This is a genomic window from Shewanella bicestrii, from assembly GCF_002216875.1.
Taxonomy (GTDB): Bacteria; Pseudomonadota; Gammaproteobacteria; order Enterobacterales; family Shewanellaceae; genus Shewanella; species Shewanella seohaensis.
Window position 1 is genome coordinate 1209648 of record NZ_CP022358.1, and the last position, 57671, is coordinate 1267318.

The following is a 57671-nucleotide window of genomic DNA, read 5'->3' on the forward strand; positions in this document are numbered from 1 at the left end:
CAATAGCCCATTTGTAAATCGCAATCGATGTGATGGGTCTGGATCCGATTTCGCACGATCTCTACCGCTTCAAACCCCATTTGCTCAATGGCGCTCACGCCTTCCTGGCCTATCTCATTGATAAATTGCGCAGGATCATGGCCAATCCCGCGGATCAGCTCGCCACCATTACGCCCTGAGGCGCCCCAGCCTATGCGCTTGGCCTCGAGTAGCACCACGTTTAGGCCCTTTTGCCGCAGTTCGATAGCTGTGTTAATACCACTGAAACCACCGCCGATAATGCAAACGTCGGTGCTTACCTTGCCCTCAAGTTGGGGATGAGCGTAAATTTCTTTTGCAGTATCAACATAATAAGACTGGGGATATTGTTCACTATGAACGGGAGGTTTGGTGGTCATTTGAGCTCCAAAAAATTGTTTTTATTGTAAATTGGGCTTGTCCCAGTATACTCATCACACTTTTGTGATACTGCTAAAAAGTGTGCATTTTATTTAACACACTTTTTAGATAGAATACAACGGAAGCGATTAAACTCACGCTTTTAGGGCTAAAATGTGTTTGGGATGATGTTTATCCTGAACAACCTGTTCTTCATCTATCGGGGCAACCGATCCTTTGGGGAGATGCGAAATTTGGATATTGGAGCCAGTCTCAGAACTGTTCGAAAAATGAAAGGCTTATCCCAGCGTGAGCTGGCTAAGCGTGCTGGTGTGACTAACAGTACAATTTCAATGATCGAAAAAAACAGTGTTAGCCCGTCCGTCAGTTCTTTGAAAAAGGTATTGTCGGGTATCCCTATGTCTTTAGTGGATTTTTTCTCGATTGAAGCCTCGATTGAGAGTGAGCAAAAAGTGGTTTATCGCTCCGATGAACTCCTCGATATAGGTACAGGGCCGTTAGAATTTAAGTTGATTGGCCGCGACTTTCCCAATCGTGCCATGTCGGTGATGAGTGAAACCTACCCACCGGGTTCGGATACGGGCGAGGAAATGCTGAAACACGAAGGTGAAGAGGCGGCCATGGTGATCGAAGGCAAATTCGAACTGACCGTTGGCGATGAGGTATATATCTTAGAAGCGGGTGATAGTTACTATTTTAACAGTGAGTTACCCCATAGATTTCGTAACCCTTTCGATGAACCTTGTCGACTGGTCAGTGCAACAACGCCAGCGAATTTCTAATCGTATAGCTAGTCGCAGAGCGCTGTCCTAGATTGTCTAGGATGGCGCTATCTTGAGATTTCCCCCTTATCTACCTCGCATCAAACTGGCTTTGGATTACAAAATATTTTTCAAAGTGTAAATAATATTTTTCAAATGACTCTAAATCAGCTCTAATTATCTTTGCCTAATTTTCATCATAAACAACCGCTATAAGCCGATTCTGTTACCCTCTGACAACACAACACCCCCTAATTTCCTGTATTACATCCCAAAATGCTGTCTTGCAACTAAACGATCATTAACAAGTGTTTAACCTCTTGCCTGAGGTTAAAATTCGGTGTACTGTGTGAAAAAATGAACATCAAAACTTAACATGTTCATTATGCAGTCATTCAAGGTGAAGGTGAGTTATGTCTGTCGAGTTGCCCCTTATTGGTGTTATTGCGTGTAATCAACAATTGGGATCACATCCCTTTAATATTGTTGGTGAAAAATACCTCTTAGGTGTAGTGAATGGTGCTAAGGGCTGGCCCTTAGTGATCCCCTCATTAGGTGCTGAACAACCTATAGAGGCGATTCTGGCAAGTCTCGATGGCATTCTCTTTACTGGTTCGCCTTCGAACGTTGAACCCCATCTCTATGCGGGTGAACCGAGTGAAGTCGGTACTCACCACGATCCCAAACGCGATGCCACCACCTTACCGCTTATCCGTGCGGCCATTGCGGCGGGTGTGCCTGTGCTTGGGATTTGTCGTGGCTTTCAAGAGATGAACGTAGCTTTTGGTGGCAGTCTGCATCAGAAGTTGCACGAAGTGGGCGGTTTTATTGAACACAGAGAAGATAAAGAGGCCTCGTTAGAGGTGCAATATGGGCCATCCCACAGTATCACTGTGGAGCCTGGGGGGGTCATTTACGAGGTCTGGGGCCGTAACTCGGCAGAGGTAAACTCTGTACATACTCAGGGCGTGGAGCGTCTTGGGATTGGGTTGCGGCCAGAAGCTTATGCTCCAGATGGTCTAGTGGAGGCCTTCTCCGTTATAGACGCAAATGAATTTGCCCTCGGTGTGCAATGGCATCCTGAATGGAAGGTGAGTGAAAACCCATTTTTCCTCTCTATATTCAATGCCTTTGGTGATGCATGCCGTCGTAGGGCTACAACTCGAGTGAAATAAAATGAATAAGCTAATCGCTTTTTTAAAAGAACGAAAAATCACAGAAGTCGAATGTGTTATCAGCGATATGACAGGTATCGCCCGCGGAAAAATTGCCCCAGTGGATAAATTCCTCGATGAAAAAGGCATGCGCTTACCCGAAAGCGTGTTGCTGCAAACCGTGACCGGTGACTTTGTCGACGATGATATTTATTACAGCTTGCTCGACGATGCCGACATCGATTTTGTCTGTGTCCCCGATGAAAATGCCGTATTTATGCTGCCTTGGACCATTGAAGCCACTGCTCAAGTGATCCACGATTGCTACGACAGAATGGGCAATCCCATCGAATTATCGCCACGTAACGTATTGAAGAAAGTGCTTTCGCTATACGAGCAAAAAGGCTGGGAGCCAGTCATTGCACCTGAAATGGAGTTTTATCTTACCAGTCGTAGCGATGACCACGATTTACCCCTTAAGCCACCAATTGGCCGCTCGGGCAGACCCGAAGCGGGACGTCAGTCTTTCTCGATTGATGCGGCTAACGAATACGACCCGCTTTTCGAAGATATGTACGACTGGTGCGAGCTGCAAGGTTTAGATATCGATACGCTGATCCACGAAGACGGCCCAGCGCAAATGGAGATTAACTTCAGCCACGGTAATCCATTATCTCTTGCGGATCAGGTGTTTGTATTCAAGCGCACCCTGCGTGAGGCGGCATTAAAGCACAATGTGTGCGCCACCTTTATGGCTAAACCTGTGACTGATGAGCCAGGCAGTGCCATGCATATTCATCAAAGCGTGATTAATAAGGAAACGGGCAAAAACATCTTCACCAATGAAGACGGTACTCAAAGCCCATTATTCCTAAGCTACATCGCTGGTTTACAGAAGTTTATTCCTGAACTCCTGCCGTTGATGGCACCTAATGCCAACTCGTTCCGTCGTTTCTTACCGGGCACCTCTGCGCCAGTAAACTTGGAATGGGGCGTTGAGAACAGAACCTGCGGCCTGCGTATTCCTGAGTCTTCACCGCAAAACCGCCGCATTGAAAACCGTATTCCTGGGGCGGATGCAAACTGCTATTTAGCCATCGCGGCGAGCTTACTCTGCGGTTACATCGGTATGGTGGAAGGGTTAAAACCTTCAACACCAGTGCAGGGTAAATCGAACGAAAGCCGTAGCAACAATCCACATTGCCTGCCGTTAACCTTAGAAGAAGCGTTAGCGGCGATGGAAGAGAGCGATGCCTGTAAGGAATATTTAGGTGAAGCCTTTACCACCGGCTTTGTGGCGGTTAAACAGGCCGAGCTTGAAAACTTCCGCCGTGTCGTGAGTTCGTGGGAGCGTGAGTTCCTGTTACTCAGTGTGTAATTTGCACTGTTTTTGTTCAAAACTGTCACGGCCTTAACGGGTTTAGGGTCAAGATAGTGGGAATATTTGAACAATCAGTAAAAATACTCTGTACCAATTCGGTGAGTTTGCTTAACTTTGGTGCAGAGTGCTTTTAAATTGAAATGCTTACGTATGCTTTACGGTAACTGAGTCGCGCAGTGAAATCTCATTCAATGAACTCAAAGCGATGATGATTTTGTACCTTGGTTGCCAATACATAAATTTATTTGAATGAGGCGATTTGTAACTCGCTGTTAGTTAAGGTTTAAAAGAGTTTTCCTGAGATGGTTTCAGCGGTTTTTCTAGGGGCTTGAGGCATTTGCCTGAATGTTGCAAGATGTAGGGCGTACAAATATCTAGTCTTTTTTTGTGCTTGTTAATGCAAGTGGGTAAATCGACAAATTTGGCATGAAATCTGATACTCCCATTCATTGCAGCCACCTAGAGATGAAGGCATTATGGTGCTGTAGAGACTGCCGATGCGGTTTTTAAGGTGTAGCATTGGTCGAGAATAACAACAATAACCGAGCAGATGGTCGGTGACACAATTTCAGAATTGTTAAAGGCAATTCTGCTACCCGAGAAAGGAGAAAGCATGAAGCTATTTAATAAGATGACGACTTTGGCTTTAGTAACCGCGGGCGCCCTCGCAAGCGTTGCTGCTCAAGCTGAAGAAGTAGTGCGCGTATATAACTGGTCTGATTATATCGCCGAAGATACCTTAGAAAACTTCAAGAAAGAAACGGGCATTCGGGTGATTTACGATGTGTTTGATAGTAACGAAGTGCTGGAAGCCAAGTTACTGTCTGGCCGCAGTGGTTACGACATCGTGGTTCCATCTAACCATTTCCTCGCTAAACAAATTAAGGCTGGCGCATTCAAGCCGCTAGACCGCTCTAAACTCAGCAACTTTAAAAACCTCAATGCCGATCTGATGAAACAGTTAGAGAAGGCTGATCCTGGCAACCAATATGCTGTGCCTTACCTTTGGGGTACCAATGGTATCGGTTACAACATCGATAAAGTGAAAGCCGCAGTGGGTGAAGATGCGCCATTTGATTCAATGGAGCTGATCTTTAACCCCAAATATGCTGAAAAAATCTCTAAGTGTGGCTTTGCTATGCTGGATTCGGCTGATGATATGGTGCCACAGGCGATGATCTATTTGGGTCTTGACCCTAACAGCACGAAAGCCGAAGACTATGAAAAAGCAGGTGAATTACTCGAAAAAATTCGCCCTTACGTGACTTATTTCCACTCATCACGCTATATCTCTGATCTCGCAAACGGCGATATCTGTGTGGCATTCGGCTTCTCTGGTGACGTATTCCAGGCTGCGGCCCGTGCCGATGAAGCGGGTAACGGTAACAAGATTGGTTACTCGATTCCAAAAGAAGGCGCGAACCTGTGGTTCGATATGTTAGCTATCCCTGCGGATGCGGCTAACGTTGAAAATGCTCACAAACTTATCAACTACTTACTTCGCCCTGAAGTGATTGCGCCTATCTCTAACTATGTGGCTTATGCGAACCCTAACGACCCAGCACAGCCTTTAGTAGATGAAGCGATTCGCAATGACCCTGCGATTTATCCGCCAAAAGAAGTGTTGGATAAATTGTATATTGGCGAAATCCGTCCATTGAAAATCCAACGCGTATTAACCCGCGTCTGGACCAAAGTGAAGTCTGGCCAATAATCGAGATGGGGCAAGCATTGCTTGCCCCTTTTAATCGCACAGACATTGCCTTGCTCCTTGAGCATTCGGCCTACAGATTTTATCTCTATTCATTAATTCATTGTGTAAATCTCAAGTATTGAACGCCTTGTCGCATCAATACTCGGGTGGAGAAGTACTATGGCAAGCACCTCGGGCGTCACCAACAAACCCACTACAAAGACGCAAGAAAAAGTCCTGCTTAAGATTGAGCGGGTCAGTAAATTGTTCGACGATGTACGCGCGGTTGACGACGTATCATTGACGATTAATAAAGGTGAGATTTTTGCTTTACTTGGGGGCTCAGGCTCGGGTAAGTCGACCTTATTACGTATGCTCGCGGGGTTCGAAAGACCGACCTCTGGGCGGATTTTTCTCGATGGTGAAGATATTACCGATTTGCCACCCTACGAACGTCCCATCAACATGATGTTCCAATCCTACGCGCTCTTTCCCCATATGACGGTCGCGCAAAATATCGCCTTCGGTTTAAAGCAAGATAAGTTACCCAAAGCGGAAATTGAGCAAAGGGTACAAGAAATGCTCAAGTTGGTGCATATGGAACAATATGGCAAACGTAAGCCGCATCAGCTTTCCGGCGGTCAGCGTCAACGGGTGGCGTTAGCCCGCTCCCTCGCGAAACGTCCTAAGTTATTGCTACTCGATGAGCCTATGGGCGCACTGGATAAAAAGCTGCGTACTCAGATGCAGTTAGAAGTGGTTGAGATTCTTGAGCGTGTTGGCGTGACCTGTGTAATGGTGACCCATGATCAGGAAGAAGCCATGACCATGGCGGGACGCATTTCGATTATGAGCGACGGTTGGATTGCCCAAACTGGCTCACCTATGGACATTTACGAGAGTCCAAACAGCCGCATGATTGCTGAATTTATCGGTTCAGTGAATCTCTTTGGCGGCGAGATTGAAGTGGACGAAGTCGACCATCTCATCATTAAACCCAATGATTTAGCCCAGCCTTTCTATGTGGGTTACGGGGTAACGACCAGTGCCGAAGAAAAGCATGTGTGGTTAGCGGTACGCCCCGAAAAAACCATTATCAGCCGTGAGCAACCTGAGGGCGAGTACAACTGGGCCAAGGGCATAGTGCATGACATCGCCTACTTAGGTGGCATTTCGGTGTACTACATTCGCCTCGAAAACGGCCAAATAGTGCAATGCAGTATGACCAACCGTGAACGCCGTGCCGACCATGCGACATGGGATGATGAAGTGTTCATCAGCTGGGAGGACACCAGTGGCGTGGTGTTAAGATCATGAAGATGAAGTCAAAACTAAAATGGCTTAAGGGACGTTTCTGGACGATTAGCTTCCCCTACGCTTGGCTGTTGTTGTTCTTCGCCTTGCCCTTTGCCATTGTTCTTAAGATCAGTTTTTCGACGGCGGCGATTTCGATTCCGCCCTACGAGGCGACCTTCCAATATGCGGATGATGTATTAAACATCTTTCTGCATTTAGGTAATTATTTGATGTTACTTGATGATTCGCTGTATTACACCGCGTATCTCAGTTCATTAAAAATGGCGCTCATTTCGACCATTGGCTGTTTGATCATTGGTTATCCCATGGCCTATGCCATTGCCCGTGCGCCAGCAAGGTTGCAAACCGTGTTGTTGTTATTGGTGATGTTACCTTCTTGGACCTCGTTCTTGATCCGCGTTTATGCTTGGATGGGGATCTTAAGTAACACGGGGATTATCAATAACACATTGATGTGGTTAGGAGTCATTTCTGAGCCATTGCAAATCTTAAACACTAACATCGCCGTCTATATCGGGATTATCTACGCCTATTTGCCCTTTATGATTTTGCCGCTGTACGCGACCTTAGTGAAGTTAGATATGAGCCTGATTGAGGCTGCATCTGACTTAGGGTCGAGCCGTTTAAATACCTTCTGGAAAATCACTTTCCCATTATCTAAGAGCGGGGTGATTGCAGGTTCTATGCTGGTGTTTATTCCTGCGGTAGGGGAGTTTGTGATCCCTGAGCTGCTCGGCGGCCCAGATTCTCTGATGATAGGTAAAGTGCTGTGGCAGGAATTCTTCAATAACCGTGACTGGCCTGTGGCCTCATCACTGGCGATTGTGATGCTGGCACTCTTGATTATTCCTATTACCTTATTCCATCGCTATCAGGCGCGTAGTTTGGAGAAAGACCTATGAAAAAGCTGAGTTTTTCTTCGGTGATGCTGTGGTTCGGCTTGTTCTTCTTGTACGCACCTATGTTGATCCTAGTGATTTATTCGTTTAACGAATCTAAGTTAGTGACAGTGTGGGGCGGGTTTTCACCTAAATGGTACGGTGAGTTATTTGCCGATCAGCAAATTCTCGATGCGGTGTGGACCAGCCTTAGGATTGCGTTTTACAGCTCAACCATGGCGGTGATTATCGGTACTATGGCCGCCTTTGTGATGACGCGATTTAAGCGCTCGTGGGCCAAGCTCACGTTGTCGAACATGATCACTGCGCCTTTGGTTATGCCTGAGGTGATCACGGGTCTGTCATTGCTACTGTTATTTGTGCATATGGCGGATCTCTTAGGTTGGCCAAAAGAGCGCGGCATGGTGACCGTTTGGATTGCCCACTCGACCTTCTGTGCGGCCTATGTGGCTGTGGTGGTGTCGTCAAGATTGCGTGAGTTAGACATGTCAATCGAAGAGGCGGCAATGGATTTAGGCGCAACGCCGCTTAAGACCTTCTTCCTGATTACTGTGCCCATGATTTCACCGGCATTAGTGGCGGGCTGGTTGTTATCCTTTAGTCTGTCACTCGATGACTTAGTGATCGCAAGCTTTGCCTCAGGCCCAGGCGCGACCACCTTACCTATGGTGGTGTTCTCCTCGGTGCGTTTGGGGGTATCGCCTAAGATCAACGCCTTGGCGACACTTATTATTCTATGTGTGTCGTTAATCGCTTTCTTGTCTTGGTATATGGCAAGACGCGCCGAAAAACGTGAGCGTATGCCGCTGAACTAATAAGTGGTGCTATAACACAGAGTGAACAAACACAGAGCGAACACACACTGAGTTGTTTGCTCCCGCGAAAGGATGGCCTTGATCGCCAAGGCCATCCTTCTCTCTGCCCTCCAAGTCTTCTTATCTGTGCCTCCACAGTAATTTTCAAATCCGTTTAAGGCATCAAGGACACTTTGTTTGAAATATCAAACATTGTGTAAATTATTGTGCTTTTATGGCTAGCGTTTCCCGATTTGAAGGTGTAGGATGTGATAGTTGTTTAAAATAATGAACATAAAAATCAAGGGAACATCATGTCAGCCATACCTCACACTGGATCATATTATGCGGCATCGGCCAACGATAAGGTTGAGCGCGCGCGTTTACAGGAATCGATTGAAGCCGATGTTTGTGTGATTGGCGCGGGGTACACAGGCCTGTCTGCCGCACTGCATTTACTCGAATCGGGTTTTAGTGTGGTGGTGCTCGAAGCGGCGCGAATTGGCTGGGGCGCCTCGGGGCGTAATGGCGGACAAATCGTCAACAGCTATAGCCGTGACATTGATACCATTGAAAAAAACGTTGGCAAAGAACAAGCCAAGCTCTTTGGACAAATGGCCTTCGAGGGCGGACGCATCATCCGTGAACGTATCGCTAAGTACAACATTGACTGCGATCTAAAGGATGGCGGCGTATTTGCGGCGATGAACGAAAAGCAGATGGGCCATTTACGCCATCAAAAGCAGTTATGGGAAAGCCATGGCCACATGGGCAAGCTTGAGCTGCTCGATGCAAACAGCATTCGTTCTGTGGTAAATACTGAGCGCTATGTCGGCGGTATGTTAGATAAGAGCGGCGGCCATATTCATCCGCTGAATTTAGCCTTGGGTGAAGCCCGTGCGGTAGAATCCCTCGGCGGAAAGATATTTGAAGACTCAGCGGTGCTGCGGGTCGATGAAGGCGATAGCCCTGTGGTGCACACCGCTAAGGGCAGTGTAAAAGCCAAGTTTGTGGTGGTGGCGGGTAACGCTTACCTCGGTAAACTCATGCCTGAATTGCAAGCCAAATCTATGCCCTGCGGCACCCAAGTGATCACCACAGAGCCCTTGGACGAAGAGTTGGCTGCAAGTCTGTTGCCCCAAGACTACTGCGTCGAAGACTGTAATTATCTGCTCGATTATTTCAGGCTGTCTGGCGATAAGCGTCTGATCTACGGCGGTGGTGTTGTTTATGGTGCCCGCGATCCTGCGGATATCGAATCCCTGATCATCCCGAATATGCTCAAAACTTTCCCGCAGTTAAAAGGGGTTAAGGTTGATTATGCCTGGACGGGTAACTTTTTATTGACCTTATCGCGTTTGCCACAGGTCGGCCGTATTGGTAAAAATATCTATTATTCACAGGGTTGTAGCGGCCATGGCGTCACTTATACCCACTTGGCAGGCAAGTTAATTGCCGAAATGCTCAATGGTCAAGCCACGCGTTTCGATGCTTTTGCGGCGCTGCCCCATTACCCCTTCCCCGGCGGTCACGCCTTACGTGTGCCTTTTAGTGCGCTGGGGGCATGGTATTACAGTCTAAGAGATAAATTAGGTATCTAATTTATATAAATTTTTATAAGAGGTAAGGCATTACCTCGCCGCGAGAGGAATTTCCTGTGTTGTTAAAAGACCCGAGTCTGCTGCGTCAGCAATGTTATATCAATGGTCAATGGTGCGATGCGCAGTCAAAAGAAACTGTCGCTATCGCCAATCCCGCGACGGGCGCGGTGATCGCCAGTGTCCCTGTGATGGGGCAAGCCGAAACGCAAGCGGCGATTGCGGCAGCCGAAGCTGCCTTGCCCGCATGGCGAGCACTTACCGCAAAAGAGCGTGGTGCCAAGCTGCGTCGCTGGTTTGAATTACTCAATGAAAACAGTGATGACTTAGCGCTAATGATGACCACTGAGCAGGGCAAACCCCTCGCCGAAGCTAAGGGTGAAGTCACCTACGCCGCCTCCTTTATCGAATGGTTCGCCGAAGAAGCGAAGCGCGTCTATGGCGATACGATTCCTGGGCATCAGGGCGATAAACGTATCATGGTGATCAAGCAGCCCGTGGGCGTGACAGCGGCTATTACTCCTTGGAACTTCCCTGCGGCGATGATCACCCGCAAAGCCGCGCCAGCACTGGCTGCCGGTTGTACTATGGTGGTGAAACCTGCGCCGCAAACGCCTTTTACCGCATTAGCCTTAGCCGTGCTTGCCGAGCGTGCCGGGATCCCCGCGGGTGTGTTCAGTGTGATCACTGGCGATGCTATCGGTATTGGTAATGAGATGTGCAGCAACCCAGTCGTGCGTAAGTTGTCTTTCACCGGCTCGACCCAAGTGGGTATTAAGTTGATGGAGCAATGCGCGCCGACTCTGAAAAAATTATCTTTAGAATTAGGCGGTAACGCGCCATTTATCGTATTCGACGATGCCAATATCGATGCGGCGGTTGAAGGCGCCATGATCGCTAAGTATCGCAATGCGGGGCAAACCTGTGTCTGCGCTAACCGCATTTATGTTCAGGCGGGCGTGTATGATGAATTTGCCTGCAAGCTCAGCATTGCCGTGGGCAAATTAAAGGTGGGCGAGGGGATTTCTGAAGGCGTCACTACGGGCCCGCTCATCAATCGCGCGGCGGTCGAAAAAGTCCAGAGCCATCTTGAGGATGCGCTGAGTAAAGGGGCATCGGTGGTTGCGGGCGGCAAGCCCCATAGTTTAGGTGGCAACTTCTTCGAGCCCACGGTACTGACACATGTCGATAGCAGTATGCGTGTCGCCCGTGAAGAAACCTTTGGTCCACTGGCGCCGCTGTTTAAGTTTACCGATGTTGACGATGTGATTAAGCAAGCCAATGATACCGAGTTTGGCTTGGCGGCTTATTTTTATGGCCGTGATATTTCACTCGTGTGGAAAGTGGCCGAGGCATTGGAATACGGCATGGTGGGCGTCAACACTGGGTTGATTTCCACCGAAGTCGCGCCGTTTGGCGGAATGAAATCCTCAGGACTTGGCCGAGAAGGCTCTAAGTACGGCATCGAAGAATATTTAGAAATCAAATATATCTGTATGTCTGTTTAAGCATCAGTTTGGAATAGACCGCCAGTGGTAGCCCTTTGGGCATAGGCATTGTTATCGACATTTGTGTATAGCCAAGTTAGGCACGCGAGCAAGGAATACTAAATGAGCACAACCAATGATTCATTGATGGCACGTCGCCAAGCCGCAGTCGCAGGCGGTGTTGGTCAAATTCATCCTGTTTTTACTGCTCGCGCCGAAAACGCGACCGTGTGGGATGTTGAAGGTCGAGAGTTTATCGATTTTGCGGGTGGTATTGCTGTGCTCAACACTGGGCATTTACATCCTAAGGTGAAGGTGGCCGTTGCGGCGCAGCTTGAGGACTTCTCCCACACCTGTTTTATGGTGCTTGGCTACGAAAGTTATATTCAAGTCTGTGAAAAACTCAATCAGTTAGTGCCGGGGGATTTTGCCAAGAAGACGGCCTTATTCACCAGCGGCTCAGAGGCGGTTGAAAACGCGGTTAAAGTGGCTCGTGCATACACTAAGCGGGCGGGCGTGATTGCCTTTACCTCGGGTTACCATGGTCGCACTATGGCGGCGCTGGCATTAACGGGAAAGGTCGCGCCTTACAGTAAAGGTATGGGATTAATGTCGGCTAATGTGTTCCGCGCCGAGTTCCCCTGTGTGCTGCACGGCGTGTCCGATGATGATGCGATGGCCTCTATCGAACGTATCTTTAAAAACGATGCCGAGCCGAGCGATATCGCGGCCATCATCCTCGAGCCTGTGCAGGGTGAGGGTGGATTCTATGCTGCATCGCCAGCCTTTATGCAGCGTTTACGTGCGCTTTGCGACCGTGAAGGTATTATGTTGATTGCCGATGAAGTGCAAACGGGGGCGGGTCGTACCGGGACCTTCTTCGCCATGGAGCAAATGGGTGTGAGCGCCGATATCACGACCTTTGCTAAATCCATTGCCGGTGGTTTCCCTCTTTCAGGTATTACGGGTAAAGCTGAAGTCATGGATGCCATCGGTCCCGGTGGCCTTGGCGGTACCTACGGCGGTAATCCGCTGGCCTGTGCGGCAGCGCTTGCCGTACTTGAGGTGTTTGAAGAGGAAAAGCTGCTTGAACGTGCCAATGCAATTGGCGAGCGCATTAAGTCGGCGCTAAATACTATGCAGGTTGAACATCCTCAAATCGCCGATGTGCGTGGTCTAGGGGCGATGATCGCCATTGAATTGATGGAGGATGGTAAACCTGCTCCTCAGTACTGTGCCCAAATCTTAGCCGAGGCAAGAAACCGAGGATTGATCCTCCTCTCCTGTGGCACTTACGGAAACGTGCTGCGTATATTGGTGCCATTGACAGTGCCAGATGAGCAGCTAGGAGCGGGGTTGGGCATTCTTAAAGCCTGCTTCGATGCCGTGTTAAAAGGTTAATAGCCATAAAAAATCCCGCTTAGGCGGGATTTTTTATGGCGTGGTTTAACGCTTAAGTTCCTTTTATCTCCATCAGGATTTGCAGTGCGCGCTCACGTTTGTCCTGATCATACAAATCGTTGGTAAAGATAAACTCATCGACACCCAGCTCCCTCACTATCATCTCTAAGCGGTGCTTGATGGTGGTGGGGCCTCCGGTGACGGATAAGCCTAAGAAGTTATCGACATAGGTTTTTTCCTGCTCGCTCCACAGGCCATCCATGCTCTCCACGGGCGTTTTTAACCACAGCGCTTCACCACGGATCAGCGCAAGTACCCGTTGCTTGGAGGTGGTGCTCAGGTATCCGGCTTCGGCGTCCGTCTCGGCAGCGATTAGTGGCAGGCCAAGCATGACATAGGGCTTATCCAACACCTTAGATGGCTTAAAGTTGCGGCGGTAAATCTCAATCGCATCGTAGAGGAATCTTGGCGCAAAATGCCCTGCAAAGACATAGGGTAAGCCACGCTGCGCCGCAAGCTGGGCGCTAAACAGGCTCGAGCCGAGTAGCCAAATCGGTACATGGGTGCCTTCGCCGGGAATCGCTCTAACGGGATGGTGGCCATTGTAGTCGCCGAGTAAGGTTTGTAACTCGCTCACCTCGGCGGGAAATTGCTCCGCGCGGCTCATATCGCGGTTAAGGGCGCGGCTGGTAATTTGATCGCTCCCTGGCGCGCGGCCAAGCCCTAAATCGATACGCCCAGGATAAAGACTTTCGAGTGTACCAAACTGCTCGGCAACCACTAGGGGCGCATGGTTGGGCAGCATAATCCCGCCCGCGCCAACGCGAATGCGTTTAGTATTCTCGGCAATATAGCCAATTAATACCGATGTCGCGGCGCTGGCGATACCGGGCATATTGTGGTGCTCTGCAAACCAGAATCGATTAAAACCTAAGTCATCGGCAACCTTAGCGTATTGCAGGCTGGCGCGTAGCGTGTCTCCGATACTGGCGCCATGGCGAACCGGGGCAAGCTCTAACAGTGAAAAGGGAATATCCGCCAGGGGAGATTTAGCCGCAGGTACAGCCTGCGATGGGGCGGCGGATGAGGTTGATGTGGATGATGTAGCCATAAATTAAGCGCCTCTTTGCGTGAGTCAGCTCTGTGGCAGCGGCTTTATTTGGCCGCCCACGGATGAATGTGGTGGGTACTAAAGCGATTGTTCTGTCAGTGCTGATGAAGTCTTACCCTAGGATATGGTGACGTATCAATGATAAACAAGCTCAAGGCTTGAGCTTAACACTGAGTTAAAATTGGAACCGAACATCTTAGTTTTTGCAAACAGGAGCGAAAGCCTTATCCCAAGCAGATGCATGAAAAATCGGCACAGAAAGTTCAGATTGTTTGGTGATGAGCAGTAACCTAAAGGTATAAAAAAACTGCCGCAAGCGTGGCTTGTCGGCAGTTTTTATCATTCACATATAACTTATGTGAGTGAAGGATTATTGCTCGGCTTTCACATCACGTAGTGAGGCCGCCGCGTTATCATCAATACTGTTATGGGCGTGATGACTTTCGGTCAAACGGCGCATCAGCGGTAATACGGCTAAGGCGATAAAAGTACAGACCACGGCAGCAATACCTAATTTATTGAATAGATTGGTATAGACTGGCAGAGTTTGCAGCGGGTCGACTAAGTCCTGTGGCACGCTGGCAAAGTTAGCCACAACGCCGCCCAAGTACTGGGAAATACCCGATGCCACGAAATAGGCGCCCATCATAAAGCCGCCCATGCGAGCCGGTACATAGCGGGCGATCATGGCTAAACCAAGACCACTCACCAGCAGTTCACCGAGTGAGTAAGAGGCATAACCCCAAATCATCACCCAAGAAGAGGTTTTACCCTCAACGGCAAATTGGCCAGCAAAACCATAGATAAAGAAGCCAATCGCGACAACCGCAAAACCTAAGGCGAACTTAGCGGCAATCGAAAAGTCCTTATTATTGCGACCTGCCCATGAATAACTCCAAGCCAACACTGGGCTTAACACCATGATCCAGATTGGGTTCAATGCTTGGAACTGTGCAGGAGACCAAGTCCACAAATGGGTACCAAAGACTTGGAAATCCCAATCGACGTTACGCAGCGCAAACAGGGCCAGAGAGGTCGACATTTGTTGATAGAAGATAAAGAAGAATACCGTTTGCACTGTGAGGATTAGCGCCGCGATAAGGCCGGCACGCTCACTTGGCTCACTGGTACGAATTAAGTGGAAGAAAATCCCTAATACCGCCACACCCGCGGCATACACGAACACTCGAGCAACATCTTCATATTCAAGAATAATGGCAGAAGCAACAACGGAAAGCGCCGCTAATACTAAAACGATAGCCAAGTTCTTCTTATTGACTGGGCGAGTATCAGGCTCTGAGCCATAGTTGGCGAGGCTCTTGTGCATCAGGGCATAGTTACCTAAGCCGACTATTAAGCCCACACAGCACACGGCAAAGGCGGCATGCCAGCCAAATTCGTTACCGTATTGCGCGTTAACATAATCCTTAATCCAAGGTGTTAACAGCATAGAGAAGGTCGAACCTACGTTTACTGCCATGTAGTAGATGGTAAAGGCGCTATCGATTTTAGAATCGTCACCTTCGTAAATCTTACGGACTAAGTTACCCGCATTGGGTTTAAATAGGCCGTTACCGACCACAATCACCCCAAGTGCGGAGAACATAAACCAAGTGTTTTCGGTCGGCACTGTCATCAATGCATAACCTACCGACAAAATCCCCGCACCGAGCAGCATAGTGCGTTTGGTGCCGAGAATTTTATCCCCAACCCAACCACCGATGGCTGGTGACACGTAAATCAGCGCCGCACAGGCACTCCAAACTAAGTTTGCACGGGAGTCATCAAAGCCAAGACGCTGCACCATAAAGTACACGATCAGCGCCTGCATGCCGTAATAACCAAAACGTTCCCATAATTCGATAAGTGACACAGTCATAAACGAATGTGTCTTGCTTACCTGATTGGTACCAAGAGTCATAAAGCTTGCTTCCGTTATTGTTGTTTTGTGTTAGAGGCCAAGAGTATAAGGCGATAGTCTGTGCAAACCAATGCCACAACGCTACAGAATAGACTTTGTTACAAATGAAATGGGCATTTTTAATCTGGAATTAATTTTTGTAAAAAAAAGAGTGCTCAACTCGCGGCGCTTATTGTGAGTTGAGTCATGTCAGAGCATGGCGTTTCACGATAAATATCAAACTCTCAGCTAACCGAAATAATTCTACGATTTGCCGAAAAGGAGTCAGTTAAAAGTTTTACTTACGCTTAACAATTCACTATCTTAAAGGCTGGTAATCTCGTGACTGAGTGCTATTTTTTAAACTGAGAAGCAAAAATAAAAATGAACTAGATCAAAATAATTAGGCTCTTGACCTTCTATTTTTTGGAGTTTACTCGATGAAGCATTTGTCCATCAGTACTAAGTTGTTGTGGATCACTTCCGCCTTATTCCTCTCAATTGTCGCCATTCTCTCCATCAGCCTCTGGTGGACCCTTTCGGACCAAAACACCGAGCTGTCTAATCAGGTTCAAGAGACACTACAAACGGAAACCCGTGACAAACTCGAAGCCCGTGCGGGCGAATATGGTGAGATGGTGGCGGGCTTTATCAATGAAGCCTATCGGATCCCGTTTTCCTTTTCCGGCATGTTGGAGAGCACGGCGGAAGATCTGCCATTAAAGCGTGACCGTTTAGAGCTGGCCGTGGCGGCGGTATTAAAGAAAAACAACCAGATATCCTCCATGTATGCGCAGTTTGAGCCTAATGGTTACGACGGGCTCGACAGTGAATTTTTAAATGTTGAGGTTAGCCACAGCGTCGCATCATCGGGGGCATTGGAGGTGTATTACACTCGCAACGATGATGGTACGGTCGAACATCATCAAGTGGATGACTCAGCTGAGAAATATGTCTCGACCTTAAACGAGTTTGGGATCCGTGAAGCCGAATGGTATCTCTGCGCCAAGGAAACCCTAAAACCTTGTTTAATGGAACCTTATCTCTATGAAATCAGCCCTGGTAATACGGCTTTGATGACATCCTTAACCGTCCCAGTGGTGAAACATAAACAGTTCATCGGGGTGGTGGGCGTCGACGTGAACTTGCCCGTGTTTCAAGCGCTGATTGATAAGCTCTCCAAGAGCCTCTATGGCGGTCAAGCTAAAGTGACCCTACTGAGTACCCGTGGTTTAGTGGTCGCCGCGAGCCATTACAGCAAAAAAGCGCGTCCTCTGAGCGAATCTATCGACCCTAAGCTCGCGTCACAGATAGTCGCGTTACATAAAAATGGCGGTTACATGGCAAGCGATGATGAGATTATCGTGGCCTATCCGATAAAAATCCCACTGGCGAAAGCGGAATGGTCATTGGCCATCCAAGTCCCTAAAGCTCAAGCCTTTAAGAGTTCCATTGAGTTGAATGACAAAATGGATGAAATGGCCACATCCCTTGGCAGCATCTTGTTGATGGTCGGTTTAGCCGTGTCTATTCTGGCCGTGGTTACCATCAGCATAGTGATCCGCAGCATTATTGCACCGCTGAGGATGATCCAAGGCCGTGTTGAACACTTGGCCAGTGCCGATGGTGATTTAACCCAATCCATTGTGGTCGATGCCCATGCGGAACTGATTGCACTGGGTAAAGGCTTTAACTCCTTTATCCATAAGTTAAAAGACTTGATCAGTGAGTTAAAAACGCTCGCGGGACGCACCCAGGAGGAAAGTCTCTCTTCGGCGCAAATTGCGGAATTGACTCGCGATAGTGTCCATCGTCAGTATGGCGAAATCGAAAGCGTGGTAACCGCGGTCAATGAGATGAGTGCCACGGCGCTTGAAGTGGCCAAAGCCTCTGAGCAAACGGCTGCGGAAACCGAAGCCATGTCCCGTAATGTACGCCTCAGCGAAGAGAGCCTGACTAAGGCTATGGAATACGTGACCACAATGTCGCAGGAGTCGATGCAGGCGAAAGTGGCCGTGAGCAAAGTGGCTGAAAGTAGCACCAATATCAGCCGTATTCTCGAGGTGATTAGCTCAATTGCCGCGCAAACCAACTTGCTGGCGTTGAACGCTGCAATTGAGGCGGCGCGGGCCGGCGAACAAGGGCGGGGGTTTGCTGTGGTGGCCGATGAGGTGAGGGCGCTTGCCTCTAAAACCCAAAGTTCGACCGATGATATCAGTGTGCTAATCGATGCCTTGCAGCAAGAGGTGAATAGTGCCTCTGGCATTATTGATAAAGGTGCTGAGCGTGCGCAAATGGCCGTGTCGCAAACCGAGCAAGCGCTCACCTCGCTTAACTCTATGGTCAGTCAGATAGAAGAAATCTCTTCTCAGGTGACGCATATTGCCGCCGCAGCGGAGGAACAAAGCGCGGTCACTGAAGAAGTTAACCGTAATATCACCGGCATTTCCGATTCGGCCTCGGAGCTGGCGCGCCTTGCGGGTGAAGCGCAGCAAAGCAGTGTGGTCCTCGCCGAACTGGTGAAACAGCAGCATCAACAATTAGGTAAGTTAAAGACCTAAATCGAGGGGTCTTGCACAGTGTGCGCAAGGAAAAGGTATCAAGGCGCTTAAGTGGACTTCACTCAGCGCCTTTATTTTTAATCTTATTCTAGCAATAGCCTAAAGAGACAAATCGAAATCGCGTTTGAGTTGGTTATCGGAAATGAAGCGTGTGGGGATGAATGAGTATCGACAGATAACAGACACAAAAAAGCCCATTATTAAATGGGCTTTTTTGTTGAATTGGGTGGTGGCCCCTCACGGACTTGAACCGTGGACCTAACGATTATGAGTCGTGTGCTCTAACCAACTGAGCTAAGGGGCCGACTAAAGGCAATCGTCATTACCTAAAGCGAGTGGCAGTATACTAAGCTTGTTTGCGCTTGTCACCCGTGTTTTTTGATGAAATTCACCGAATTGATTCAAGTGGTTATCTGTTAATCAACTGTGGTTTTTGCTTAGGGATTTCATGTCGTCTGAGTGGGGAAGTGATTTTTAACCATTTGATTTTGAAAGAGAGCTTAACAATAGATATTCAGCGGGGATTTTAGGGGATGTTAATGGGGCAATAAAAAGCCCCGCTAGGCGGGGCTTAGAATCGAGGCTTCGGTTGACTATTCGTCTAAGAACGACTTTAAGATTTCCGAACGTGAAGGGTGGCGCAGTTTACGCAGAGCTTTCGCCTCGATTTGACGGATACGCTCACGAGTTACGTCAAATTGTTTACCCACTTCTTCTAACGTGTGGTCGGTATTCATGTCGATACCAAAACGCATACGCAGTACTTTCGCTTCACGGGCCGTTAAGCCTGCTAATACCTCATGGGTGGCGCTCTTCAGGCTTTCGCTGGTGGCGCTGTCCAGTGGTAATTCGAGGGTGGTATCCTCGATAAAATCACCTAAATGCGAATCTTCATCGTCACCGATTGGGGTTTCCATGGAGATAGGTTCTTTAGCGATTTTCAGTACCTTACGGATCTTATCTTCCGGCATCATCATACGCTCTGCCAGTTCTTCAGGAGACGGTTCACGACCCATTTCCTGCAGCATTTGGCGAGAGATACGGTTCAGCTTGTTGATAGTTTCGATCATATGTACTGGAATACGGATCGTACGGGCTTGGTCAGCGATTGAGCGGGTGATTGCCTGACGGATCCACCAAGTCGCATAGGTCGAGAACTTGTAACCACGACGGTATTCGAACTTATCTACAGCCTTCATCAGACCGATGTTACCTTCTTGGATAAGATCCAAGAATTGCAGACCACGGTTGGTGTATTTCTTAGCTATAGAAATTACCAGACGTAAGTTTGCCTCAACCATTTCTTTCTTCGCACGGCGAGCCTTGGCTTCACCGATTGACATACGACGGTTGATATCTTTAATGGCGGCAATCACTAAGCCGGTTTCTTCTTCGATGGCGGCCAGCTTGCTACGGCAACGCTGTACGTCTTCTTCAACCATTCTTAAGCCTTCGGCATAAGGCTTGGTTGAGTTCTTTTCTGCATCGAACCAATCTAAATTGGTTTCGTTACCGGTGAAGAATTTAACGAAGTTCTTCTTCGGCATTTTGGCCTGTTCGACACAGAGCTTCATCAGTAGACGCTCTTGAACGCGCACGCGGTCCATCATAGAGCGCATGCTTTTCACTAAGCGGTCGAATTGCTTAGGTACGAGGCGGAACTCTTTAAAAATCTCGCCGATTTCAAACAGTGCTTGAATCGATTCTGGGTGTTCACGACCTTTGGCATCGATGATTTTAAGCGCGTTTTCGTAGGCGGTTCTTAATTGGCTAAAGCGTTCACGCGCTTCTTCAGGATCGGGACCCTTGTTGCCATCGTCATCACCGTCGCCATCACCGTCTTCATCTTCATCGTCTTCATCGTCATCTTCATCATCGAGATCTTCTTCCGATAATTCAGAACCGATATGAGTCGCTGTTGGACCTAAGTCTTCTTCGTCCGGGTTAACAAATCCAGAGATAATATCAGACAGGCGCAGTTCGTCGGCTTCGTACTGGTCGTACTGCTCAAGGATCATGGCGATCGCTTGTGGGTATTCGGCGACAGAGCTTTGAACTGTGTTGATGCCTTCTTCGATGCGTTTGGCGATAACGATTTCGCCTTCACGGGTCAGCAGTTCAACGGTACCCATTTCGCGCATGTACATACGCACTGGGTCTGTAGTGCGGCCTAGCTCACTTTCTACTGTGGCAAGGGCGGCTGCGGCTTCTTCCGCTGCATCTTCGTCTGTGTTGTCTTCCGACATCATCATGTCATCGGCATCTGGTGCTTCTTCGAACACCCGAATACCCATGTCATTTATCATCTGGATAATATCTTCGATCTGGTCAGAATCGACCATGTCTGCAGGTAAGTGATCGTTCACTTCTGCATAGGTTAAGTAACCTTGCTCTTTACCTTTGGCAAGCAACAGCTTGAGTTGCGACTGCGGAGTATGATCCATAGATATCATCCAAGTTGGGAAACTGTTACAACGACGGACAGTTAGCTTGTGCTAAGTGCCGCGCAAATCGTCAATTATAGCCATGTGCACTTACCTGTGCTAGTCACTGGGATACTGATTGAGGACATTTTTGCCTCAGTTTAGTCCTTTCATGACTGAGATCAGCTTCTGCAGCTGGATCTTCTCTTCCTTAGTATGGGTCTGTTTTAGACTCAATTCCTGATATCGTTGTTCAATATATTGATTGTTCAACCAAACCAGGGTCTGTTTAAACTTTTCGAGCAGGTTTTCATCCGCCACTTGATGGTCCCATTGGGCTAATTTATGCAGCGTCCCGCTGTGGGGGCTGTCTCTGAATTGCTCAAGTAGTTGTGCGCTGTTTAACCTATGCTCTCGTGTTAATTCCAACAGCAATGGCAGCAAGTCGATGCCTGGCATTTGCAGATGGTTTAATGCCGGTTGTGGGGATAATCCCACTCCCAGCTCGGGATGCTGCACTAACAAGGCGATGGCAAGTCGCAATGGTGTACCGCGTCCTTTGAGTCCTGTTGATACTGCGGGCTTAGTTTGTTTGACACTAAAACCCAGTTTTTTCTTCATATCGTCTGAGCTGTTCATGCCTAACTTGTGAGCTAAGTTCTCAAGTAGCAGGTTTTGCAGCACAGTATCTTGAATTTTTTCAATTAGGCCAAAGGCTTGTTTGGCTAAGTTACCTTTATCGGTACCAAATTTCGTCGCTAATGTATCAAACAAAAATTCGGGCAGCGTGATGGCACTTTCCATCATTTGCTCGAATGCGTCCTTACCAATCTTACGAACCATTGAATCCGGATCTTCTGATTGAGGTAAAAACATAAAACGCACTTTGTCCCCAGGTTTGAGTAGGGGTAAAGCGGTTTCGAAGGCGCGCCAAGCGGCCTCATTACCGGCTCTATCGCCGTCATAACAACAAATCACTTCCTTGGCACTACGTAGCAACAACTGGAATTGTTCGGCCGTCGTCGAGGTGCCTAGTGAGGCAACCGCGTAATCCACTCCATATTGGGCGAGGGCGACCACGTCCATATAGCCTTCGACAATCAGTACCTTATCGGGATCGCGATGACGTTGTTTTAGCTCGTATAGGCCGTAGAGTTCATTGCCCTTATGAAATATGGGCGTTTCTGGCGAATTCAAGTACTTGGGGGTGCCATCTCCCAATACTCTGCCACCAAATCCAATCACACGACCACGGCGGTCGCGAATAGGAAACATCAGGCGGTCACGGAATCTGTCGTATCTTTTACCGCTGTCATTGCTGATCAGCATGCCTGCGGTCAGGAGTTTATCCTGTGCATCTTGACTGTGTCGGTAGCGGCTTAATAAACCATCCCAACCGTCGGGCGCAAAACCAATCCCAAAATGCTCAACAATATCATCGGATAATCCGCGATAGGCGAGGTAGTCGATGACTTTTTGTTTATCTTGGTGTTGTCTTAACTGAGTTTGAAAAAAGCGGCTCGCTTCTTCCATTAATTGGTATAGATCACGGCTTAGGCCATCGTCTTGGCGTTTACCCGTGCCTTGTTCCCTTGGGACTTCTAAGCCCAGTTGTCCGGCAAGATCTTCGATGGCATCGACAAAGTCGAGTCTGTCGTACTCCATCACAAAATCGATGGCGTTGCCGTGGGCACCGCAGCCAAAACAATGATAAAACTGTTTATCGCGGCTAACGGTAAACGAAGGTGATTTTTCGCTATGAAAAGGACAACAGGCCGAGTAGTTTTTACCCGCCTTTTTCAAGGGCACCTTGCGGTCGATAAGTTCGACAATGTCGGTGCGAGCGATTAGCTCATTGATAAAATCACGAGGTATTGCCATTGAGTGCTTAAAATCTCGCCTTGCGCGAATTTAAACAAACAAGCCGCGCATAGGCACGGCTTGTTCATACATTGAAACGCTAATTATTGCAATTTTGCACGGATCATAGCGCCGATAGCGCCCATGTCTGCACGTCCTTGAACTTTAGGTTTTAATGCTCCCATTACTTTGCCCATATCCGCCATGGAGGATGCGCCTATTTCAGCAATAGCGGCATCGATGAACGCGGCAATTTCCGCCTCAGAGAGGGGAGTTGGCAGGAAAGTTTCAATAACTTGAATCTCTTCTGCTTCTGCTGCGGCCAGCTCGCTACGACCCGCTGCTTCATATTGAGCAATCGAATCGCGACGTTGTTTCACCATTTTGGTTAAGACAGCTATAACCTGCTCATCATTCAGAGTTTCGCGGGTATCCACTTCAATCTGTTTGATGGCTGCAAGTGCCATACGAATAGTGCTCAATCTCGCCTTCTCTTTGGCGATCATGGCCTGTTTCATATGGTCTTTTAGCTGATCAATTAGGCTCATAAGAGATTAGTATAAACGTACGCGACGTGCGTTTTCGCGAGAAAGCTTTTTAGCTAAACGTTTAACTGCAGCTGCTTTAGCGCGCTTACGTGCAGTAGTTGGCTTCTCGTAGAATTCACGAGCACGCACGTCAGCTAAAATACCAGCTTTTTCACAAGAGCGCTTGAAACGACGCAGAGCTACGTCGAATGGTTCGTTTTCACGTACTTTAATAATTGGCATACGCCATCACCCCTTAGGTGTAGGTTGTGTGGTTCAATTGCTTGAACCAAGTGTATTTAAAATGGTGCGGAATTTTATACCGAGACAACTAGGCTTGTAAAGCCCTAATCCTTTGTGGCGGGTTTGGCTAGGGGAATATGATGATCGGTGACTGGAGTAATTGTCATCATACAGGTAGAATTAGCACCCTTTGGTAATTTGGATATGAGGCACCATGCGGGTTCTAGGTATTGAGACATCTTGTGACGAGACAGGTATTGCCGTCTATGACGATAAGCTAGGGTTACTTTCCCATGCTTTATATAGTCAGGTTAAGTTGCATGCGGATTATGGTGGGGTTGTGCCTGAACTGGCTTCCCGCGACCATGTGCGCAAAATTGTCCCGCTGATCCGCCAAGCGTTGAAAAACGCCAATACCGAAATTGCCGATTTAGATGGTATTGCCTACACCAAAGGCCCTGGCCTTATCGGTGCTTTATTAGTGGGCGCTTGTGTTGGTCGCTCACTTGCCTTTGCTTGGAACAAACCCGCCATCGGTGTGCATCATATGGAAGGGCATCTGTTGGCGCCAATGCTGGAAGACGATGCGCCTGAGTTTCCCTTTGTGGCACTGTTAGTGTCTGGTGGCCACTCTATGCTAGTAAAGGTTGATGGTATCGGCCTTTATGAAGTCTTAGGTGAGTCGGTGGATGATGCCGCCGGTGAAGCCTTCGATAAAACGGCTAAGTTGATGGGGCTGGATTATCCCGGCGGTCCACGGCTTGCAAAACTTGCCGCCAAAGGTGAGCCAGCAGGTTATCAATTTCCGCGCCCAATGACCGACAGACCCGGTCTCGATTTTAGCTTCTCAGGCCTGAAAACCTTCACCGCCAATACCATTGCCGCCGAGCCCGATGATGAGCAAACCCGAGCGAACATCGCCCGCGCCTTTGAAGAAGCGGTCGTTGATACGCTCGCGATTAAATGTCGCCGCGCGTTAAAACAAACTGGCTATAACCGTTTAGTGATCGCGGGTGGCGTGAGTGCCAACACGCGCCTACGGGAAACCTTGGCCGAGATGATGACCTCTATCGGTGGCCGAGTTTATTATCCACGTGGTGAGTTTTGTACTGACAACGGCGCTATGATTGCCTTTGCAGGCCTGCAGCGTTTGAAGGCGGGGCAACAGGAAGACTTAGCGGTCAAAGGTCAACCGAGATGGCCGCTCGATACCTTACCGCCAGTTGCGTAAGTTATCGCGAGCCAAATAAGAACAATAAAAAACAGCGCATCATGCGCTGTTTTTTATTGTTCTCTTGGATTGGTCACTATGGTGTTGCGTGACTAAGGTGTTTTAGGACGCTTTTTACGTGACACTTTAGACTCTTCACCTTTCAGCAGCCGCTGAATATTTTCTTTATGGCGGATGATAATCAGCGTTGAGAGCATAGCGACGGGAATCGTAAATCTGTCATCTAGCCACCAAGTATAAAGTGGTGCCAGTAGGGCGGTAATAATCGCAGCGAGGGAAGAGTAGCGACTGATCAGGACTAAGACAACCCAAGAAGCCATCAAGCAGATGGCCAAGTCATCGCCAATCGGCGCCATGGCACCAAAAGCCGTCGCCACGCCTTTGCCACCTTTAAAACCAAAAAATATCGGATAAATGTGCCCAAGACAGGCGGCGATGGCGATCAGGCCGAGGGATATGGCGTCAATTCCCATTAAATAGGCAAGATAAGTGGGTAAGGCGCCCTTAAGCATATCGAAAAATAACACCATGGCAGCCGAGCTTGCGCCGCCAATGCGCAGCACGTTGGTGGCTCCGGGGTTACCAGAGCCTTGCAATCTTGGGTCGGGTAGGCCTCTCATCCTACACACTAGCACAGCACTTGAGACAGAACCGGCTAAATAGGCGGCCACAATCATCAAAAGTGTCAGTGTTAATTGACTCACATTGGTTTCCTTACACGTCTTAAGGTATTATCGCGCCACAATTAAACAGCCTCTTGGCAAGCATTCAGTCATAAGCGATAGCGATAACGCGACTTATCAAGTTGCGATAGTTTCTGAACGAACAAATCCATTTGGGCGTTATCCTACTTCGGATTGGTCCGAGTAGAAAGTAAATTAGTCGTTCCATCGAACGGCGGATTATACAGACTCTATCGCGTTTAGCTTATCAGACCTCATTGGCATGAGTTAGTAGGAATTAGTATGGATAAAGTGCTTATTCGACAATTACGTATTGATACTGTGATTGGCGTCTATGAATGGGAAAAGAAAATCCAGCAGAGCCTGTTTTTGGATCTCGACATGGCTTGGGACAATAAGGCCGCTGCGGCAACCGACGACTATCAATACGCACTCTGCTATGAAACGGTGTCGAACCGCCTGACTCAGCTCGTCACCGAACAGCCTATCGAGTTAATCGAAACCGTGGCTGAACAAGTGGCCGAATGTGTGCTCAACGAGTTTAAGGTCAATTGGGTGAAAGTCGTGGTGATGAAACCCGGCGCTGTGCCTTCGGCCTCTGCCGTTGGGGTTGAGATTGAACGCTCACGCTAGTCGTTACTCTAGATTCGGGTTTTAGCTTAGTTAGGCGGACGGTTCGGACATTGGTATGGCACTTATATACATTAGTTTAGGCAGTAATATAGAACCTTCTCGCTATCTGAAGGCGGGCTTGCAGTCATTACGAGAGTACTTTGGTCCACTGCAGCTTTCCTCTATGTATGAGAGTGAAGCCGTAGGGTTTGATGGCACTAACTTTTTAAATATGGTGGCCTGTGCACAAACGAGCCTGAATATTGCTGAGGTAGTTGCGCAGTTTAAGCAAATCGAGCAAAATCACGGCCGGTTGGTGGGGGCCAAAAAGTTTAGTCCAAGAACCTTAGATATTGACCTATTGCTTTACGATGATGTCGTTTGTCAGACCCCTGTGGTACTGCCCCGCGCCGAAATTGTTACTAATGCTTTTGTGCTTTGGCCTTTAGCGGAAATCGCCCCCGATTTGGTTCACCCATTGCAGCAGAAAACCTATGCCGTAATGTGGGATGAATATGATAAAGCGTCGCAAAAGCTATGGCCGGTAGCCTTTGAATGGCCTCATGGCTCACTTTTTAATTGATTGATAGGATTGTCATGGATACGTTTCAGGTAATTATTTTAGCGTTAATTCAAGGATTAACAGAGTTCCTCCCCATTTCTAGTTCGGCGCACCTTATCCTACCCGCACAGCTTTTAGGCTGGGAAGACCAAGGCTTATCCTTCGACGTTGCCGTGAACACGGGCTCATTATTCGCCGTGGTGATTTATTTTCGCAATGAACTCTGGGCCATGTTCAAGGCTTGGATTGCCAGCATGGTGAAAGGTCAGCATTCCGATGACAGTAAGTTAGCCTGGTGGATCATTCTTGCCACTTTACCCGCAGTGTTTTTTGGCTTTATGGCCAAAGACTTTATCGAAACCCATCTGCGCAGCGCCGGTGTGATCGCCGTGACGACTGTGGTCTTTGGTTTGCTGCTCTGGTGGGCGGATAAGATGTCACGCCGTGACTTAACGGTTTATCAAACGGGTTGGCGCAAGGCGTTATTAATTGGTTTTGCTCAGGCGCTCGCATTAATCCCTGGTACTTCACGCTCGGGCGCGACGATGACGGCCGCGCTGATGTTAGGCCTTAGCCGCGATGCCGCAGCGCGTTTCTCGTTCTTGATGTCTGTGCCTGTCAGTCTGGGCGCGGCTATTCTAGTGGGTAAAGATTTGGCTGAAAGCCCGCTTCCCATTGATTATCAAGCACTGACACTCGGCACTGTGATTTCATTTGTAGCCGCTTATCTGTGTATTCACTATTTCTTAAAAATTATCAGCCGTATGGGTATGACGCCATTTGTGATTTACCGCCTCATCCTCGGTGCTGTGTTATGTGGATTTATCTTCCTATAATACAGGGGCGCCATGGCTAAAAAAATCGGGTCTAATACCCGATTTTTGTGTTTTTAGGCGCGGATATTCGTTAACGGAGTAAGTTATGGGCCTTCAATTTCAATGTCCTACCTGTGGTTCGGCACTGATGCAGCATCAGGCATCCCAAGGTTTTTACTGTGCGAACAAGCACCATTTTGATAAAAGCGAAGCGGGTTATTGGATTTTTACTAAACCGGCACGGCAAAAGCCAACTGGCGACTCTCGTCAGCAAGTGCGGGCAAAGCGCTTCTTGCTTGAGTCGGGGATTTTTTCACCTTTAGTTGAAAAAATGGCGGCGATCATCGCCCCTCATCTGAAAGCGGATGATTGCCTATTGGACTATGAGTGCGCTGACGGCTTCTATTTGCGAGCTTTAGCTTCTGTACTACCTAAACTCACAAACGAGCTAAACGTCCAGTTCAGTGGCGTAGCGGACGCAGAAAATACTATTTTTGCTGCGGCCAAAGCGCAAACCCCTGCCGCGCTGTGCTTAAGCACCTCAAAAGTGCTGCCTTTTGCCGACAATTGCATTGACCTTATTACCGTGGTCGATAAGCCGTTGAAGGGGAAGGAATGCGTTCGAGTCCTTAAAGATCAGGGCTTGATGTTACAGGTGATCCCGGGTGCGCGGCATTTGTGGCAAATCAGGGAGTGTATTTATCCGGAACTGACTGAAAAAACGCCCCAAATTAACTTACCTTCGGGTTTAATTGTCAAAGAACAGCAGCAATTGCAATTTAGTTTGTCCGTTACGGGTGAACAAGCGCTGGTCTTGCTGGATATGACCCCCTTTGCGTGGCGAGCTTCTGAACAAGTTAAACACCTTATTCGGACGAAAGCCTTCGATACGCTGGAAATTGATTTTGTTTTGGTCTTAGCGCAAAAGTCTTTAATTGAGTCCTAATAGGCCAAAATACATAATTGAATAGGATGTTTTTTAATCTATTCATTGGCTTAGTGAATGCGTTTCTGGGGGCTTGAATAGGGTGAATTGCGCAAGTCTATGATACTAATCGAGCTTTTTATGTTGTTTTAATGTAAATGCGAAACGGCGTCCCTTAAACTTTATCTTTATTACACTTTTGTCTCTCACAATTATTACCAGTTTATTGCCTTTGTTTCCCTAATGGCCTCAGTTTGTCGCGTTGCAGTTTCTTTAAAATGCCGACGATAACACTGGGGCAAAAATAAAGTTTTAAGCAAAAAGATTCGTGGAGATTAAGAAAACTTAAAATCTCAGTTTATGGATGAGATTAAAAATCAAATCCACTTAAACAAATGAGCGATGAACTTCGGTTTTGGACTGGCATTGCCGTTAAGCCAAATGAGTTTTAAAGATATGATGAGTGTAAAGGGCTAAAGAGCCGAGAAAGTGTAGGTTTAAATTGGAGATGACTTTTAAAGATAAGATGGGTGCTTGGATTAACTAAGGCCATAAAAAAAGGCTTGGATGGATGTGCTATTCGCTTTCATCTCTCTCAAGCCTTTTATGCCAACCTGCTGAATTACAGGTTAATTACTTATCATTACTTCTTGTAACGAGAAGCAACGTTGTCTAGACGGTCGTTAGCGCGCTTAGCTTCTGCTTGTGCGTCCATAGCTGCTGCTTTAGCATCTTTAACGTCTGCAGACAGTTTGCTTTGCTCTGATTTCAGAGAGCTAACATCAGCTGACAATTGATCAACTTTGTTGCCCAGAGTTGCAACGCTTTCTTCCAGAGCAGTAGTGTTTGCACAACCACCTAGTAGGGCAGTCATTGCTAAACCAGCAATCATCAGTACTTTTTTGTTCATTGTAAAAAATCCCTTAAAATAGGTTGGATTTGAATGTTTCGTCACTTTGGAATCGAAACTGCCTAATTATGACATAGCTATTTTAATTTGCTACGAATATTAATGCGTTTAACCACTATAGACATATAAATTTTTTTTAAAAGCGTTTTTTCGCGGTTATATCGGCCTTTTTCATCGAAAAATGGCACTGTATTTACCAGAAAGTGTGGTCGCATTTACAAAAATATTACAATTTTATGGCGTTTGTTTGGCTTGGGATTGCTGCCAGTTGAGTTTCACTTGCTCAACGACCTCTATCCGCTTCGAATTGAGCGCCTGTTTTATCTGTGCACCTTGAAAACCTGCCGCAATAATTGCTTTCACATCGACCGTATTGGCGGCTAAAAAACAAGCAGAAAGATAATCGCCTTGTGGATAGGCGTGATGCTCGAATCCGGTACGGCCACGCATATCGGCTATGCAGGCTAATAGAAGTTGCTCCAGCCGTTCTGGTTTACGCCAAAAATCGGCTTTATCGAAGAGTTTGATGATGGTTTCGCTTCTTAACTCAAAAGCTTGGTGCACATTCTGATGTTGGTCGCTCACCAACAGCGCTAGATCGCGATACTCGTTGGGGATCCGCAAGCGTTCACACAGACTTTTAATGACGGGTAAGCCCTTTTGTCCATGACCATGGTGTTTAGGCCAATGCTCTTTAGGGCTTAATGCTTTACCCAAGTCATGCACTAGGGCGGCAAAACGCACGGCTTTTTCCTCTGTCAGAGCGGTGGCTTGAGCTAACACCAACATAGTGTGCAAACCTGTGTCTATCTCCGGGTGCCATTTTTCTGGTTGTGGCACACCAAAAAGCGCCTCAATCTCAGGGAAAAGAATATTCAAGGCGCCACATTGGCGTAGCACCTCGAAAAAGACTTCTGGGTGAGGGCTGCCAAGACTCTTATCGACTTCTTGCCAGACGCGCTCTGGGGTAAGGGCGGTTAACTCCTCGGCTTGGCTCATGTGCTGCATTAACGCCATGGTTTCAGCGGCAATCTCGAAACCTAAGTCATGAAAACGTGCGGCAAAGCGGGCAACCCTTAATACTCGCAGCGGATCTTCGGCAAAGGCGGCCGACACATGTCGCAGCTTACGCGCGTTGATATCGGCGATGCCATGGTAAGGATCGTACAAGTTACCCGCCTCATCTTGGGCGATGGCATTAATGGTTAAATCGCGTCTCAGCAGGTCTTGCTCTAGGGTGACATCCGGACTGGCGTAACAGCTGAAGCCGCCATAGCCGAGGCCGATTTTGCGCTCTGTGCGTGCTAATGCATATTCTTGTTGGGTTTTAGGGTGCAAAAAGACCGGGAAGTCTTTACCCACCTGGCGATAGCCTAACTGCTGCATTTGCTCCGGAGTCGCGCCGACAACCATAAAATCTTTATCTTTTATAGGGAGATTGAGCAGGCTGTCTCGTACAGCTCCGCCCACTAAATAAATTTTCACAGGAATATTTTAGCTAATGTGTCATAAATCTAGCTTAACATGATGAAGCGATAGCGAGTCGAATTTGGATGCAGATATTTATTGGGATGTCACATCCATGTTGCGGATGTTTTGACAATATCATTGGGACGTTTTAACGTGGGGCGTTATTTTTAGCTTAGGATGATTGGTGGTATGTACAAGGCCTTTTATGGACTCAGTGATAACCCTTTTTCGATTGCACCCAATCCCCATTATTTATTTTTGAGTGACAGGCACAGAGAGGCCTTAGCCCATTTGACCTATGGACTGGGTGAAACTGGGGGCTTTGTGTTGTTGACGGGGGAGGTCGGCACGGGGAAGACGACAGTATCTCGTTGTTTACTTGGGCAATTGCCTGATAATACCGACACTGCATTTATTTTAAATCCTTCGCTGACGGAGCTGGAGTTACTCGCCACGCTCTGTGATGAATTGAAGATTAGCTATGGTGAAAACCCAACCCTAAAACAACTCACTGACCATCTGAGTCGTTTTTTACTGGCTAATCATGAGAAAGGCCGTAATACCGTACTCATCATCGATGAGGCGCAGCATCTGCGTGCCGAAGTATTAGAGCAATTAAGGCTGCTCACCAATCTTGAGACCGACACCAAAAAACTGCTGCAGGTGATCTTAATTGGTCAGCCAGAGCTGCAATTGCTGCTCAAACGGCAAGAGCTTAGACAGTTAGCCCAGCGTATTACTGCCCGTTATCATCTATTGCCTCTGAATGAAGATGAAATCGCACTCTATGTGTTGCACCGTTTACAGGTGGCAGGTCGTTTCGAACCGCTTTTTACTCGTAAAGCAATTAAAGTGCTGCACAAATACAGTGGCGGCATTCCGCGGTTAATTAACTTGCTGTGCGAACGTGCTTTGATGGCGGGTTACGCACAATCTAAGGTGCCAATCGATCACCATATGGTGAGACAAGCGGCGGCTGAAGTATTAGGCGAAGAAGAACCACAGCAAAATAAATTCTTGTGGCCTAGTGCTATTGCGGCGGCATTGGTTGTGGCTTTCGGCGTGTCTTATTGGTTATTTACCGAAAGTCCAGCGGTTGCCAATGTGGCCAATTCGCCTGTGACACAATCGAGCCAAACGACACCTGCAGTGACTCAAGCATCGACTCAAGCTAATAGTATTCAGCCGGAGCAAGCACGGGCTTCGATGCCTAGTGCGCCAGTGGCTAGTGAGCCGCAAACGCTTGCGGCGCCGGATCCGAGTGTGCGGGTGTTGCAGGAGGCCATCAAACAAAGTCGCAGTATCGATACCGCCTTTGCAGGCCTCTTTAATGTGTGGGGTAAGGTCCCCTTTAAAGGCTTAACCGCGTGCCAGTCGGCGCTGGAGCAGGGGCTTTCCTGCTATCAACAGCAGGGCAATTGGATGTCTCTCACACGGCTCAATTATCCCGCGGTTGTGTATTTAGTGGATGATAATCAACAAGATTTTTATGGCGCTGTGATAGCCGTTGATGCTGATCAGCTATTGATGCAGTTAGGCGAGCAGCAGCTTTGGGTCGATAGAGCCTGGTTCAATCAACATTTTAGTGGCACCTTTGAAATTCTCTGGCAGGCGCCTAACTTGCCTATGCTGGAAATCAGTCAGAAGTCGAGTCCTGGGCAATTACAATGGCTTGAAAACGCCCTTGCCCATGTGGCTAACCGACCTTCGCGCCGGGTGTCTCAATTCGATCTGAAATTAGAGAACGATCTGAAAGCTTTCCAAAGCCAACATAGTTTAAAGGCCGACGGGATTGCAGGTAATCAAACCTTAGTGAGACTAAATTTGTATTTAAGTGATCAGGGACCGCGCCTCACCGATAAGGGAGCGCAGAGTTAATGTCCATTTTACTCGATGCGGTAACCCGTAATAAGCAGCAACAAACTTCACCCTTACCCGATGCGGTATTAACGCCGAGGGCAAGTTATCCTTCGGCGCGTAAATCTGCATTCCCCGTGGCAAAATTATCCTTACTCGCCGTCGCGGTGGCGCTGGGTGTGGGTGTGGCGTGGGGTGTGGCGAATTGGCAACAGCAAAATGCGATGTCGATAGTAAATGCGGCGCCTAGCACTATCAATTCAAGCAAGGCTGATACAAAGGCTGAATACACACCACAGACAGCCTCTACTGTGCAGCCATCTGCCGAAGGTGTTCGCGCCTCATCAGGTGCAGTTACTCGCGCTGCGTTGCAAACAGGTGTATCAGAGCAAACCTCAGCAGAATCGTCAGGGTTTCGATTAGCGGGCAAAGTGGCACTGCCGAGGGAGCAGGTATTAAATGAGGCGCCTGCAAACGTGCAGCCTTATCAGAACCCCAACATGAGTTCGACTCTATCTACCACGGCATCCGCTTCTGCGAGTGCAGATCCTAGCTACGATGACTATCTGGCGACGTCTGCCGCCTTAGCTGAAACGACTCGAACGCAGCAACCCTCAGTTGAAGACGTTGCGCCACAGGATACGGGCGAGTCAGAGCCTATTATGTTGGGTGCTAATGCGAATCGTCAGGGCTTAGCGACACTCGAGGCTCTGCGTGAGCAAGTGAATGCCGCGGCGGCCGATGTGGGCTTAGAGACGGCGCAGAGCCGCAAAGAGGATGAGTTAGTCGCGAATTTTCAGGATGCGCTCAAGGATGTGGAATATGTAAAGACGCCGGTAACTGAGCCCAAGCTTGATCCTATTCCTAAGGTCGAAAACGACGATATTCCTAAATATGGGCAACTGCCTGCAGGGTTACAACTCCAAGTACCTGAATTTAATATTGTTGCCCACGTTTATTCGACGGATGCGAGTCAGCGTTGGTTGAATGTCGATGGCGCCGAGTTACAGGAAGGCGACCAGATTGGAGGCAAGTTAAAGATTATTGCGATTCGCCCACGGGATGTGGTGCTCGAAATTCAAGGTACGCAGTTTAGGGTGCCCGCCATTTAACTGTGCTATTACAAACAAAAAGGCGCCGATGGGCGCCTTTTTTATCGCTTAAAATCAAAGATTAAGCGAAGAAGTTGTACGCCAGGAATAAGGTCAGGGCGTAACCAATGCTGTAGCACAGGAACAGGGCTGGCACATATTTTAGATAGCTTACGAAAGTCAGTTCTTTTACTTTGCTCATGGCGACGATACCCGCAGCCGAACCAATCACTAACAATGAACCACCCACGCCCACACTGTAGGTTAACCCTAACCATTCTGGGGTGTTGAGTACTGGCTCTGCTTTAAGCAGCGCAGCCGTCAATGGCACGTTATCAATCAGGGCTGAACCCATACCAGTAACGAAGTTAGAGATGTTTGGATTAAACAGGCTGTAAGCTTCGGTCAGCATATCTAAGGTGCCGATTTCTTTAAGCATACCAACCAGCAGTAAAATTCCTAAGAAGAACAACAGGGTGTCGTATTCGACTTGGCGAATATATTCGAGGATCTTGATTTCTTCTTTATCACTGCGGGTCGTGTGGCCGATAAGGAACATAATCGACAGACCGGTTAAGAAGGTCAGTACTGGTGGAATACCAAATAGAATGTTCAGCAGCATGGTCATCAGAATCGTGCAGAAGAACACTAAGGCAATTAGCAGATCCACGGTTTGATAGCTGTGCTTAATCGGGGTGGTGGTCACCACGCCTTCAGCCTTCAATGAGAACAACGTCGCCAGTAAAATCACACTCACGGCAGATGGGATAAACAGCATCAACAGTTCGGAGATGTGTACGTGGCCGCCTAAGAAGATCATTAAAGTGGTGACGTCACCGGTGATCAGGGCGACACCGCCAGAGTTCACGGCGAAAATAATCAACACTGCCATTCTACGGCGCATTTGCTTTTCGAGCTTAAAGGTCGTTAACAAGCCTAAAGACACTAAGGTCGCGGTGACGTTATCACAGAAAGCCGACAGGATAAGCGCGAATAAGGCCACTTGGATCATTAACAAACGCACAGAAACCTTCTGCGGGAACAGCTTCTGCACCATAATTTGGATCATACCTTTGGCGTTTAGATAGGCCACAAAGGTCATTGTCGACATCAAAAACAGCCACAGGGTGGCAATTTCGAGCAAGTTTTCATTGAGTTGATGGGCAACCAATTTCTCATGGTTGGCGTCTCCGGCAGCCATAAACAGTGCTACCCAAGAAATACAGCCAAAGAATAAGGTGGTTTTTGCTTTATTAAGGTGGGTGACTTCTTCGAAAATAATACTGAGCAATGCGAGCACCGCCAGTATGATCAGAAAGGTATATAACATAACTGCAATTCCAACTGCTGTTTTAATGTCGTGGCAAGCCAAAGGCGAGCTATTGAGTGGCATTATCAAGGCTAAATTAAGCTTGCCGTGTTAATGCGTGCGGATCAGAACATAATGGGGTGAATAACGCAACTGTTAGCTGTAACTCGGATTTGCGTCATTTTGTGATATTGGTCTCAGTGAAAACGATTGTTTTTTAGCGTTAAACACTGTTTTATTTTTAATGAGCAGTTAATTATCTTGTTTGGTAGAGATTGCCGGAGGACTGTAAAGTAAGATCTACGATTAAAGTCTAAGCAGTTATTTTGCCGATCCCGCAATTAATTTTTCTTTATGAAGCAAATATTGCGTGAAAATGCAGTCACAGAGGTGAAGGATCGGATTTTGTGCTGTTTACGGTGCTGAGTGCGGAATTCTTTAGTTGTGTCACAAAAATGACCAGGTCAAAATATTGACTGGACAGAAAGCGAGCTGTATCTTGTGCCACTTTAGTAGTTAAGACACTGGATGTTGTATCTTAAGGATAACGCAAAATGACATTTGTGCTCCGTAGTCTGATGTTATTAGGCTCTTTAGTATGGTTAACATATAGTGGCAAGCAGCTGATCGCATTGGGAATATTACATAATCCTAGCCTGATGGTTGACCATATCACTTTGACCTTACAGGTCCTCGTTGCGGCGGTTGTATTTAAATCAGCTTTAGGTTCGAAACGTTCCGATAGCTATTGATGGGGCCAAGGCTCATGCAATAGCCGACGCAACCGCCAAGCAATAAAAAAGGGACGCAAATGCGTCCCTTAGTGTTTTAAGCTCTCGCTTACATTGCCGCTTTCATACGAGCTAATACGCGGTCTGCCGCTTCTAGCGTGAGGCGCAGTTCTTCTTCGCCATGGGCCATCGACAGGAAGCCTGCTTCATAGGCACTCGGTGCTAAGTAAACACCTTCATCTAACATGCCGTGATAGAAAGTGCGGAAGTGTTCGATATTGCACTTAGTCACTTGGTCGAAGCGCGTGATCTGCTCTTGCTCGGTAAAGAAGAAGCCAAACATGCCACCGACATAGTTGATGGCCATTGGGATGCCGTGTTTGTCGGCCGCCGCTTTAAAGCCTTCGGCGATACGTTTGGTTTTCGCGCTCAGCGCTTCGTATAAACCTTCTTCACACAGGGCTTCCATTTGCGCTAGACCTGCTGACATTGCAATTGGGTTACCTGACAGGGTACCCGCTTGGTACACAGGACCTGTCGGAGCGATAAACTGCATCACTTCTTTACGGCCACCAAATGCACCCACAGGCATGCCGCCGCCAATCACTTTACCCAGTGTGGTTAAGTCAGGAGTAACGCCATAGTGGCCTTGTGCACCGCTTCGAGATACACGGAAACCAGTCATCACTTCGTCGATGATAAGCAACGCACCGAACTCATCACACATAGTGCGCAGACCTTCGAGGAAGCCTGGAATAGGTGGGATACAGTTCATGTTGCCTGCCACAGGCTCGATGATGATACATGCAATCTCAGTTGGATATTGCTCGAACAGCGTACGAACAGAATCGAGATCGTTATACACCGCAGTTAAGGTGTGCTTAGCGAAATCTTCAGGAATACCTGGAGAGCTTGGTTGACCTAAAGTTAGAGCACCAGAACCTGCCTTAACCAATAGGCAGTCAGCGTGGCCATGGTAGCAGCCTTCAAACTTTAAGATCTTGTCACGATTGGTAAAACCGCGCGCTAAGCGAATCGCACTCATGGTGGCTTCTGTGCCTGAGCTCACCATACGCACTTGCTCAATAGAAGGCACCATGGCGATGACTTTCTCGGCCATTTGCACTTCAAGTTCGGTTGGCGCGCCAAAAGACAGACCATTGTGCACCGCAGCTAATACGGCTTCACGGATCTTTGGATGGTTGTGGCCGAGGATCATCGGGCCCCAAGAGCCAACATAGTCGATATAAGCTTTACCATCGGCATCGTAAATATAAGCGCCATCGGCTTTTTCAATAAACAGCGGCGAACCACCTACACCGTTAAATGCACGAACCGGAGAGTTAACACCGCCGGGGATGGTTTTTTTAGCCTGTTCAAATAGCGCTTCGGAACGGGTCATGTTAAGTCCTTAAAGTAAGTAGCCGATTAGCGATCGGCTTTACGTGAATACCAATTAACGGGACACTCATATTTTTCGAGTTGCGAGTCAACCCCGAGTGTCAATGCAAACAGTGCCATACGAATTAGCAGTCCATTGTCCGCCTGTCTGAAGATAGCGAGATTAGGATGGCTGTTCAAATCATTATCTAACTCATTAGCTTGCGCACGCGAATCCCGTGGCAGCGGGTGCATGATCACAGTGTTAGATTTGCAATGTTGGGTATAAATACTGCGATTCAAACGGAATTTGCCGCGGTATTTGTTCGCTTCTTCCTGGGATGGGAAGCGCTCTTCTTGAATGCGGGTCAGATAAAGAATGTCGGCTTTATCTAAGTGGCCTTCAAGCTGGTCCGTTATTTTGATGCTATGGCCAGCATTTTCAATGTCGGAGATCACATAGTCAGGCATTGCTAATTCAGCTGGCGAAATCAGTGTGAAGCTGATGTTCTTGTACATGCACAGCAGGCGCGACAGAGAATGAACGGTACGACCAAATTTTAAGTCACCGACCATGGCGATATGCATGCCATCGATACCGCGGCCAGCATGGCCTAACTCTTTTTGAATGGTGAACAAATCGAGCAGGGCTTGAGTCGGGTGCTCGTTCGAACCATCACCACCGTTGATCACCGGAACGCGGCTACCTTCTGCAAACTCTTTCACCGAATAAGAGTCTGGGTGGCGCATCGCAATCACATCGGAATAGGTCGAGAGTACACGTGCGGTATCGTACAGTGACTCGCCCTTAGATAAGGACGAAGAGGCCATGCCTGTGGTTTCACGCACATGGCCGCCGAGTAAGTTAAAGGCACAGCCAAAACTCACGCGGGTACGGGTACTAGGCTCGAAAAACAGGTTACCTAAAATGGCGCCTTCGAGCACCTTAGTGCGCTTCTCACGAAGTGCATAGGGCATCATACGATTGGCAACATTAAAAATAGTTTGGATTGAATCAAGATCTAACTGGTTTACGGAGAGGATATGAGATCCTTCGAACTGGTTCATCAGCCTGTTTTCCAATTGCTAGGGGGCGTTAAAGTGCAAGGTTGCGCTTTGTGCCCTGGTGTATATGTAGGGTGGCTGAGGCGCGATTGTAACAGATGCACAGGGGCAGCGAAATAGTCGCCGCCCCCTCGTATAGATTTTTTAGGCTGCTAATACAGGATTTTGTGAATCAAAGCCCATCTTCGCAGGGCTTAGACTTGGCCGGAGCGAATTTCCTGCTGTAGGTTCGACCAACTGACCACTCCCACCACATTGTCTGGAGTATCTTGATAGATAAACACCTCACCGCTGCGTTTGGGCGACAACAAGTTATACACCTCATCGAGGGTTTTAGTGTCACTCAGCCCCTGCATCGGATGGCGGGAGAGGGTGATGTTGTCATCGTAGGATTGCATCTCAAGGCTGAGCATTTCAATCACCCCATCGGCGTTACGTACTAACACTGGGCGACCTTCGGCGCGTTTTAACACTTCGAGCAGCAGCTCGTCGTTGTTGTTGACGATAACGAAGCGTTTATCCATCAGGGCGCGCACGCCTTTTTTCTGTAGCGCCAGATTCACTGGGGCGACTTTATAACCTAAACCCATAATCTCTAGCTGCTTGAAGAAAATAGAGTTGGTTTTAAACCCTTGATAGGCAATCAAGAAGGCGGGAATGGTCACAAACATTGCCGGCAGAATGATACTGGCATCGTTGGTCATCTCAAGCAGCGCCACTAGGGCGGCGAGCGGCGCACTGAGGCAAACGCCCATCATCGCCGTCATGCCGATAACCGTATAGAGGCCAACGTAAGGCGCAATCGAAGGGAATAGAATGGCGCTAACTAAGGCTAAGATGGCACCTATTAAGGCGCCGATACCGTAGAGTGGACCAATCAAACCGCCTGGGATCCCAAGTCCGATTGCCGCTATGGTGGCGATAATCTTGGCCGCCAGCAGGGCGATTAACAGCAATAAACTGGGATGCTCGCTAATGGCTTCACTGATCGCTAAATCGCCAGTGCCGAGGGCTTGGGGCAAGATTAAGCCAATCAGGGTAGTGATACTGCCCGCCAATAATAGTCGATAAATCAGTGGCCAGTTTTGTCCGGTGGCGGTGACTTTAAGGAGGGCGAAATTGAAGAAGGCGGCCGCGCAGCCTAGTGCAATGCCGCCCAAGGCTAAAATGGGATAGTGATCTAATGGAATATGAATCACCTGAATACGATCAAACTCGTGCACATTACCAAAAACCAGCTGGCTGGAAACCGCACCACAAATGGCGGACAGCATTATGGGGAAGAAGTAATGTACCTTGTACTCGCGCACTATCACTTCGAGTACAAATATTACTGCTGCTAGCGGGGCGTTAAAGGTTGCGGCTATCCCTGCGGCAATCCCACTGGCGCACATAATCCGCACACTATTATCGGGAAGATTAAATTTTTCAGCCAAAACACTGGCACTCACGGCGCCGAGGTGAATGGCGGGGCCTTCGCGCCCTACCGAGAAATTAGTACCTAAGGCAAACAGCGCCTGAAAAAATTGCCCCGCAGCAGATTGCAGTGGAATTTTGCCATAGTGCAATTTAACCCTATGTAATACATAGGCAATCCCCATGCGCTTGTAACGTTTGGAGCCGAGTTTGGCGACAATCCAGATCAACAAGGCGCCAAAAAGTGGCAACAGGGCTCGCCAGTCGGCGATGTTACCCGTAGAATCCAGCGACTCGATTTGGGTGTAATGGTTCGCCCACAGGAGCAAGAGTCGAAACAACAGGATCACGCAGGAGGCGAAAATGGCGAATAGCAAGGCCAGTAAGCACAACTGCGCACTGATCTTGGCTTGGGATAAATGATCACGCAGCTCGTTAGTTAAGTACTTTTTAGCTGTGCTGATGGCGTCTTGAATCGCGGCTTTATTTATCGTTAATTGCACTGCATTGGCCTGAGTTGTATTGTATCGAACTCGTTCTTGAGTTGATTGTATTTTATATAAGGGGCTGTTACCTAATGCCAAATTATCATCGTTGGCTAGATCGGCTGCAAGTCATGGATCTAAAGTATCGTCCATCGACCAAGTATTTATTGTCCTTAGTCTTAGTGGCATTTCTGTTAGGCGCTTGGGTAAGCTTTATTGTGCTCAACAGTGACGAGCCCGTCGTAAAGCATATTGGCGGCGGTAAACTGCAACGTGTCACCGCGGAACTTGAGGCGCAAACCCAGGAACTTGCGACACGTAATTTAGAATTATCTGTCGAGCGTGAAGCCAATGCGCAAATGCAGGATATGTTTGCGCAGCAGATGAAAAAACAAAAAGAGTTAGAGCGCGAATTAGCCTTTTATCGCAGTATCATGTCGCCGGATGACAATGCCGAAGGGGTAGCCATACACGGTTTAGAAATGACTGCGGGCGCCTTAGCGGATGAATACAATTTCAAGCTGATTTTGACTCAACTGCAAAAACGTAAGCAGGCGATTCAAGGTCGTACCGAAATCACCCTCATTGGCGTGCAAGACGGAAAATCCGTTGAGTTAAGTGTGAACAAACTCACGGGTTCTAAGCTCGAGTTTGATTTTCGCTATTTTCAGGTCATAGATACCAAAGTGAGTGTGCCTGCGGGATTTAACCTAGTGCAGGTTAAAGTCAAAGTTGTGGTGCCTTCGAGCCGCTGGACCAAAAATTCACAGATAGAACATGTCTATAGTGTCCCTGAGCTTTTACAGGGTGAAAAAGAACCGCGGGTAATACTTGAACAAAATAGTCAGGTAACGGATAATTTGCCCCAGAAAACTGATGTAAGAGGTAGTAATGACTGATCAAGCTGACGCAGCAATGCCTATCAAATTTACCGATGCGGCAGCCGCTAAGGTAAAGGGCTTGTTGGAAGAAGAGCAAAATCCTGCACTTAAGCTACGTGTGTACGTGACGGGTGGTGGTTGTTCTGGATTTCAGTACGGCTTTACCTTTGATGAAAAGGTCAACGAAGGTGACTTCACCGTTGAGAAGCAAGGCGTCCAATTGGTCGTCGATCCCATGAGCTTACAATACCTCGTTGGCGGTGAAGTGGATTACACTTCTGGCCTCGAAGGTTCGCGTTTCTTTGTGAAGAACCCGAATGCGACAACGACTTGTGGTTGTGGCGCAAGTTTCTCTGTGTAAGTTTGTTCTACGAATGTAGTGAACTGATATAGAAGATAAAAAAGCCGTCGAGATGACGGCTTTTTTGTTGGTCTTTCCTGTGTTGCAAGTATTGGCAAAGCAAGGCGTAAGCGCCTTGCTTTGGCGTTAATTCATAATATTCAGATTAAGCTTAGGTTTAAACCAAGCCTTCACTTTCTTATCGAATGCCACCCACACCTGCAATAAAGATAAGACAATCAACACGATAAAAATCATGTAATCGGGGAGTTTTTCTTGCCACTCGCCAAGATGCACAGTGGTTGGCCCAGCCACGAGATTGTCAGGATCATAAAGGATCACAGGTAACATGCTGACTAGCGCCAACTGCACTAAGGTGTAACCCCTTAACATAATTAGCCCTGCCTTTTGGCGACCGATAATCCCGAGCACCATCAATAGGGTTAACAGGCAGAAGAGTACCCCTTGTTTAGCAATTAAGCCGCTTACCGATGCTGCGACATAGAGTAGCAGCAAAGCAATTAAGCGTTTAGGTAAACGGGCTTTAGCCAAGGGCGGCGTAGCCTGAGTTGCCAAAGAGGATTCTTGCTCGCTCAGCGACATTGTGGTTTGCCCTTATGGATTAGTGGCTTTGTTTAGTGACTAAACGTTGATCTAATTCATAGGGTGGAATGACCACACCTAAGTCATCCTGTACTGGGAATACGGCAACGAACAGGTCGTCGTCTTCCATGCCAGGAACCCATCTTTCATGCCATTCATCATAGGGAATCGCTAAGGTTTGGCATTCGCTCCAGTCATCGACCGCCCATGACTCGGCCGCTTCTTCGGTTGGCCACATTGGGATGCAATCTTCATCTTCAGTGGTCAGCATGACGCAACCATCTTGGTCCTGTAGCGTCCATAACACTTTGTGTTGTTTAACTTGTTCAACGAGGTAATCGTAACGACCTTCTGGAGTCATGCCAGCGGCTTCTGCAAAGGTTTTAACAGTCTTGCTCATGAAAATATCTCTTATGCGTGAATAGGGCGAAGCCTGTCGTGCGACTCATGTATAGCGTCAGCACAGCAAAACTCACCAGTTGGCAAGATGGTAACATTAGAGCGGGGTTTGAAAAAGCACAACAGCGCCGCGAGGGCGCTGTTGCTAGCGGGGGAATTATTTAGCTGCGTTGAAATAACGGTAAATCACGCCGGCGAGAATGGCACCAAGGATAGGAGCGACCCAAAAAATCCACAGTTGCGATACGGCCCAATCGCCGACAAACAGCGCAGGGCCAGTACTGCGGGCCGGATTGACCGAGGTGTTTGACACGGGAATGCTGATCAAGTGGATAAGAGTTAAACACAGACCAATCGCGATAGGCGCAAAGCCTTTAGGTGCTCGCTCGTCGGTCGCCCCTAAAATCACCAATAAAAAGAACAAGGTCATCACGATTTCGCAGATCAACACCGACATCATGCTGTAACCGCCGGGCGAATGTTCGCCAAAGCCGTTAGAAGCAAAGCCCGCCGCGAGACTAAAACCTTCTTGCCCTGAAGCGATGGCGTACAATACGCCTGCACCGACAATACCACCCGCCACTTGGGCAATGATATAAGGTAGCAGTTCCGATGCCGGAAAACGTCCGCCAGCCCAGAGTCCAAAGGATACGGCGGGGTTTAAGTGGCAACCTGAAATATGACCAATGGCAAACGCCATCGTCAGAACCGTTAAACCAAAGGCTAACGACACCCCGAGTAAGCCTATCCCTACTTCTGGAAAGGCCGCCGCCAGCACTGCGCTGCCGCAGCCGCCGAGAACGAGCCACAGAGTGCCCAAAAATTCTGCCGCCATTTTTTGTGACATATTCATTGATTGATTTCCTATTCAGTCGATTTATGCCGACATACGCTTCGCATTCTTTGCATAAACCTTTGTTTATCTTGCTGGTTAAGTCGAGCTAGATAAATAACCATTCCCTTAATTGATATGTTTGCGCGCCCAGAGTGTGCAGGCCTTGTACGGCCCTGACAGTGAGTCGGTTGTGTATTTACTGCTTAGTTAACAATCACTTTAGCGAGTTTAGATGACACAACTGTGATCAAGCATAGATGGATTTTTACATTGTGCATTTTTGATACGTGGCTTAATGCGCCAATGAGCGGCTTATTTTGGGCACATTCGTCATTTTAGTTGGTTATTTACCAAGGTCGTATTGATGAAAAACAGTTGGTATTGGTGATTTTTCTGCGATGTTTTTTGAGGATTCAATAGTCGGTTTATTCTCTTTTTATGTGGTTAATATACTGAAAATTAAAGAATAGATATTTAATAGATATAAAACGGGCAAAGAAACGAGTGGCATATCGTTGCCGCCCTTCACTCGGCAAAGTACAACGTTTTGGTTGCTGAAATGTTAATTGTGTTTTCTTGCTGTTGCTGATTGGCAAGCCTACGGGTTTGACGATACATCGCAGCGATAAATGCACTTTTGGCGATAACAAGTAACAGCTCCAAATAACAACAAGAATGGCTTGCGCTGTAAAAGTGAAGGTGGGAAGGATGAAGAAGAAATTATTAACCTTGGCAATTCAAGCATCTATGTTTGGTATTGCTCCTTCGGTAGCTTGGGCTGCCGATCCAATTGAAGTCAATGCGGTGAATGAGAGCGCTAATCGGGTTGAAGTCGAGGTAGCGGATAAACAAGAAAGCATCGAAAAAGTGACAGTCACGGGCTCGCGGATTAAGCGTGACAGCTTTTCACTTAGCACTCCACTGCAGGGTTTAGATGCGAAAGATATCGCCGATAGCGGTATTGGATCATTGGCGGATATTCTAGTTGACCAAATTCCTGCATTAGCAGAAGGCGTTAGCAGTACAAATAGCCAATCGAGCGTGCAAAATACGGGTCTTTCAACCATTGATTTACGTAACCTAGGAACAGACCGCACCCTGACCTTGATCGATGGTCGCCGCGTAGTATCAAACAGTTATAGCGGTAACTATGTCAGCTTAAGCACCATTCCTGCCGCTATGGTCGATAAGGTCGAAATCATTACCGGCGGTGCGTCGGCTGTCTATGGTTCCGATGCGATTGCTGGGGTGGTGAACATTATCACTCAACAGAACAAGACGGGCTTTGAGATTAACGCCCGTGGCGGCGAAACCACCGAAGGTGGTGGTCGTGAAACCACAGTCGATGTAGGTTATGGCACTGATTTTAATGGCGATAAAGGTTACATCTTCGCCAGTGCGACTTACGATAAGCAACATGGGTTATTTGCGACCGACAGGGAAAGAGCCCTGTACGAGTCAAGTTTTGCCTACGATGAAAAGCAAATGTGTAATGCCATGAACACTGTCGATGGCGACCAGTGTATGCGCGATATTACCCGAGACGATTGGCGCGAGCGTAGTAATGACATCGTCGGTGGCCGCTTTAAATCAAACTCTTGGTGGTACGATGGCACTGAGCTTAAAACCGATTTTAAAGAAGAGCGCGATGGTTATAACGGTTACACCACAGGTTTATTAAAGGTCCCTGAGGATACCTTGGCCGCGGCGGTCAAAATGAACTATGACCTCAGTGACGATGTGCGCGCAAATGTGCAAGTGCAGTTTAGCCGCAATAACGCGTTTCGTCGTACCGATGCCGAAGGCCAAGACTATAACGACACTGAACTCTATATCGACCCTGTAACGGGGCTTCCTGGGACTATTGCTGCGGGCAGTATTTCACCAAACAATCCTTATGTGCCAGCCGAAATTGCTGCAACAGCTGGCAAGAGCATCACTTGGGATCGCCGCTTCCAAGAAGTTGGGCCCGTTGAGAGCGATAACGAGCGTACTACTTTGCGTACTTGGGCGGGATTGCAGGGCAACTTATTTGAAACTTGGACCTGGGATGCCTCACTGGGTTACGGTAAGTTTGAACAGCGTCAGCGCCGCAGCAATGAGATCAGTATTCGTCGTCTGCAATATGCTCTGGATGCTGAATACGCTGCCGATGGTGTGACTATCCAATGTGCCAGTGAAGAGGCAAGGGCCGAGGGTTGTGTTCCCGTCAATATCTTTGGTGAAGGTTCAATCAGTAAGGAAGGGGCGGACTATATCCGTGCCAATCCTTATATCAACACGGATATCACGCAATTTAATGCCTTAGGATTTATCTCAGGTGAATTGTTTGAATTGCCCGCGGGTGGTGTGCAATCGGCATTCGGAGTCGAATATCGCCGTGATACTCAAGCCGTCGATACCGATAAAGCGATGCGTGGCGATGCGATAACGTTTAACGATGTGCCGCCATTTGAAGGAGATGTGACCGTATGGGAAGCCTTTGGTGAAGCGAATCTTCCTTTGTTAAGGGATGAGGCTTTTGCGAATAGGCTCGACCTAGATTTGTCATTACGTCTTGCCGATTACAGCCAGAAAAACATCGACTTAATGTCGAGCTATCGCGCGGGTATCCTGTGGGAGCCGATTGCCAACTATGCCCTACGTGCTAACTACTCTCGCTCGCAACGTGCGCCGAATATTACCGAGCTGATTTCTCCACCCCGTGGAGATTACGACAGTATTCGCGATATTTGTGATGGGGTAACAGCAACCTCTACAGGGGCGGGGCATGATAGTTGTCGCCAAGACCCTGGTATTGCTGCCGCAATTGCGACTAACGGTATCTTTGAGGATGAGGGCGGTTCTAAATATTCGCCGAACGCCGGTAATGAAAACCTCACCGAGGAAACCGCGGATACCTATACCTTAGGCTTTACCATGGCGCCAGCCTTCCTCGAAGGCTTTAATCTGGCGGTCGATTATTACGATATCAAAGTTACCGACGCCATTGGTTCACTAAGCAACGAGGATATACTAGCCGAGTGTTATAACTCGAGTAATCCCTATGGCGCCGATAACGAGTACTGTCAGGTCATCAGCCGCGATACTGAAGGGCAAATCACCCAGGTTATCCAACAGGAACAGAACCTAAATGACATTGTCACCCGTGGTGTTGATATCGCCATGGCCTACGAGTGGCAACTAGACGGTTACGGTGAGCTCAGCTTAAAAACTAATTGGACCCATGTGTTGGAATTCAGCACTAGCTACTACGGCGCAGACGGTTTAGTTGAAGATGACTACGTGGGTGAGCTTGCCAGCGGGATTTTTGAGGACAGAGGTGCAATCTCATTAACCTGGAGCAATGATGATTGGCGTGTACGTTGGAGCGCTAAGTATAAGAGCGCCATGGTCGATAGCCACGATAGAGTTGAAGAGTGGAACGTGCTGAAAGCCGAAAACCAAGCCAAACTCGATGCTGGCGATGCCACTGCAGTGGCCAATCCAGAAACGCCGGCATTCCTATTCTACAGCTCGTATATCACCCACGATTTGTCGGTGTCTTACACTATGGACGTGAGTCAGGCTGAATTACGTTTATACGGCGGTGTGCGTAATATTTTCGACAATCAGGGGCCTTGGGTGGCCGATACTGGTGATTTAGTCGAAACGGGTAATGGTAACTACAGCAGCGCCTATGGCGGTGGTGTTGGTCGCTATGCCTACCTAGGTGCAGAGCTTAAGTTCTAATATCGTTGAACTGATACTAACCACTTAAGTTTGCTCAACCGCATGTGGCTCCCTGCATGCGGTTTTTTATTGTCAATCACCGTTAGACGCGGATATCAATCAGTTCATCGTAATCAGTTCATCGCAATAAGTTCGACGCAATAGGTTTGGTGCACGTAGCAAGCCATAAACTGGAGAGACTGATACTAAGCTTTTACTGGTTTAGACTACGGTAATTAACTTAAGCTCTTAGCTCTGGTGTTTAGATTAATTTTTTAAAACAATCACTTAATAAAGGTGTTTAACACAAGAACCTTGCTCGCGTGCTACATATCAGCTCCTCACATAGGCGAATGCTCTACGGGGGCTTGAGTGATAAAAACAGAGCATAAAGTCAACCGACTAACGGGGAATTGTCAAAAGACCTAAGAGTCAAAAGCTCTAAGAGACAAAGGCTAAAGATACAGAAGCTCAATGCATCAGTGAGGGGGAGATACTTTCTTAAATTGAACAGAGCGTTTAGGGATAAGTGATAGCAGTAACCTGTTAAGTGATTGGCGGCTTGTTATGCCGCCAATCCTTTGATGGGATGTACATGTGGAATGCTAAGCGTTATTTAGCTTATTGGCTCACAGGTTCGTGGACGACAGATTTGCCTTTAAGAACTGGCTTTGTTCCCAGAGCAAGTGTTCTAGGGATTCCTTAGCCGCATAACTGTGTCCTTCAAATGGCAGGATAACTAATCTTGCTTTACCGCCAAGGCCTTGAATAGCATCGAACAAACGCTCAGATTGCAGCGGGAAAGTGCCTGAGTTTTGATCCATCTCACCGTGAACTAATAGCAAAGGTGATTTGATGTTATCGGCGTAATTAAACGGTGACATTTGCTGATAAATATCATTGGCTTGCCAGTAGTAACGCTCCTCATTTTGAAACCCAAAAGGAGTGAGACTGCGATTATAGGCACCGCTTCGGGCAATACCCGCATAAAACAAATCCGTATGGGCGAGCAAGTTTGCCACCATAAAGGCCCCGTAGGAGTGTCCACCCACCGCGATTTGTTTGCGATCGGCAATGCCTAAATCTACCAAGGTATCGACAGCCGCCTGTGCGTTGGCAACGAGTTGGTCGCGAAAGCTGTCATTGGGCTCTTTATCCCCTTGAGCGATGATGGGCATAGAGACTTTATCAAACACCGCAAAGCCTTCGGCGACTAAGGGGATTGGGCCCCTAGGGCTGATGCTGGGATATTGATTGGCGCTAAAGCTAATTTGGCCCGCGACATCGGGATCGTTAAATTCCCGCGGATAGGCCCACATTAACACGGGTAGGGTGCCTTGCTCCTTGGTGTAATTGGCGGGTAAGTAGAGAGTGCCAGACAGGGGCACGCCATCGGCTCTTTTGTAGGTGATAAGCTGCTTCTGCATTCCCCTATACGCACTCAGTTCATCGGCCTGTTGGTAGAGCACACTTTCTTTAGCACCATCGATTAAGACAAGGCTTGGGGCTTCAGTCGGGCTTTCACGGTTAATAATCAGCTGTAAGGGCTCAAGATTGAGCACGTAGCGCACCGACTCTAATTGCTGGGCTGGCGATTGCCAAAGCAATGACGACTCGCCCGTCACTAATGAGGTGCGCTTTAAGAAAGGCTTATCCCCCTGTGGCGATGCCCCTTGGCCGTAGTGAATAAGCCCTGTGGTTTGCGCCTGCTGCAGGCGGATCACATGCCCTTTGCCTTGGGTGTATTCTCTGGGGAATGTTCCAAGTTCTTGATATTTATCGCGCAGATTACGCTCGTTCAACGTTTGTAGGCTAGTTTCTCCAAGGCGGGTGTCTAGGCTACTCAGTCGCAGTAACTGTGCTTTGCTATTGCGCTGGGTCACTAGGGCGATGTTGTTCTCCGCCCAGTCGATATCGATGATCCGCCAAGGGGTTTTGGCGATGAGTTTAGCCTTTGGGGGAAAGGGGGCATCGAGTTGCCATAGACTGTCCCGTAGCGGCGACTCTTGCTGGCTATCGCCCTGATCTAGAGCCTCGGTAAAGGCTAAGGTTGCGCTTCGCCCTTGAACCCAATGGAACTGGCGTGGGCCTGGGAGCACTGAGTCTCTTCCTTGGGGCTTTGATTCTCCACTCTGGCTGTGGTGCAGTTGCGTTATGCGTTGGCCATCAAGATTATAAATCTCTGTTAAGGTTGGAAAATCATAATACTTTACTTGGGTTGAGAAGGGCGTGGTCAGCTGATGGGTTAAAATATAGCGCCCATCGGGTGACACCGAAAAATCCTCAAAAATACCCGGCGCAGCGATAGTTGTCAGCTTGCCATCTAAATCCACTCGGGCCAATTGACTGGTCGTCAGTTGGCTAAAGCGTTGTTTGTCGGCGCTGGTTTTCAATAAGTCCTGATAGGTTCGCTGCGGGCTTTGTTTGCCCGAGGTTTCCTTGGTTTTCGGTGCGTAAACGGCCTGAGCCATGCTTGCGTTGGTATTGGAGGCTGCCACAAAGCGAGCGAGCAGACTGCTATTGTTAGCCCACTGATAATCAAGGCTAATCGTGCCATTTAATCGGTTGTCTGACAGGCGCTTGTGGCTATCTTGAGCGAGGTTGTAAACATATAAGTAACCGCCCTCTGGCGTTATGCTCACATAGGAGAGGTAGCGACTGTCAGGGGAAAATTGCAGCTCGGTGATATCGTGGCCACCGGGCAAGCTTATCAGCCGCTGCCGCTTGTCCTGAATATTAATCAGCCTGAGTTGGTGATAGCGCTGGGTGATGCGACTCGGTAAATATTGCTCGGCGGCGATACGTAATCCTGCCAACTTTTGCTCTGGCTGGGCCAGCGTGGCAATGCTCGGCGCCGAAATCGGGCTGAGTAATGCCAGCCATTGATGATCGTTTGAGAGTCGAGTCGTGAGATTGCTACTGTGGCTGATGGTTTGCTGTAATGCGGGAGACGGTTTCTGGTAGTCCTGCGCTAAGATTTTTGGGGCAAACAGCGGGCACAACATCATGCCGATGCAAATCAAGGCAAAGCGAAGCATATCTAGGTCCCTAAGATGTGACTCACGCCCGCACTACGCATTGGTAAACAGGTGTAAGACGTTGAGGTTTATGTTGTTATTGGTCATGCAGTTGTAATCAATCTGTTGCTTGGTCGCAATCGGCTTTGGCTCGTTTCTATATTGTTTAAATCTCTATTTTAGATTTTTTGCATGCTAATGTTTTGAATTTTAAATAGTTAGTTTAAATCATTCGTTTGCTAACCAGGCTCAGTCTTAGGTAGTATCTAGCCAAGATGTTGTACTCATTACCCTAACCATAAAAAGATGAATAACGCAGGTGTGAGAAAAAATGAAGGATAAGAGTAAGTTGAGTTTTTGCTTAGGAAGTTGTCGCATTGACCCTTCCGATAACTCAATTTCATTTCAAACGCAGGGGCAGGAAAGTGCTCAACAGGAATCGGCTAAGGTGTCACTTCAACCTAAGTTTATTGAAGTGCTTAGCTATCTCGCCCTGCGTCATCCTCATGTTGTGACCCGTGACGAGCTGATCGATAAAGTCTGGGAAGGCAATGCTTACGTTGGCACTAAGGCACTCACGAATGCCATTTGGCATTTACGTCAGCAATTATCGCCGCTGGAGCTTGAAGGCGGCGTGATTGAAACCGTGCGTAAAGCCGGTTATCGCTTGTTATTACCGCCGGTGTATGACATGGCCGATGAGACTGATGACGATAAACTGCAGACCACAGAGGCGAAGTTACAGCACACCACACGACGCCTGTATTGGATGGCGAGTTTGATGGGTGCGGTCATGCTAGTGGCCGGTCTCTTTATGGGCGTGCATCTGTATCAAGATAAACAGCGGATGACGGAAACCCAAATCACAGTGCTTACGCGGGATCCGGGCTCTGAGCGTTACCCTAAGCTGTCCCACGATAGGCGTTGGCTTGTGTATGGTGCGAGTCGCCCCGGAGTGACATCCAGTCTGTATCTTAAAGATTTTAAACGTGAAGATGTCCCCGCCCGCCAGTTAACGCCTTCCACATCGGCAGAGCTTCGCGCAGTGTGGAGCTTAGATGACACTAAGTTGTTTTTTGCCTCCCGCATCCATGGCACGGGGAAATGCCATATCACTCAGTTGACTCTTGCGACCAACGAGACCCTTGCCTTAGCGCCCTGTAGTAGCGATATGGCGGCCATAGATATTTCTCCCGACGGTCAATATCTTGCTTATATCTCCTCCCATGAGGCGGATAAAGTGGGGGGGATTTACCGTTTAGCTTTGGCAAATGCGGACGCTAAGGCTGAAAGATTATCCTGCGAAAGCCAGTGTAATTATGAGGATAGAGATTTAGCCTTTAGCCCTGATGGTCGCTGGCTCGCGATAGCGAGGCGCTTTAGTAATATCTCTGAGGATATTTTTATTCGCGACTTAGCCAGTGCCAATGAAACACGCTTAACCCATGGGTTAGAAGATATTCGCGGCTTGAGTTGGACGCCTGATAGCCAGTCGCTGGTTTTTGCCACCGAAGATTCTGGCAGTCGCAACGGCTTTACTATCGATATTGAAACGGCCCATATTCGCCCACTCGATGTGGAGGGCATGAGCTATCCCAGTAGCGTATCCGATGAGGGCGAGCTGGTTTATCACCAGTATCGTCGTCAATTCCAGATGGCGTATTTTTCCCTCGGCGAATCCGTGCCCGGCAGTTTGTTTCCGCTGCTGTATTCCGGCATTAGCCACCGCAATCCCGATTATTCCCCTGAGGCGAAACGGATAGTATTTGTCTCCAGCGATACGGGCTATAACGAGATTTGGACTTCGGATGCCAAAGGGCAAAAGCTGGAGCAACATACCCAGCTTAAGTCGCGTGTCGCTTATCCGCGTTGGTCCCCTGATGGTAGCAAAATCGCTTTTATCGCCCCTGACGATCGCAACGAAGGTAATCGTATTTTTATTTTAGATTTAACCAATAAGAACATTACCGCCTTAGCCTCGAGTTATCACAATCATGGCCGCCCCAGCTGGAATTGGCAGGGGACGGCGGTGTTAGCATCAACCAGCGATGGCATCACTGAATTCCATTTGGACAATAGTGCGCCTAAGGTGATTAGTCCGCTGAGTATGGCGGTGGGCTTTGCAAAATCGGCCAACGAATTTGTATTTAGTCGCTACGGAATGAATGGACTCTGGCAGATTGACCTCACGCAGCCCGAACAGGTGCAAGAGATTATCCCGGGGAAGGTGTTTCGTGCGGGCAATAACTGGGTGCTTACGTCACACGGAGTGTATTTTAAATCGAGCAATGGTAACGAGCAGCGGCTGAATTTTTGGGAGGCGGGCAGTCAGCAACTGACATCACTCCTAAGGGTTCCTCGCTCTAGCCTAAGCGGCTTTGGCTCCATGACCTATATACCGGAGTCAAACCGCTTAGTGATGACGCTCGATGGCTTTCCGCAGCGGGACATCATACTGCTTAAACACAAGCTACTTAAGTAGGTTTGAGTTTTACTTAGCGCTAAAGCGTCCGCCTAATACGGCTTCGCGCGAAGCGCCTGTCACCGCAGGTAGGTTAGCGGGTAAGCCTAAATTGTGGCGCATTGCGAGCCACGCAAAGGCGATGCCTTCGGCCCATTTAGGGTCGACACCGAGTGCTGAGGTGGTATCGATGTGATAATCCGGTAGTAGCGCCGCTAAGCGCTGCATTAACTCGGTATTAAAGGCACCGCCACCGCAGACAAATAACTCTCCCACTGGGGTAAGTTTAAGGATATCGCGGGCGATACTGTGGCAGGTTAAATCGAGCAATGTCGATTGGATATCTTCTTCATCCAATTGATTAAACTCTGATAATTGCTGTTCTAACCAAGCCTGATTAAACAATTCACGCCCCGTGCTCTTGGGATAGGCGAGGGAGAAATAAGGGTGCGATAGCAATTGCGCCAATAGCTGTTGGTCGGTGTTGCCAGAAGCGGCCCATTCGCCGTCTTTGTCATAGGGCTCATTTTTCACTTGCTGGATCCAGGCATCAATCAGCGTATTGCCTGGCCCAGTATCGAAGCCTAGGACCTCTTCACGATTCCCGGTCAGATAGGTGATATTGGCAATGCCGCCGATATTGAGGATCACGCGCTTTTTACCCACTTGGGCAAAGGTTTGCTGGTGGAAGGCGGGCACTAGCGGTGCGCCTTGGCCACCTAAGGCAATGTCTTTACGACGAAAATCGGCAATCACATCGATGCCAGTCTCGGTTGCAATGGTATTTGGGTCACCAATTTGCAGGGTAAAACCTACCTCAAGGTTTGGCATGTGGCGCACGGTTTGGCCATGGCTACCAATGGCAATGATGTCTTCTTTGGCTATCTGGGCTTTGGCGAGCAAGTTATTGACGGCGAGGGCAAATAATTTACCCACACTGCGGTCAAGGCGGCCAAGGCGGTTTATTTCATCATTGCCGGGCAGGCATAAACGCTGCAATCCCTTAAGCAAATGGCTTGGAATCGCCTCGGTATGCGTTGCGATAAGCTGTGGCTGCTCGCCCGCAAAGTCGACTAACACCGCATCGACGCCGTCCATGCTGGTGCCAGACATCAGTCCAATATAATAAGCCTTGTTCATGTGAGGGGATCCGTCCGTCGTTATTGCATCGCCAATTGGGTTTGCTTGTTCTGTGAAATGCTGGCCATTAACTGTTTGCTGAGCGCATCGAATTGTGGCTTTTCTTTACGGGCAATCGATTCGGCCTTAGGTAAATCAACCGTTCTTGGATTACGGTGCACGCCATTAACGATAAATTCATAGTGTAGGTGAGCGCCGGTGACGCGTCCTGTCTTACCTAAGGTGCCGATAATTTGCCCCTGCTTAACGCTGGCCCCTTTACTGACGTTGCATTTGGTCAAATGCAAATACTTAGTTGTGTAGGTATCGTTGTGCTTAATGAACACATAGTTACCGTTAAATTGATTGTAGCCGGATTCGATAACTCGGCCATTACCCGCCGCCTTAATGGGGGTGCCAATGGCGGCAACATAGTCAACGCCGCGGTGAGCCTTAACTTGCCCCGTCACTGGGTGTAGACGTTTCGGGTTGAAGTTGGAGCTGACGTATTTAAAGTCGACCGGTGAGCGCAGGAAGGCCTTACGCATGCTAGTGCCGTTTTCGGAGTAGTAGTTGCCGTCGGTATAACGAATCGCAGTGTAGCGCTCATCTTGGTTGATAAACTCGGCGGCGAGGATATTGCCGTTACGTAAAAACTCGCCTTCGGCATACTCCTGCTCATAGATAATGGCGAAGCTGTCGCCTTCACGTAAATCCAAGGCAAAGTCGATATCCCAGCCAAACACGGTTGAGAGCTGCATAATTTGGTTTGCGTTTAAACCGGCATCTACGGCGGCATTCCAGAAGTTACTCTTGATTTTCGCACTGGTGAATTGGGTGCGTATTTCAATGTCCTTTTCGGAGATTTTCTCGGAATACTTTTCCTGATCCTTAGTGATGACTAAGGTCGAGACCGCATCGACACGGTAGCGGACTTCGGTTAAATCGCCCTTAGCATCCTTTGAAATCACGATTTCTTCGCCGGGGATGATTTTTAACAGATTCTGTTTGGCGAGTGGCAACTGGGTAATTTCATACACATCTTTGCTGGTGAGTCCTGCGCGCTCAAATACTGCGGCTAAGGTATCGCCATTTTTCACATTAAAATGTTCTACGTCCCTATGGTGGGCGCTCTCTAAGGTTTCGCTGGCGGGCACATTGCCTGCGGCTAAGGCGTCGGCCGAAGATAATGGCGTGGCGTTGGTAGATGCATCTTGCGATTGGCCCTCAACACCTTCTGGACGCTCTGGTGAGCGAAAGGCTAAGGGAACATCGTAACGGGTATTGACTTGAGCTTGGTCTGCGACACCTTGAGTTTGTCTTGAAGCTTGCGCTTCTTCAGAGGGAAAGAGCAGGGTTATCGTAGTGATAACAGAAAGAATGCTGAGGAGAATTTGATGCTTTTTAGGCAGCAATTTAAATAACGTTATAACCTTTCCCATGTGACGCCGATACCGATTACCTAAGGCTTGAATAATCCCGTTAGTGTACACACTTTCAATTGTGGTGGCTAACAAGTAACATAAGTCTCCTCATTTTATGATCATGGCCTTAGGAGTCCCCGCCGAGATGGCTGATTTAGACCAAGTATTAGCAGAAATTAGACGTGGTACCGATGAGATCCTACTCGAATCGGATCTGCTGGAAAAACTCAAAGAAGGACGTCCACTTCGTATCAAGTTAGGCGCTGATCCTACTGCACCGGATATCCATCTTGGACACACAGTAATTTTAAATAAATTAAGATTATTCCAAGAGTTAGGTCATGAAGTCATTTTCTTAATTGGTGACTTTACCGGTATGGTGGGTGATCCAAGTGGTAAAAACAGCACGCGTCCACCCCTCACTCGTGAGCAAGTATTAGCCAACGCCGAGACTTATAAAGAGCAGGTCTATAAAATTCTGGATCCTGCAAAAACCCGTATCGAGTTCAACTCGAGCTGGTTAGAGCCATTAGGTGCAGCTGGGATGATCCGTTTAGCCTCGCAGCAAACCGTTGCTCGTATGATGGAACGTGACGACTTTAAGAAGCGCTATGCTTCGGGTCAGTCGATCGCTATCCACGAATTTATGTATCCACTTTTACAGGGTTATGACTCAGTAGCCCTGAAGGCCGACGTTGAATTAGGCGGAACCGACCAAAAGTTCAACCTGTTGATGGGCCGTGAGTTACAAAAAGCCGAAGGCCAAAAACCACAAGCCGTGATCATGATGCCACTGCTTGAAGGTTTAGACGGCGTGAAGAAAATGTCTAAATCGGCGCACAACTACATTGGTGTGAGTGAGCCCGCCAATGAAATGTTTGGCAAGATCATGTCGATTTCTGACGAATTAATGTGGCGTTACTTTGAGCTGCTGTCATTCCGTCCTTTGGCCGAGATTGAACAGTTCAAACAAGATATCGCCAACGGTGCTAACCCGCGTGATACCAAGATTGCGCTCGCGAAGGAAATTATCGCGCGCTTCCACGACCAAGCGGCGGCCGAGAGTGCCCATCAAGCCTTTATCGACCGTTTCCAAAAGGGCGCTATCCCAGATGATATCCCTGAGGTTGAATTAGCGGCGGGTGAAGGCTTAGCGATTGCTAACTTACTTAAAGATGCCGACTTAGTGGGGTCGACTTCCGATGCGATGCGTATGATCAAGCAAGGCGCGGTGAAGATGGACGGTGAGAAGGTTGACGATAGCCGTATGACCTTAAGCGCTGGCACGGTTGCCGTATTCCAAGTCGGTAAGCGTAAGTTCGCGAAAGTGACTCTGGTTTAAGCTGAATCGGATGTCACCATGTGACTACAGCCAGTGAGTGCTTAGAAGGTTAATAAGTACTTACCAAGCAGTAAAAAGAGCGCCTAAGGGCGCTCTTTTTATATCTGCATTTTATCTCGATAGCTTAAGAGACTGTGCTTAAGGTGCAGTGCTTAAGGTGCTGTGCTGGCCTCATGCTCGCCGATATTACATCTGTCGGTACCGAAATGCTGACCATCGCGACACTTCCACGCCAGTTGGGCGGAATCCACTTGCCAGCGTTGGGCACTTTTCTTAAGCGACAAAATTAACAGCATTTGTGGGTGCTGCTGCGACAACTCGCTCACTTGATAGGTAAATATTCCATCCTTGGTGGGCTGAGTACGAACAAGGGTAAATTTTTTACCCGCATATTGGCTACTGATGGCGCTGGGATCTTCGCTCCAAGCTTGATGTTGCTCCTGGGCGGCCCGCAGTTGCTGGTTGAAATGGCTTACGGGTTGCACCGCGTAGGACACAATAATCGGCTGCTGCGCCTGTGCGTGGGGCGCGAGCATTAGGCCATTCAGGGCGAGTAGGGCAATCAGTCCAAACAACTTCATACAAACCTCATTGAAACGAAACGACCCGTGGGCATAGGATGCCGCACCTCAGTCGTATTGACTCATTGCAGGTTTCGACTCGTTTTGAGGGCTCAAGTTTCAATAAAAGCTAAATTTTGTGACTACTGCATCGCTAATTGGTCTGACATGGTCTGGTAATCAATCAGATCCACATGCTCTGTGACCCTGTGATTACGCATATCGAGCTTAAGGCTAGTGACTCCAGGAATGGCGACATCAATAATTTTTCCGGGTTTACCAAACTGCTCGCCGGGCCCTTTAAAGTGATAGTTACCAATCATCACCACGAGGGAGCCTGCGTTATACATATGCTCGATATTGAAATCATATTCGAGCACCCCTTCGTGGGCGCGCTCAAAGAAGTCGATAATAAACCGCCCACCCGTGTATTTACGATTAGCGGTTTTATCGAAGAAGACGGTATCACGGTTATAGAATTTGCCGAGTGTTTGATAGTCGTGTTCGGTTAGCGCGTTCATGTATTTTACGGCTAACTGCTGTTCTGCTGGCATTTCCCCTGAGTTAGCGTGTACAGACGCAGGAAACAAGGCCGGAACCCAAATAAGACAGACTAAAAGACACAATATTCGCAAACTATTCCCTCTTGGTTTTGAGATCAAAGGCGGGTAAAGATAAATGCCATTTGATGGCGCATAGGCGAATGATTAAGGCACTGGTCATGGCTAAAAATAGCGCCGTTTTTTCGCCCATCCCGTAGGCAAGGCTTACGGTATAACCTATGCCGCCAATAATCGACGCTGTGGCATAGATTTCTGTGCGTAACACCATAGGGATTTGTCTGCACAGTAAGTCTCGAATAATGCCTCCTCCAACGCCCGTGATCAAGCCCATCACGACGGCAATCATGCCACTGAGTCCCATATTG

Annotated in this window: 46 protein-coding genes and 1 tRNA gene (2 of these 47 cut by a window edge); 23 read left to right on the plus strand and 24 right to left on the minus strand. The window is 48.2% G+C overall.

The genetic code is table 11. The features are described from left to right. Nucleotides 1-398: the 5' end (the start) of an NAD(P)/FAD-dependent oxidoreductase gene (locus tag CF168_RS05340; protein WP_089067231.1), read on the minus strand. The gene continues 910 nt to the left of window position 1, outside the view; only the first 398 of its 1308 coding nucleotides appear in the window; the start codon lies at nt 396-398; its stop codon lies beyond the left edge, outside the window. A gap of 234 nt (nt 399-632) precedes the next feature. On the opposite strand from CF168_RS05340, the gene CF168_RS05345 reads away from it, so the two are divergent. From CF168_RS05345 to gabT, 10 genes are all read left to right on the plus strand, one after another. After that, nucleotides 633-1181: a cupin domain-containing protein gene (locus tag CF168_RS05345; RefSeq protein ID WP_039977919.1), complete on the plus strand. Its 549-nt coding sequence runs from the start codon at nt 633-635 to the stop codon at nt 1179-1181. Nucleotides 1182-1573: 392 nt separating this feature from the next. Continuing rightward, nucleotides 1574-2335, plus strand: coding sequence for a gamma-glutamyl-gamma-aminobutyrate hydrolase family protein (locus CF168_RS05350; protein ID WP_089067232.1), 762 nt, complete (start codon nt 1574-1576; stop codon nt 2333-2335). A 1-nt stretch (nt 2336) separates the two neighbouring features. Further along, nucleotides 2337-3692 carry a glutamine synthetase family protein gene (locus CF168_RS05355; RefSeq protein WP_011623668.1) on the plus strand — a complete coding sequence of 452 codons (1356 nt, stop codon included), beginning with the start codon at nt 2337-2339 and terminating at the stop codon, nt 3690-3692. Between the two features lie 616 nt (nt 3693-4308). Continuing rightward, nucleotides 4309-5409, plus strand: coding sequence for a polyamine ABC transporter substrate-binding protein (locus CF168_RS05360; protein ID WP_041408839.1), 1101 nt, complete (start codon nt 4309-4311; stop codon nt 5407-5409). Nucleotides 5410-5568: 159 nt separating this feature from the next. Further along, nucleotides 5569-6705 (plus strand): polyamine ABC transporter ATP-binding protein, encoded by a 1137-nt coding sequence (potA, locus tag CF168_RS05365; RefSeq protein WP_011623666.1) that lies wholly within the window; start codon nt 5569-5571, stop codon nt 6703-6705. Beyond that, on the plus strand, nt 6702-7607 hold the full coding sequence (locus CF168_RS05370) for an ABC transporter permease subunit (RefSeq protein WP_011623665.1): 906 nt from the start codon (nt 6702-6704) through the stop codon (nt 7605-7607). The genes potA and CF168_RS05370 overlap by 4 nt, the downstream gene beginning before the upstream one ends. Continuing rightward, nucleotides 7604-8419, plus strand: coding sequence for an ABC transporter permease subunit (locus tag CF168_RS05375; RefSeq protein ID WP_011623664.1), 816 nt, complete (start codon nt 7604-7606; stop codon nt 8417-8419). Before CF168_RS05370 ends, CF168_RS05375 begins: the two co-directional genes overlap by 4 nt. Before the next feature lie 293 nt (nt 8420-8712). Continuing rightward, nucleotides 8713-9999, plus strand: coding sequence for an NAD(P)/FAD-dependent oxidoreductase (locus tag CF168_RS05380; protein ID WP_089067233.1), 1287 nt, complete (start codon nt 8713-8715; stop codon nt 9997-9999). Between the two features lie 56 nt (nt 10000-10055). After that, nucleotides 10056-11504 (plus strand): NADP-dependent succinate-semialdehyde dehydrogenase, encoded by a 1449-nt coding sequence (gabD, locus tag CF168_RS05385; protein ID WP_089067234.1) that lies wholly within the window; start codon nt 10056-10058, stop codon nt 11502-11504. A gap of 102 nt (nt 11505-11606) precedes the next feature. Continuing rightward, nucleotides 11607-12884: a 4-aminobutyrate--2-oxoglutarate transaminase gene (gabT, locus tag CF168_RS05390; protein ID WP_089067235.1), complete on the plus strand. Its 1278-nt coding sequence runs from the start codon at nt 11607-11609 to the stop codon at nt 12882-12884. Nucleotides 12885-12936: 52 nt separating this feature from the next. On the opposite strand, the gene CF168_RS05395 is transcribed toward gabT, so the two are convergent. Beyond that, nucleotides 12937-13995, minus strand: coding sequence for an LLM class flavin-dependent oxidoreductase (locus CF168_RS05395; RefSeq protein ID WP_240520064.1), 1059 nt, complete (start codon nt 13993-13995; stop codon nt 12937-12939). 370 nt (nt 13996-14365) lie between these two features. Beyond that, nucleotides 14366-15916, minus strand: a complete 1551-nt coding sequence (locus CF168_RS05400; RefSeq protein ID WP_089067236.1) for a peptide MFS transporter — start codon at nt 15914-15916, stop codon at nt 14366-14368. Between the two features lie 419 nt (nt 15917-16335). Between CF168_RS05400 and CF168_RS05405 the strand changes: the two genes are divergently transcribed. Further along, nucleotides 16336-18456 (plus strand): methyl-accepting chemotaxis protein, encoded by a 2121-nt coding sequence (locus CF168_RS05405; protein WP_089067237.1) that lies wholly within the window; start codon nt 16336-16338, stop codon nt 18454-18456. A gap of 227 nt (nt 18457-18683) precedes the next feature. Here CF168_RS05405 and CF168_RS05410 read toward each other — a convergent pair. The 5 genes from CF168_RS05410 to rpsU all read right to left on the minus strand — a co-directional run bounded on the left by CF168_RS05410 (nt 18684) and on the right by rpsU (nt 23509). After that, nucleotides 18684-18760 (minus strand) — tRNA-Ile (locus tag CF168_RS05410). A 289-nt stretch (nt 18761-19049) separates the two neighbouring features. Further along, the gene (gene rpoD / locus CF168_RS05415) at nt 19050-20900 is read right to left on the minus strand and encodes an RNA polymerase sigma factor RpoD (RefSeq protein ID WP_089067238.1); all 1851 of its coding nucleotides are present in this window, start codon (nt 20898-20900) and stop codon (nt 19050-19052) included. 135 nt (nt 20901-21035) lie between these two features. Next, nucleotides 21036-22760: a DNA primase gene (dnaG, locus tag CF168_RS05420; RefSeq protein ID WP_089067239.1), complete on the minus strand. Its 1725-nt coding sequence runs from the start codon at nt 22758-22760 to the stop codon at nt 21036-21038. An 83-nt stretch (nt 22761-22843) separates the two neighbouring features. Further along, nucleotides 22844-23287 (minus strand): GatB/YqeY domain-containing protein, encoded by a 444-nt coding sequence (locus tag CF168_RS05425; protein ID WP_011717923.1) that lies wholly within the window; start codon nt 23285-23287, stop codon nt 22844-22846. A 6-nt stretch (nt 23288-23293) separates the two neighbouring features. Next, nucleotides 23294-23509 (minus strand): 30S ribosomal protein S21, encoded by a 216-nt coding sequence (rpsU, locus tag CF168_RS05430; protein WP_006080725.1) that lies wholly within the window; start codon nt 23507-23509, stop codon nt 23294-23296. Nucleotides 23510-23723: 214 nt separating this feature from the next. Here rpsU and tsaD point away from each other — a divergent pair, with 214 nt between their 5' ends. Further along, a complete protein-coding gene (gene tsaD / locus CF168_RS05435) occupies nt 23724-24740 on the plus strand; it encodes a tRNA (adenosine(37)-N6)-threonylcarbamoyltransferase complex transferase subunit TsaD (protein WP_011623654.1) in 1017 nt (338 codons plus the stop codon). Between the two features lie 92 nt (nt 24741-24832). On the opposite strand, the gene plsY is transcribed toward tsaD, so the two are convergent. Next, on the minus strand, nt 24833-25444 hold the full coding sequence (gene plsY, locus CF168_RS05440; RefSeq protein ID WP_086903110.1) for a glycerol-3-phosphate 1-O-acyltransferase PlsY: 612 nt from the start codon (nt 25442-25444) through the stop codon (nt 24833-24835). 261 nt (nt 25445-25705) lie between these two features. On the opposite strand from plsY, the gene folB reads away from it, so the two are divergent. From folB to CF168_RS05460, 4 genes are all read left to right on the plus strand, one after another. Continuing rightward, a complete protein-coding gene (folB, locus tag CF168_RS05445; protein ID WP_089067240.1) occupies nt 25706-26056 on the plus strand; it encodes a dihydroneopterin aldolase in 351 nt (116 codons plus the stop codon). A gap of 55 nt (nt 26057-26111) precedes the next feature. After that, nucleotides 26112-26618 (plus strand): 2-amino-4-hydroxy-6-hydroxymethyldihydropteridine diphosphokinase, encoded by a 507-nt coding sequence (folK, locus tag CF168_RS05450; RefSeq protein ID WP_089067241.1) that lies wholly within the window; start codon nt 26112-26114, stop codon nt 26616-26618. A 14-nt stretch (nt 26619-26632) separates the two neighbouring features. Beyond that, complete coding sequence (locus CF168_RS05455) at nt 26633-27433, plus strand: undecaprenyl-diphosphate phosphatase (RefSeq protein WP_011717919.1); 801 nt, start codon at nt 26633-26635, stop codon at nt 27431-27433. A gap of 85 nt (nt 27434-27518) precedes the next feature. Then, a complete protein-coding gene (locus CF168_RS05460; protein WP_089067242.1) occupies nt 27519-28358 on the plus strand; it encodes a putative RNA methyltransferase in 840 nt (279 codons plus the stop codon). A gap of 622 nt (nt 28359-28980) precedes the next feature. Here the strand turns inward: CF168_RS05460 and CF168_RS05465 are convergent. After that, nucleotides 28981-29247, minus strand: a complete 267-nt coding sequence (locus tag CF168_RS05465) for an Lpp/OprI family alanine-zipper lipoprotein (RefSeq protein ID WP_011623648.1) — start codon at nt 29245-29247, stop codon at nt 28981-28983. A 234-nt stretch (nt 29248-29481) separates the two neighbouring features. After that, a complete protein-coding gene (locus tag CF168_RS05470; RefSeq protein WP_089067243.1) occupies nt 29482-30732 on the minus strand; it encodes a multifunctional CCA addition/repair protein in 1251 nt (416 codons plus the stop codon). 174 nt (nt 30733-30906) lie between these two features. Here CF168_RS05470 and CF168_RS05475 point away from each other — a divergent pair, with 174 nt between their 5' ends. Continuing rightward, on the plus strand, nt 30907-32595 hold the full coding sequence (locus tag CF168_RS05475) for an ExeA family protein (protein ID WP_089067244.1): 1689 nt from the start codon (nt 30907-30909) through the stop codon (nt 32593-32595). Further along, on the plus strand, nt 32595-33686 hold the full coding sequence (locus tag CF168_RS05480) for a general secretion pathway protein GspB (protein ID WP_089067245.1): 1092 nt from the start codon (nt 32595-32597) through the stop codon (nt 33684-33686). The genes CF168_RS05475 and CF168_RS05480 overlap by 1 nt, the downstream gene beginning before the upstream one ends. Before the next feature lie 61 nt (nt 33687-33747). Here CF168_RS05480 and nhaD read toward each other — a convergent pair whose 3' ends face one another. The 4 genes from nhaD to CF168_RS05505 form a co-directional block, all read right to left on the minus strand. Further along, complete coding sequence (gene nhaD, locus CF168_RS05485; RefSeq protein ID WP_086903117.1) at nt 33748-34995, minus strand: sodium:proton antiporter NhaD; 1248 nt, start codon at nt 34993-34995, stop codon at nt 33748-33750. An 819-nt stretch (nt 34996-35814) separates the two neighbouring features. Then, the gene (hemL, locus tag CF168_RS05495; RefSeq protein ID WP_089067246.1) at nt 35815-37107 is read right to left on the minus strand and encodes a glutamate-1-semialdehyde 2,1-aminomutase; all 1293 of its coding nucleotides are present in this window, start codon (nt 37105-37107) and stop codon (nt 35815-35817) included. A 26-nt stretch (nt 37108-37133) separates the two neighbouring features. Then, on the minus strand, nt 37134-38153 hold the full coding sequence (locus tag CF168_RS05500; RefSeq protein WP_088210475.1) for an aspartate carbamoyltransferase: 1020 nt from the start codon (nt 38151-38153) through the stop codon (nt 37134-37136). Nucleotides 38154-38344: 191 nt separating this feature from the next. Beyond that, nucleotides 38345-40069, minus strand: a complete 1725-nt coding sequence (locus CF168_RS05505) for a chloride channel protein (protein ID WP_089068906.1) — start codon at nt 40067-40069, stop codon at nt 38345-38347. A 74-nt stretch (nt 40070-40143) separates the two neighbouring features. Between CF168_RS05505 and CF168_RS05510 the strand changes: the two genes are divergently transcribed. Together CF168_RS05510 and erpA are read left to right on the plus strand one after the other, a co-directional pair. Further along, nucleotides 40144-40950, plus strand: coding sequence for a DUF6776 family protein (locus CF168_RS05510; protein WP_089067247.1), 807 nt, complete (start codon nt 40144-40146; stop codon nt 40948-40950). Further along, entirely contained in the window at nt 40943-41293 is a 351-nt protein-coding gene (gene erpA / locus CF168_RS05515; protein ID WP_011623639.1) for an iron-sulfur cluster insertion protein ErpA, read from the plus strand. The genes CF168_RS05510 and erpA overlap by 8 nt, the downstream gene beginning before the upstream one ends. 126 nt (nt 41294-41419) lie before the next feature. Here erpA and CF168_RS05520 read toward each other — a convergent pair whose 3' ends face one another. From CF168_RS05520 to aqpZ, 3 genes are all read right to left on the minus strand, one after another. Further along, a complete protein-coding gene (locus CF168_RS05520) occupies nt 41420-41875 on the minus strand; it encodes a hypothetical protein (RefSeq protein ID WP_089067248.1) in 456 nt (151 codons plus the stop codon). A gap of 19 nt (nt 41876-41894) precedes the next feature. Beyond that, nucleotides 41895-42275, minus strand: a complete 381-nt coding sequence (locus CF168_RS05525) for a DUF2750 domain-containing protein (protein WP_011626909.1) — start codon at nt 42273-42275, stop codon at nt 41895-41897. A gap of 156 nt (nt 42276-42431) precedes the next feature. Continuing rightward, nucleotides 42432-43127: an aquaporin Z gene (gene aqpZ, locus CF168_RS05530; protein WP_089067249.1), complete on the minus strand. Its 696-nt coding sequence runs from the start codon at nt 43125-43127 to the stop codon at nt 42432-42434. Between the two features lie 690 nt (nt 43128-43817). Between aqpZ and CF168_RS05535 the strand changes: the two genes are divergently transcribed. Then, nucleotides 43818-46841 carry a TonB-dependent receptor plug domain-containing protein gene (locus CF168_RS05535; protein WP_089067250.1) on the plus strand — a complete coding sequence of 1008 codons (3024 nt, stop codon included), beginning with the start codon at nt 43818-43820 and terminating at the stop codon, nt 46839-46841. A 608-nt stretch (nt 46842-47449) separates the two neighbouring features. Here the strand turns inward: CF168_RS05535 and CF168_RS05540 are convergent. After that, nucleotides 47450-49858, minus strand: coding sequence for an alpha/beta hydrolase family protein (locus CF168_RS05540; RefSeq protein ID WP_089067251.1), 2409 nt, complete (start codon nt 49856-49858; stop codon nt 47450-47452). Nucleotides 49859-50168: 310 nt separating this feature from the next. Between CF168_RS05540 and CF168_RS05545 the strand changes: the two genes are divergently transcribed. After that, nucleotides 50169-52319 carry a winged helix-turn-helix domain-containing protein gene (locus tag CF168_RS05545; RefSeq protein ID WP_089067252.1) on the plus strand — a complete coding sequence of 717 codons (2151 nt, stop codon included), beginning with the start codon at nt 50169-50171 and terminating at the stop codon, nt 52317-52319. 9 nt (nt 52320-52328) lie between these two features. On the opposite strand, the gene CF168_RS05550 is transcribed toward CF168_RS05545, so the two are convergent. Beyond that, on the minus strand, nt 52329-53438 hold the full coding sequence (locus CF168_RS05550; RefSeq protein WP_089067253.1) for an anhydro-N-acetylmuramic acid kinase: 1110 nt from the start codon (nt 53436-53438) through the stop codon (nt 52329-52331). Between the two features lie 20 nt (nt 53439-53458). Further along, nucleotides 53459-54859, minus strand: a complete 1401-nt coding sequence (locus CF168_RS05555) for a peptidoglycan DD-metalloendopeptidase family protein (RefSeq protein WP_089068907.1) — start codon at nt 54857-54859, stop codon at nt 53459-53461. Between the two features lie 127 nt (nt 54860-54986). On the opposite strand from CF168_RS05555, the gene tyrS reads away from it, so the two are divergent. Then, nucleotides 54987-56183 (plus strand): tyrosine--tRNA ligase, encoded by a 1197-nt coding sequence (gene tyrS / locus CF168_RS05560; protein ID WP_011626902.1) that lies wholly within the window; start codon nt 54987-54989, stop codon nt 56181-56183. Between the two features lie 152 nt (nt 56184-56335). Here the strand turns inward: tyrS and CF168_RS05565 are convergent, their stop codons facing one another. From CF168_RS05565 to CF168_RS05575, 3 genes are all read right to left on the minus strand, one after another. Next, a complete protein-coding gene (locus CF168_RS05565; RefSeq protein WP_089067254.1) occupies nt 56336-56764 on the minus strand; it encodes a hypothetical protein in 429 nt (142 codons plus the stop codon). Nucleotides 56765-56886: 122 nt separating this feature from the next. Then, complete coding sequence (locus tag CF168_RS05570) at nt 56887-57378, minus strand: nuclear transport factor 2 family protein (protein ID WP_086903126.1); 492 nt, start codon at nt 57376-57378, stop codon at nt 56887-56889. Nucleotide 57379: 1 nt separating this feature from the next. Next, nucleotides 57380-57671: the 3' end of a trimeric intracellular cation channel family protein gene (locus CF168_RS05575; protein ID WP_086903127.1), read on the minus strand. It continues 335 nt past the right edge of the window; 292 of the gene's 627 nt are visible here — the last part of the coding sequence; its start codon lies beyond the right edge, outside the window; it ends in the stop codon at nt 57380-57382.

Bases quoted from the DNA above. Each gene is read 5' to 3' on its own strand.
- hemL (WP_089067246.1), bottom strand. From the start codon at position 37,107: ATGACCCGTTCCGAAGCGCTATTTGAACAGGCTAAAAAAACCATCCCC.
- CF168_RS05380 (WP_089067233.1), top strand. From the start codon at position 8,713: ATGTCAGCCATACCTCACACTGGATCATATTATGCGGCATCGGCCAAC.
- CF168_RS05555 (WP_089068907.1), bottom strand. From the start codon at position 54,859: ATGGGAAAGGTTATAACGTTATTTAAATTGCTGCCTAAAAAGCATCAA.
- CF168_RS05535 (WP_089067250.1), top strand. From the start codon at position 43,818: ATGAAGAAGAAATTATTAACCTTGGCAATTCAAGCATCTATGTTTGGT.
- folK (WP_089067241.1), top strand. From the start codon at position 26,112: ATGGCACTTATATACATTAGTTTAGGCAGTAATATAGAACCTTCTCGC.
- CF168_RS05360 (WP_041408839.1), top strand. From the start codon at position 4,309: ATGAAGCTATTTAATAAGATGACGACTTTGGCTTTAGTAACCGCGGGC.
- CF168_RS05350 (WP_089067232.1), top strand. From the start codon at position 1,574: ATGTCTGTCGAGTTGCCCCTTATTGGTGTTATTGCGTGTAATCAACAA.
- CF168_RS05460 (WP_089067242.1), top strand. From the start codon at position 27,519: ATGGGCCTTCAATTTCAATGTCCTACCTGTGGTTCGGCACTGATGCAG.
- erpA (WP_011623639.1), top strand. From the start codon at position 40,943: ATGACTGATCAAGCTGACGCAGCAATGCCTATCAAATTTACCGATGCG.
- CF168_RS05405 (WP_089067237.1), top strand. From the start codon at position 16,336: ATGAAGCATTTGTCCATCAGTACTAAGTTGTTGTGGATCACTTCCGCC.
- CF168_RS05520 (WP_089067248.1), bottom strand. From the start codon at position 41,875: ATGTCGCTGAGCGAGCAAGAATCCTCTTTGGCAACTCAGGCTACGCCG.
- gabT (WP_089067235.1), top strand. From the start codon at position 11,607: ATGAGCACAACCAATGATTCATTGATGGCACGTCGCCAAGCCGCAGTC.
- tyrS (WP_011626902.1), top strand. From the start codon at position 54,987: ATGGCTGATTTAGACCAAGTATTAGCAGAAATTAGACGTGGTACCGAT.
- folB (WP_089067240.1), top strand. From the start codon at position 25,706: ATGGATAAAGTGCTTATTCGACAATTACGTATTGATACTGTGATTGGC.
- CF168_RS05540 (WP_089067251.1), bottom strand. From the start codon at position 49,858: ATGCTTCGCTTTGCCTTGATTTGCATCGGCATGATGTTGTGCCCGCTG.
- CF168_RS05425 (WP_011717923.1), bottom strand. From the start codon at position 23,287: ATGAGCCTAATTGATCAGCTAAAAGACCATATGAAACAGGCCATGATC.
- CF168_RS05355 (WP_011623668.1), top strand. From the start codon at position 2,337: ATGAATAAGCTAATCGCTTTTTTAAAAGAACGAAAAATCACAGAAGTC.
- CF168_RS05465 (WP_011623648.1), bottom strand. From the start codon at position 29,247: ATGAACAAAAAAGTACTGATGATTGCTGGTTTAGCAATGACTGCCCTA.
- CF168_RS05475 (WP_089067244.1), top strand. From the start codon at position 30,907: ATGTACAAGGCCTTTTATGGACTCAGTGATAACCCTTTTTCGATTGCA.
- CF168_RS05545 (WP_089067252.1), top strand. From the start codon at position 50,169: ATGAAGGATAAGAGTAAGTTGAGTTTTTGCTTAGGAAGTTGTCGCATT.
- CF168_RS05395 (WP_240520064.1), bottom strand. From the start codon at position 13,995: ATGGCTACATCATCCACATCAACCTCATCCGCCGCCCCATCGCAGGCT.
- CF168_RS05400 (WP_089067236.1), bottom strand. From the start codon at position 15,916: ATGACTCTTGGTACCAATCAGGTAAGCAAGACACATTCGTTTATGACT.
- CF168_RS05455 (WP_011717919.1), top strand. From the start codon at position 26,633: ATGGATACGTTTCAGGTAATTATTTTAGCGTTAATTCAAGGATTAACA.
- dnaG (WP_089067239.1), bottom strand. From the start codon at position 22,760: ATGGCAATACCTCGTGATTTTATCAATGAGCTAATCGCTCGCACCGAC.
- nhaD (WP_086903117.1), bottom strand. From the start codon at position 34,995: ATGTTATATACCTTTCTGATCATACTGGCGGTGCTCGCATTGCTCAGT.
- rpsU (WP_006080725.1), bottom strand. From the start codon at position 23,509: ATGCCAATTATTAAAGTACGTGAAAACGAACCATTCGACGTAGCTCTG.
- potA (WP_011623666.1), top strand. From the start codon at position 5,569: ATGGCAAGCACCTCGGGCGTCACCAACAAACCCACTACAAAGACGCAA.
- rpoD (WP_089067238.1), bottom strand. From the start codon at position 20,900: ATGGATCATACTCCGCAGTCGCAACTCAAGCTGTTGCTTGCCAAAGGT.
- CF168_RS05480 (WP_089067245.1), top strand. From the start codon at position 32,595: ATGTCCATTTTACTCGATGCGGTAACCCGTAATAAGCAGCAACAAACT.
- CF168_RS05500 (WP_088210475.1), bottom strand. From the start codon at position 38,153: ATGAACCAGTTCGAAGGATCTCATATCCTCTCCGTAAACCAGTTAGAT.
- CF168_RS05525 (WP_011626909.1), bottom strand. From the start codon at position 42,275: ATGAGCAAGACTGTTAAAACCTTTGCAGAAGCCGCTGGCATGACTCCA.
- aqpZ (WP_089067249.1), bottom strand. From the start codon at position 43,127: ATGAATATGTCACAAAAAATGGCGGCAGAATTTTTGGGCACTCTGTGG.
- tsaD (WP_011623654.1), top strand. From the start codon at position 23,724: ATGCGGGTTCTAGGTATTGAGACATCTTGTGACGAGACAGGTATTGCC.
- CF168_RS05510 (WP_089067247.1), top strand. From the start codon at position 40,144: ATGCCAAATTATCATCGTTGGCTAGATCGGCTGCAAGTCATGGATCTA.
- CF168_RS05550 (WP_089067253.1), bottom strand. From the start codon at position 53,438: ATGAACAAGGCTTATTATATTGGACTGATGTCTGGCACCAGCATGGAC.
- CF168_RS05375 (WP_011623664.1), top strand. From the start codon at position 7,604: ATGAAAAAGCTGAGTTTTTCTTCGGTGATGCTGTGGTTCGGCTTGTTC.
- CF168_RS05370 (WP_011623665.1), top strand. From the start codon at position 6,702: ATGAAGATGAAGTCAAAACTAAAATGGCTTAAGGGACGTTTCTGGACG.
- CF168_RS05565 (WP_089067254.1), bottom strand. From the start codon at position 56,764: ATGAAGTTGTTTGGACTGATTGCCCTACTCGCCCTGAATGGCCTAATG.